Annotated in this window: 53 protein-coding genes (2 of these 53 running past the window's edge); 18 read left to right on the top strand and 35 right to left on the bottom strand. The window is 70.8% G+C overall.

Translation table 11 applies throughout. The features are described from left to right. A protein-coding gene (locus tag ACGFNV_RS31730; RefSeq protein ID WP_393627134.1) for a Cys-Gln thioester bond-forming surface protein crosses the window boundary here: on the top strand, positions 1-721 show its 3' portion. It extends 701 nt beyond the left edge of the window; 721 of the gene's 1,422 nt are visible here — the last part of the coding sequence; the start codon falls outside the window, past its left edge; the stop codon is at positions 719-721. 74 nt (positions 722-795) lie between these two features. Here ACGFNV_RS31730 and ACGFNV_RS31735 read toward each other — a convergent pair whose 3' ends face one another. From ACGFNV_RS31735 to ACGFNV_RS31745, 3 genes are all read right to left on the bottom strand, one after another. Beyond that, entirely contained in the window at positions 796-1,185 is a 390-nt protein-coding gene (locus tag ACGFNV_RS31735) for a hypothetical protein (protein WP_393627135.1), read from the bottom strand. A 27-nt stretch (positions 1,186-1,212) separates the two neighbouring features. After that, positions 1,213-1,860, bottom strand: a complete 648-nt coding sequence (locus ACGFNV_RS31740) for a class I SAM-dependent methyltransferase (protein WP_393627136.1) — start codon at positions 1,858-1,860, stop codon at positions 1,213-1,215. Between the two features lie 119 nt (positions 1,861-1,979). Continuing rightward, on the bottom strand, positions 1,980-2,657 hold the full coding sequence (locus ACGFNV_RS31745; protein WP_393627137.1) for an HNH endonuclease family protein: 678 nt from the start codon (positions 2,655-2,657) through the stop codon (positions 1,980-1,982). A gap of 563 nt (positions 2,658-3,220) precedes the next feature. On the opposite strand from ACGFNV_RS31745, the gene ACGFNV_RS31750 reads away from it, so the two are divergent. Further along, complete coding sequence (locus ACGFNV_RS31750) at positions 3,221-5,827, top strand: tetratricopeptide repeat protein (protein ID WP_393627139.1); 2,607 nt, start codon at positions 3,221-3,223, stop codon at positions 5,825-5,827. Between the two features lie 87 nt (positions 5,828-5,914). On the opposite strand, the gene ACGFNV_RS31755 is transcribed toward ACGFNV_RS31750, so the two are convergent. Further along, a complete protein-coding gene (locus ACGFNV_RS31755) occupies positions 5,915-6,313 on the bottom strand; it encodes a PIN domain-containing protein (protein ID WP_393627140.1) in 399 nt (132 codons plus the stop codon). After that, on the bottom strand, positions 6,310-6,591 hold the full coding sequence (locus ACGFNV_RS31760; protein WP_360346029.1) for a hypothetical protein: 282 nt from the start codon (positions 6,589-6,591) through the stop codon (positions 6,310-6,312). The genes ACGFNV_RS31755 and ACGFNV_RS31760 overlap by 4 nt, the downstream gene beginning before the upstream one ends. 421 nt (positions 6,592-7,012) lie before the next feature. Between ACGFNV_RS31760 and ACGFNV_RS31765 the strand changes: the two genes are divergently transcribed. After that, a complete protein-coding gene (locus ACGFNV_RS31765) occupies positions 7,013-7,429 on the top strand; it encodes a hypothetical protein (protein ID WP_393627142.1) in 417 nt (138 codons plus the stop codon). A gap of 64 nt (positions 7,430-7,493) precedes the next feature. Here ACGFNV_RS31765 and ACGFNV_RS31770 read toward each other — a convergent pair whose 3' ends face one another. The 4 genes from ACGFNV_RS31770 to ACGFNV_RS31785 form a co-directional block, all read right to left on the bottom strand. Further along, entirely contained in the window at positions 7,494-8,099 is a 606-nt protein-coding gene (locus tag ACGFNV_RS31770) for a hypothetical protein (protein WP_393627144.1), read from the bottom strand. A 141-nt stretch (positions 8,100-8,240) separates the two neighbouring features. Then, on the bottom strand, positions 8,241-8,354 hold the full coding sequence (locus ACGFNV_RS31775; protein ID WP_393627145.1) for an LPXTG cell wall anchor domain-containing protein: 114 nt from the start codon (positions 8,352-8,354) through the stop codon (positions 8,241-8,243). Positions 8,355-8,530: 176 nt separating this feature from the next. Next, entirely contained in the window at positions 8,531-8,965 is a 435-nt protein-coding gene (locus ACGFNV_RS31780) for a hypothetical protein (RefSeq protein ID WP_393627147.1), read from the bottom strand. Positions 8,966-9,171: 206 nt separating this feature from the next. After that, on the bottom strand, positions 9,172-9,456 hold the full coding sequence (locus tag ACGFNV_RS31785; RefSeq protein WP_393627149.1) for a hypothetical protein: 285 nt from the start codon (positions 9,454-9,456) through the stop codon (positions 9,172-9,174). Between the two features lie 187 nt (positions 9,457-9,643). On the opposite strand from ACGFNV_RS31785, the gene ettA reads away from it, so the two are divergent. The 3 genes from ettA to ACGFNV_RS31800 are packed head-to-tail and all read left to right on the top strand — an operon-like array spanning position 9,644 to position 12,405. After that, entirely contained in the window at positions 9,644-11,308 is a 1,665-nt protein-coding gene (gene ettA, locus ACGFNV_RS31790) for an energy-dependent translational throttle protein EttA (RefSeq protein WP_393627151.1), read from the top strand. Between the two features lie 6 nt (positions 11,309-11,314). Further along, positions 11,315-11,725 (top strand): acyl-CoA thioesterase, encoded by a 411-nt coding sequence (locus ACGFNV_RS31795; RefSeq protein WP_393627153.1) that lies wholly within the window; start codon positions 11,315-11,317, stop codon positions 11,723-11,725. Beyond that, positions 11,722-12,405, top strand: coding sequence for a hypothetical protein (locus tag ACGFNV_RS31800; RefSeq protein WP_393627155.1), 684 nt, complete (start codon positions 11,722-11,724; stop codon positions 12,403-12,405). The genes ACGFNV_RS31795 and ACGFNV_RS31800 overlap by 4 nt, the downstream gene beginning before the upstream one ends. Before the next feature lie 38 nt (positions 12,406-12,443). Here the strand turns inward: ACGFNV_RS31800 and ACGFNV_RS31805 are convergent, their stop codons facing one another. Then, positions 12,444-12,857 (bottom strand): globin, encoded by a 414-nt coding sequence (locus ACGFNV_RS31805; protein WP_393627157.1) that lies wholly within the window; start codon positions 12,855-12,857, stop codon positions 12,444-12,446. 86 nt (positions 12,858-12,943) lie between these two features. Here ACGFNV_RS31805 and ACGFNV_RS31810 point away from each other — a divergent pair, with 86 nt between their 5' ends. Then, positions 12,944-13,957 (top strand): methyltransferase domain-containing protein, encoded by a 1,014-nt coding sequence (locus tag ACGFNV_RS31810; protein WP_393627159.1) that lies wholly within the window; start codon positions 12,944-12,946, stop codon positions 13,955-13,957. Positions 13,958-13,980: 23 nt separating this feature from the next. On the opposite strand, the gene ACGFNV_RS31815 is transcribed toward ACGFNV_RS31810, so the two are convergent. From ACGFNV_RS31815 to ACGFNV_RS31855, 9 genes are all read right to left on the bottom strand, one after another. Beyond that, complete coding sequence (locus ACGFNV_RS31815; protein ID WP_393627161.1) at positions 13,981-15,807, bottom strand: FHA domain-containing protein; 1,827 nt, start codon at positions 15,805-15,807, stop codon at positions 13,981-13,983. A gap of 82 nt (positions 15,808-15,889) precedes the next feature. Continuing rightward, a complete protein-coding gene (locus ACGFNV_RS31820) occupies positions 15,890-17,236 on the bottom strand; it encodes a VWA domain-containing protein (protein ID WP_393627163.1) in 1,347 nt (448 codons plus the stop codon). A 111-nt stretch (positions 17,237-17,347) separates the two neighbouring features. Beyond that, positions 17,348-18,625, bottom strand: a complete 1,278-nt coding sequence (locus tag ACGFNV_RS31825) for a PP2C family serine/threonine-protein phosphatase (RefSeq protein WP_393627165.1) — start codon at positions 18,623-18,625, stop codon at positions 17,348-17,350. After that, the gene (locus tag ACGFNV_RS31830; protein ID WP_393627167.1) at positions 18,626-21,109 is read right to left on the bottom strand and encodes a tetratricopeptide repeat protein; all 2,484 of its coding nucleotides are present in this window, start codon (positions 21,107-21,109) and stop codon (positions 18,626-18,628) included. It lies immediately after the preceding gene. Then, entirely contained in the window at positions 21,106-22,437 is a 1,332-nt protein-coding gene (locus tag ACGFNV_RS31835; RefSeq protein ID WP_393627169.1) for a hypothetical protein, read from the bottom strand. The genes ACGFNV_RS31830 and ACGFNV_RS31835 overlap by 4 nt, the downstream gene beginning before the upstream one ends. Before the next feature lie 58 nt (positions 22,438-22,495). Then, positions 22,496-23,524, bottom strand: a complete 1,029-nt coding sequence (locus tag ACGFNV_RS31840; protein WP_393627336.1) for a glutamate ABC transporter substrate-binding protein — start codon at positions 23,522-23,524, stop codon at positions 22,496-22,498. 14 nt (positions 23,525-23,538) lie between these two features. After that, positions 23,539-24,996: a hypothetical protein gene (locus ACGFNV_RS31845; protein ID WP_393627171.1), complete on the bottom strand. Its 1,458-nt coding sequence runs from the start codon at positions 24,994-24,996 to the stop codon at positions 23,539-23,541. 178 nt (positions 24,997-25,174) lie between these two features. Then, positions 25,175-25,924 (bottom strand): response regulator, encoded by a 750-nt coding sequence (locus ACGFNV_RS31850; protein ID WP_393627173.1) that lies wholly within the window; start codon positions 25,922-25,924, stop codon positions 25,175-25,177. Continuing rightward, positions 25,921-26,748, bottom strand: a complete 828-nt coding sequence (locus ACGFNV_RS31855) for a sensor histidine kinase (protein ID WP_393627175.1) — start codon at positions 26,746-26,748, stop codon at positions 25,921-25,923. The genes ACGFNV_RS31850 and ACGFNV_RS31855 overlap by 4 nt, the downstream gene beginning before the upstream one ends. A gap of 153 nt (positions 26,749-26,901) precedes the next feature. Between ACGFNV_RS31855 and ACGFNV_RS31860 the strand changes: the two genes are divergently transcribed. Together ACGFNV_RS31860 and ACGFNV_RS31865 are read left to right on the top strand one after the other, a co-directional pair. Next, the gene (locus tag ACGFNV_RS31860) at positions 26,902-27,612 is read left to right on the top strand and encodes an ABC transporter ATP-binding protein (RefSeq protein ID WP_393627177.1); all 711 of its coding nucleotides are present in this window, start codon (positions 26,902-26,904) and stop codon (positions 27,610-27,612) included. Next, positions 27,609-29,918, top strand: coding sequence for an FtsX-like permease family protein (locus ACGFNV_RS31865; protein ID WP_393627179.1), 2,310 nt, complete (start codon positions 27,609-27,611; stop codon positions 29,916-29,918). The genes ACGFNV_RS31860 and ACGFNV_RS31865 overlap by 4 nt, the downstream gene beginning before the upstream one ends. A 186-nt stretch (positions 29,919-30,104) precedes the next feature. Here ACGFNV_RS31865 and ACGFNV_RS31870 read toward each other — a convergent pair whose 3' ends face one another. From ACGFNV_RS31870 to ACGFNV_RS31900, 7 genes are all read right to left on the bottom strand, one after another. Beyond that, positions 30,105-31,070 (bottom strand): N-acetylglucosamine kinase, encoded by a 966-nt coding sequence (locus tag ACGFNV_RS31870; RefSeq protein ID WP_393627181.1) that lies wholly within the window; start codon positions 31,068-31,070, stop codon positions 30,105-30,107. Continuing rightward, positions 31,061-32,326, bottom strand: coding sequence for a 6-phospho-beta-glucosidase (locus ACGFNV_RS31875; RefSeq protein ID WP_393627183.1), 1,266 nt, complete (start codon positions 32,324-32,326; stop codon positions 31,061-31,063). Before ACGFNV_RS31875 ends, ACGFNV_RS31870 begins: the two co-directional genes overlap by 10 nt. A gap of 7 nt (positions 32,327-32,333) precedes the next feature. Beyond that, complete coding sequence (locus ACGFNV_RS31880; protein ID WP_393627185.1) at positions 32,334-33,230, bottom strand: carbohydrate ABC transporter permease; 897 nt, start codon at positions 33,228-33,230, stop codon at positions 32,334-32,336. A gap of 1 nt (position 33,231) precedes the next feature. Continuing rightward, positions 33,232-34,173, bottom strand: a complete 942-nt coding sequence (locus ACGFNV_RS31885; RefSeq protein WP_393627187.1) for a carbohydrate ABC transporter permease — start codon at positions 34,171-34,173, stop codon at positions 33,232-33,234. A gap of 2 nt (positions 34,174-34,175) precedes the next feature. Further along, complete coding sequence (locus ACGFNV_RS31890; RefSeq protein WP_393627189.1) at positions 34,176-35,513, bottom strand: ABC transporter substrate-binding protein; 1,338 nt, start codon at positions 35,511-35,513, stop codon at positions 34,176-34,178. Between the two features lie 114 nt (positions 35,514-35,627). Then, a complete protein-coding gene (locus ACGFNV_RS31895) occupies positions 35,628-36,839 on the bottom strand; it encodes an ROK family protein (protein WP_393627191.1) in 1,212 nt (403 codons plus the stop codon). Positions 36,840-37,088: 249 nt separating this feature from the next. Further along, positions 37,089-38,198 (bottom strand): mechanosensitive ion channel family protein, encoded by a 1,110-nt coding sequence (locus ACGFNV_RS31900; protein WP_393627338.1) that lies wholly within the window; start codon positions 38,196-38,198, stop codon positions 37,089-37,091. 322 nt (positions 38,199-38,520) lie between these two features. On the opposite strand from ACGFNV_RS31900, the gene ACGFNV_RS31905 reads away from it, so the two are divergent. Next, the gene (locus ACGFNV_RS31905; RefSeq protein WP_393627193.1) at positions 38,521-39,057 is read left to right on the top strand and encodes an HNH endonuclease; all 537 of its coding nucleotides are present in this window, start codon (positions 38,521-38,523) and stop codon (positions 39,055-39,057) included. 80 nt (positions 39,058-39,137) lie between these two features. On the opposite strand, the gene ACGFNV_RS31910 is transcribed toward ACGFNV_RS31905, so the two are convergent. The 3 genes from ACGFNV_RS31910 to ACGFNV_RS31920 form a co-directional block, all read right to left on the bottom strand. Next, on the bottom strand, positions 39,138-40,499 hold the full coding sequence (locus tag ACGFNV_RS31910; RefSeq protein WP_393627340.1) for an FtsX-like permease family protein: 1,362 nt from the start codon (positions 40,497-40,499) through the stop codon (positions 39,138-39,140). Between the two features lie 62 nt (positions 40,500-40,561). Next, positions 40,562-41,260, bottom strand: a complete 699-nt coding sequence (locus ACGFNV_RS31915; protein WP_393627195.1) for an ABC transporter ATP-binding protein — start codon at positions 41,258-41,260, stop codon at positions 40,562-40,564. Further along, positions 41,257-41,790, bottom strand: a complete 534-nt coding sequence (locus ACGFNV_RS31920; RefSeq protein WP_393627197.1) for a PadR family transcriptional regulator — start codon at positions 41,788-41,790, stop codon at positions 41,257-41,259. Before ACGFNV_RS31920 ends, ACGFNV_RS31915 begins: the two co-directional genes overlap by 4 nt. Positions 41,791-42,023: 233 nt before the next feature. Between ACGFNV_RS31920 and ACGFNV_RS31925 the strand changes: the two genes are divergently transcribed. The 3 genes from ACGFNV_RS31925 to ACGFNV_RS31935 all read left to right on the top strand — a co-directional run bounded on the left by ACGFNV_RS31925 (position 42,024) and on the right by ACGFNV_RS31935 (position 44,954). Further along, the gene (locus ACGFNV_RS31925; protein WP_393627342.1) at positions 42,024-42,245 is read left to right on the top strand and encodes a hypothetical protein; all 222 of its coding nucleotides are present in this window, start codon (positions 42,024-42,026) and stop codon (positions 42,243-42,245) included. Then, entirely contained in the window at positions 42,246-44,393 is a 2,148-nt protein-coding gene (gene malQ, locus ACGFNV_RS31930; RefSeq protein ID WP_393627199.1) for a 4-alpha-glucanotransferase, read from the top strand. 279 nt (positions 44,394-44,672) lie between these two features. Further along, positions 44,673-44,954, top strand: coding sequence for a hypothetical protein (locus tag ACGFNV_RS31935; RefSeq protein ID WP_393627201.1), 282 nt, complete (start codon positions 44,673-44,675; stop codon positions 44,952-44,954). Positions 44,955-45,003: 49 nt separating this feature from the next. Here ACGFNV_RS31935 and ACGFNV_RS31940 read toward each other — a convergent pair whose 3' ends face one another. After that, positions 45,004-45,537 (bottom strand): MarR family winged helix-turn-helix transcriptional regulator, encoded by a 534-nt coding sequence (locus ACGFNV_RS31940; RefSeq protein ID WP_393627202.1) that lies wholly within the window; start codon positions 45,535-45,537, stop codon positions 45,004-45,006. 108 nt (positions 45,538-45,645) lie between these two features. Between ACGFNV_RS31940 and ACGFNV_RS31945 the strand changes: the two genes are divergently transcribed. Both ACGFNV_RS31945 and ACGFNV_RS31950 read left to right on the top strand, forming a co-directional pair. Next, positions 45,646-46,923 (top strand): MFS transporter, encoded by a 1,278-nt coding sequence (locus ACGFNV_RS31945; protein ID WP_393627204.1) that lies wholly within the window; start codon positions 45,646-45,648, stop codon positions 46,921-46,923. Between the two features lie 31 nt (positions 46,924-46,954). Then, entirely contained in the window at positions 46,955-47,875 is a 921-nt protein-coding gene (locus tag ACGFNV_RS31950) for an EamA family transporter (protein WP_393627205.1), read from the top strand. 55 nt (positions 47,876-47,930) lie between these two features. On the opposite strand, the gene pepN is transcribed toward ACGFNV_RS31950, so the two are convergent. Next, positions 47,931-50,516, bottom strand: a complete 2,586-nt coding sequence (pepN, locus tag ACGFNV_RS31955) for an aminopeptidase N (protein ID WP_393627206.1) — start codon at positions 50,514-50,516, stop codon at positions 47,931-47,933. Positions 50,517-50,700: 184 nt separating this feature from the next. On the opposite strand from pepN, the gene ACGFNV_RS31960 reads away from it, so the two are divergent. Then, the gene (locus ACGFNV_RS31960) at positions 50,701-51,189 is read left to right on the top strand and encodes a DUF1203 domain-containing protein (protein WP_393627208.1); all 489 of its coding nucleotides are present in this window, start codon (positions 50,701-50,703) and stop codon (positions 51,187-51,189) included. A 15-nt stretch (positions 51,190-51,204) separates the two neighbouring features. Here the strand turns inward: ACGFNV_RS31960 and ACGFNV_RS31965 are convergent, their stop codons facing one another. Both ACGFNV_RS31965 and ACGFNV_RS31970 read right to left on the bottom strand, forming a co-directional pair. Beyond that, complete coding sequence (locus ACGFNV_RS31965) at positions 51,205-52,419, bottom strand: TerD family protein (protein ID WP_393627210.1); 1,215 nt, start codon at positions 52,417-52,419, stop codon at positions 51,205-51,207. Positions 52,420-52,551: 132 nt separating this feature from the next. After that, a complete protein-coding gene (locus ACGFNV_RS31970) occupies positions 52,552-53,568 on the bottom strand; it encodes an aspartate-semialdehyde dehydrogenase (protein ID WP_393627211.1) in 1,017 nt (338 codons plus the stop codon). Between the two features lie 351 nt (positions 53,569-53,919). Between ACGFNV_RS31970 and ACGFNV_RS31975 the strand changes: the two genes are divergently transcribed. Continuing rightward, positions 53,920-54,456 carry a sigma-70 family RNA polymerase sigma factor gene (locus tag ACGFNV_RS31975; RefSeq protein WP_208298931.1) on the top strand — a complete coding sequence of 179 codons (537 nt, stop codon included), beginning with the start codon at positions 53,920-53,922 and terminating at the stop codon, positions 54,454-54,456. Position 54,457: 1 nt separating this feature from the next. After that, the gene (locus tag ACGFNV_RS31980; protein ID WP_393627212.1) at positions 54,458-55,333 is read left to right on the top strand and encodes a hypothetical protein; all 876 of its coding nucleotides are present in this window, start codon (positions 54,458-54,460) and stop codon (positions 55,331-55,333) included. A 314-nt stretch (positions 55,334-55,647) separates the two neighbouring features. On the opposite strand, the gene ACGFNV_RS31985 is transcribed toward ACGFNV_RS31980, so the two are convergent. After that, positions 55,648-55,902 carry a hypothetical protein gene (locus tag ACGFNV_RS31985; RefSeq protein ID WP_393627213.1) on the bottom strand — a complete coding sequence of 85 codons (255 nt, stop codon included), beginning with the start codon at positions 55,900-55,902 and terminating at the stop codon, positions 55,648-55,650. A 156-nt stretch (positions 55,903-56,058) separates the two neighbouring features. Next, positions 56,059-56,392 carry the 3' portion of a hypothetical protein gene (locus ACGFNV_RS31990; protein ID WP_393627215.1) on the bottom strand. It continues 35 nt past the right edge of the window, so the window shows 334 of its 369 coding nt (coding positions 36-369); its start codon lies off the right edge, out of view; the stop codon is at positions 56,059-56,061.

Genomic DNA, 56,392 nt, shown 5'->3' on the forward strand with positions numbered 1-56,392 from the left:
CGTCACACCCCAGGCGGACGCGGCCCTCAGCGGTGTACGGATCGTCGGCAAGGACGGCAAGACCGTCACCTCCGCGACCAACGGCAGCCAGCTCTTCTTCGACGTACCCGCAGAAGCGGCGGCCACCGGCTCGTCCGCCCTGACCGTCCAGGCCTCGACCACCGTCCCGGTCGGTCGTGCCCTCACCTCCGACAGCCGCAGCCAGACCCAGATCCTGGCCGGCTCCAGCGAGTCCACGGTCTCGGCCACGGCCAACGCCACCTGGGCGACTCAGGGCGCCGTCCCGGCCCTCTCCGCGACGAAGAACTGTGCCGAGGGCGCCCTCGACATCACCGCGACCAACCGGGGCGACGAGCCGTTCACCTTCGACCTGATGGGCCTCGAACACACCATCCCCGCAGGCGAGTCCAAGACGGTGACGATCCCCCTCCAGGAAGACCAGGCCTACGACTTCACCATCAACGGCCCCGGCGGCTTCGCCCAACGCTTCACCGGCGTCCTCGACTGCAGGACCCAGACCGCCACGACAGGCACCACCGTCCAGACCCTCAGCGAGCCCAGCCCCGCAACCGTGGGCGGCACGGCCCCCGACACCAACCTCGCCGCGACGGGCGGCTCCACCGCGACCCCGCTGATCGCGGGCACGGCCATCGCCCTGGTCGTGATCGGCGGCGCGGCGCTGGTACTGCTCCGCGGCAGGCAGGAACCGCCGCAGAGCTGACGCCACGACGAGGCCCGGCCTCCGGCCTCCGGTCTTCGGTCTCCGGTGGACGGACCCGAGGGCCGGGCGGGGCTTCACATCTCTGGGGTGTACGGGCGGCCCTCAGCGAAATAGAGCCAGCCGTCCAGTACGACGTCCTGCGCCGACGGCCGGAGCGCCAAGGCAGGCGCCGCGGCGTCCAGTAGGCGGCGGGCCGTTCCCGGCTCGTACAGGTTGAGATGGCTGCGGTCCGGAAGACGTACGACGGTGCCCGACTCGAAGTGGCAGTTCGAAACGACGCCGGTCGGGTTCGGGGCGAAGACCAAGGACAGCCGCCGCCGTCCAGTGCTCCTCCCGGCTCCGTCCGTGAAGAAGGAGAGCGTCACACGGCAGTCGGCGTACGAGGGCCGCACCCGCTGCCGGACGGTCCAGTACCAGACGTCCTGCTCCACGACGAGACGGCGGACGCGCCGATCGTTCTTCACGTGCCCCCTGTAACGCTGCTCCTGACCTCACCCTGCTGAGCGAAGTTTGTCGTACCCCACGAAGTCGAAGATGCGGACACCCGGCTGCAGCGGCACGGGCCGACCGCCGAAGCGGTGCACTCCCACCGCCTGGAGCTGCTCCTGACCACTGACCCACTCGCGCTCGAAGCCCCGCCCTTCGAACCACTCACAGATCAACGGCACACGGTCAGGATCCTTGCGATTCCTGGTCCAGATCACCCGCCCGCCACTCCTGCACAACTGCGTGCACGCGTCGATCGTGCGCTCGATGTCCGGGTCCGCGATATTGCCGAACACCCCGCAGACCAGGACGATGTCGGCCGGCGTCATCCCCTCGTAGTGGTCGAGCAGAGCGGCGTCGCCCGCAACGACGTCGACCTCGTCCAGCCCGGCCGCCCTGGCGGCCTCAGCCGCAAGAGCAACATTCTCCGGATCCAGTTCCACAAGCCGCGCCCGAACGTCCCGCCGACGCGGATGCCCAGGCAGCACACCCAACAGATCGCGCCCCTGCCCGGCACACACACTCACCACCCGCACAGGCCCAGCCGAACAGTCGTCCAACGCCAACCGAACCCGCTCCTGCACCATCAACAACCGACGGGCAAGCGGCGATTCGGGACTGTCATACCGGTCGTGCCATTTGTGCCAGTCCATGCGGGGACCTTACGAGAACCCAGGTTGCCCCTCCAGCCGATATTCGTGGGGGCGAGGAGCCGGCTTGAAGAGCCAGTTGAGGCCCCCCGCCTCGCTGATGGGGGCGGGGGGTTCCAGTTCTATGGGGCGGGTTCGTAGGTCACGGTGGTGCCGGAGCACCCGTCCGAGAGCTGGGTGAGCGCTTCGAGTTCGACAGCGTCGACGGTGAGGCCCCAGCGGAGCTTGGTGGCGATCCACTCCGAGGCGTACCGGCAGGTGACGTCGACGGCCGGCGGCAGCCACTGGGCCGGGTCCTGGTCGGCCTTGCTGCGGTTGGAGGCAGCGGAGACGGCGACGAGGGAGGCCTGAGCGCCGAGGTCGTTGGCGTACGCCTCACGGCGCTTCGCGGTCCACTGCGAGGCCCCGGAGTCCCAGGCTTCGGCGAGTGGCACCATGTGGTCGATGTCCAGGGCGGACGCCGCGGTCAGCCATTTGGCGTCGTAGTAGGACCACCAGAGCCCTCCCGACAGCTTGCAGCCAGGGAGGATCTCGGGCGGGACGATCGCCTCGGAGATGAGCACCTCCGCTCGGGTGTTGCAGCCGTCGGTGGGGTTCTGGCCCGCGTTCCAGTGCTTGAAGCTCGTGCGCTGGTAGCCGGCCCGCACCTCCGCCGCGAGCGGGAGGGCGTCGACCGCAGCCGCCATCGGGAGTGTGTTCGACTCGGCCGAACGATTCTGCGCGTGCGCCGACGTGGGTGCCGCGAGGGGCACGACAAGGAGTGCGGCCGCAATTGCGGCACGTCTGAGGTTTTTGATCACACATCGCAGACTCGACTGCGTGTATCTAATATGACCGGTTCAACTCGAACGAATGGGCCATGTGGACGTCTGGGTTCACCGGGCAGATGTGCCATGAGAGACCTGCGTGAGGAGACGTCCGTGCTTCGCTGCTCAGCCACCAGAGCAGGTCAGCGCCCAACCCACCGGTATGCCCGCAGCTTCCCAAGTTGAGAGCGCGAGTTCGATTCTCGTCACCCGCTCCAATATGAACCCCCAGGTCATGGACCCGGGGGTTGATTGTTGTCTGGACCAGTGGGCGTGGCGCGCACCATATCCGCACCATGAGGACCAAGCTAAGGGCTGTCCGCTCGTCCTTGTGGTGCGCGGGGACGCCCTTGTCGTGCTTCGCCCGCTCGGCTGGCTCGGCGTACGACTGTCGCCCTCGGCGCTCTCCGCGACGCTCGCGCCGAATGGCGCCGTGCGGGCGCTGCCGCCAAGGCGCGCGTCGTGTCTGGTGCGGCCGGCTGCCTTCCCTCGACCTTGAGATCGCCGCTAGTCTCCCGAAGATCGAGCTGTCGACTGGCCCGGGGATTGGGGGGACGGTGCCGGCGAGGGTCGCACAGAGCAGACGGATCGAGCGCGCGGGGGTCAACGCCCTGCGCGCACTCCTGGAAGACCACGATCAGATAGTTCAGGAGATCGACGGGGGAAACGACTACGGGGAAGATCTGTTCGTCATGCTCACCAAGGACGGCGAGCGTACCGGCGTGGCGATCGCCATCCAAGTGAAGAGCGGTGACAAGTACAAGCGAGCGCACGGTTACGCGATTCCTGTCGGCGGACATGCGAGCGACTGGAGGAACGGTCTACTGCCCGTCTTAGGCGTCGTGTTCGACGTAGATACAAAGCAGTTGTTCTGGACGAACCTCACCGAGGTTCTCGAGTCTTCTGAGGATGCGCCCACCTGGATCGCCGTGCCGGAAGAGCAGGAACTGCACGAGGACACCATCCAGTCGTTCTTGGAACAGGCCCATGCCTTCGTAGAGACCCGCGCACAACGACGCATCGAGGAAGCGACACTCCAAGTCACCCGCCTGTCGGGGTCCTCCGAGGTCTCTCCATGGTTCGTGGGCCGGCGTCAGGAGCAAGAAACGATCAGGGGCAAGCTGACTGCGACCACAGGACGACGAGTTCTCATCTCCGGTATGGCTGGCGTCGGCAAGACGTCCTTGGTGGACCAGGTGGTCAGGCACCGCGATGTGTCCGCGGTGTTCTCCGGTGGCGTGATCGTCACCGATATGTACGGCTTCTCGGCCAACCGCACGCTCATCGCACGCCCCGGCACTGCGTATGCGCCCCTTCTCTCTGCCCTCGGCGTATCGGTAAACGAGATTCCACGAACCCCAGAAGGCCAGGCTGCGCTCTACCACAAAACCCTCGACGCCCTCAGCGCGGCTGGCAGCCCAATACTAATGGTGTTCGACAACGTGGCAGAACTGTCTCAAGTCGCAGAGCTGCTTCCCGGAGCCGACGCCCATGGCGTGGTGATCACATCCCGCAGCAGGCTGGGACTTCTGGAGGGAGTCGAGACGATCACTCTGGACTGCCTCGACGCTCAGGAATCGGAAGCGCTGTTCGCCCGGATCTTGGGCCCGAGGGACCAGCGCTTGCGGGCTCCCGGCCCGATCCGTGGCCTCTGCGAGCTGTGTGGTCATCTGCCACTAGCGCTCAACATCTCGGCAGCGATCCTGAGAGAAGACGCCGAGCTCACGACGTGCGACCTACTGGAGGAGCTGAGCGAGGAAAAGAGCCGGCTCGATGTCCTGCGCTTCGGGGACACGGCGGTCAGGGCAGCACTTCAGGTCTCCCTCGCTCGCCTCGACGACACCCTGAGGGACCCCTTCTGTCGACTGTCCATTCACCCTGGCAGCGAGATGTCCGAGCAGGCCGCCTCGGCAGTTCTCGAGGTGGCAACACCACATGCACGCTCACTCTTGCGCAGGCTCAGCCAGGCCAGCCTCATTTCTCGCGGCTCTGAGACCTCCCGGTGGCGGATGCACGACCTCGTCCACCTGTTCGCTGCCGAGCAATGTGAAGCGACCGTCGCCGCAAGCGAGTGCCAAAAGGCTTTCGGTCGTCTCACTGAGCTGTACTACCAGCTCTCACTGAATGCCGACCTCACTCTGCGAGGAACCCCTGAAGGGAAGCCACCGCAGTTCAACTCAGCGGCTGACGCACTGAGTTGGTTTGACGTGGAGTGCGCAAACTTGCAGGCTACGGCGCGGCAAGCTCGGGACGTCGGCATGACCGAACAGACATATGCGTTGTCGATGCACCTCGTCGTGTACCTCGACCTGAGAGGTCGCTTCACTGAAGCTCTTCAAGCCGCACAGACAGCCTACGAGGCAGCCCGCCGAGAGCGGGACGTCGAACGACAGGTTAGGGCCCTCAACAACGTTGGAATCGGACTCACCAGCCAAGGCAAGTTGGCAGACGCCATCCGAACTCTCAAAAGGGCCGCCGCCATAGCGGAGCGGATCGGCTTTCTGGATGGCCAATGCGATGCAACAATTAGCCTGGGCGCCGCTGTTCGCCAGCACATCAGCCCCGCCGCAGCCATTCCAATCCTGATCGAGGCAGTTGAACTCGCGCGAAAGAATCAAGACCCTAACGACATCGGCGCATCGCTCACCAATCTTGGCTCCGCATATCGGGAATCCGGACGTTTGCGTCAAGCAGCAGCAGCCCTCAGCGCCTCCATTCCGTACCACCGCGCCTCGGGAAACCGGCGACAAGAAGCGTCTGCACACGCCGGTCTTGGCGTAGCCCTGAGCCAGCTGGGCCAGATCGAGAAATCCGAAGAATGCTTCCAGAAGGCCTTCATCGCGTACAGCGAGGTACAAGACGAAGCCGGGATCCATCTCAACTATATGAACCTAGGGCATACTCTGCTCCAAGCTGGCAAGATCACAGAGGCCCGACACGCCTTACATCGAGCCCACCACTATTTTAAAAGTATCTCGAACCAGCATTTCGAGGCAAACTCACTAGGCTTGCTAGGCGCCGCGGAGTGGATGTCAGGCGATATCAGCCAAGCTCAGATCTACTACGAGGAAGCTCTTCGCATCTTTCGCGGTCTGGGACTGCAAGAAAGCGCACGAGAAATGGAGGGCGCACTACGCGAAATGCTGAGCGGTCGCCTTATCTAGCTCAACCCAGCAACCGCCCCTGTCCGCTACGGTCCCGCCAGGGCCAGAGCTACGAATCAGGGCCCTGCGCCCCAACGACGCCTCGGCTCAGACCTTCTCCGCACTCACGCGTGGATGCTCGGTGGTGAGCAGCCCGATGTCTTCCACATCGGAAGTCAGGATCGTCACCTGGCCGGGATGCTGCAGGGCGGTCGCGCACAGCATGGCGTCGATGGCGTACTTGTGGCCGTGCAGCCCCGCTGCGCGCAGCAATGCGGCAGCGGATTGCGCGACGGCCTGGGTCGCCGGCTCGACAGTCAGGCGGGACAGGGTCCACTTCAGTGCGGCTTCGTTGATCTTCGGGTGGATCACCTCGACCAGCACCGCCGCCGAGGTGACTACGGGCAGGTCCGCGTCGCGAGCCGCCGTCAGCCACTCGTGGATTTCCCGATCACGCTGTACGGCCTTCGCAAGGCCCTCGCTGTCCAGGACCACAGCACCGCTCACGCGGCCGCCCCAGCATGTGAGGCACCACCGGTCAGCCGGGCACGCTTGGCCGCCACGGCCTCGGGGTCGGCCGGGCCGTGCACCTTGTCGAAGTCCGCGATCAGCTCGTCCAGGTTGTCCCGCTCGATCTGCCGCTGGGCCGCCTTCTCCAGGTAGGCCGAGACGCCCCGCTTGCCGACCCGCTCACGGATCGCCTGCAGAGTTCCGGCGGTCAGGGTGACGGAGATACCGCTGGTGGGGCCGTCGCCGGGCAGGAAGTCCACATCGTCATCAGTCACACCCCGAGTATGCCATTAAAAATGGCATAGCGCGTGGCAAGTGCGCGGGATTCCGACCGGTGTCACGGAGGAATCCAGCGCCGGAGGCTGGTGGGCGTATGCAGCCGCAACGCCGTCTCAACAGCTGATCTCCGCACGGGACAGCCCGCGCGGAGTTGTCCCCCGGTAGCGCCAGCCTCCCCCTTCCGTGCCCTCCGCGTGCCCGTAAGGACGGAAAAGCACGGTCAACAACGGTGCATTCCGGCCCACACGACCACCCCAAGGTCCAGGCATCTGTGCTGGTCAAATCCATGGAGCCCGCCCAAGCGCCGTCGCTTCCCGGGCTGAGGGCCTGAATGTCAGAGCCAGGTGCTAGCTTCCGCCGTCCACGGAAACAGGAAGGGGATGAGGACGGGTGGGGGCTTCAGGGTGGGACTACTACGTGCCGTACCAGGAGGACCTGAACGCTGCGCTTCAGCAGTTGCGGCGCGAGGTGTTCGAGGCTGGGGACTACTACTGGGTCAACGGCGGCGACTGGCGACCAGAGGAAGACCGGGAGCCACGGCCGCAGTCGCTGGAGGAACTGTGGGAGGACGAGTTGGTCCAGGAGGCCGGCACACACTCGATCCTGGACATCTTCAGCGTCGTGGGGCCTGACGACACCCCGGACTACAACACAGTGGAACCCGTGACGGCTGAGGAAGCGCGCGAGTTGCTGGGTACCGACAAGCTGACCCGTGCGCATGTCGTGGACTTCGACGTCTTCCCCCGGTCGCGATGGATCGGAAGGTGTGCAGTGCTGCACGACGACGAGGGGAACCCCCGAGAGATCCACTTTTGGGGCCACTCGGGTGACTGAACTGCAGACCCAGCACGCAGCGGCTGACATCCGCGAGCTTCACTCTCAGGCCAATTGTCCTGTTCTACGCGTCGGCGTCTATGGACGACAGGGGAATGCGCAGGACGCGGTGCAGTCGGGCGGAGGTCTCGATGTCGAGGCCCAAGCTCGCGTGGCGCAACGATTCGCTGTGTCGGCCGATGAGGGCCAGGTCATGAAGCTGACGGTGCAACTCCGCGGCGAGAACCCCGCCAGGGTCGTCGGCGTAACTGTCATCCGTGTTCGAGCGCTCGTCCACAGCCTCGACAGCGCGGCTGCTCACCACCGAGGCCAGATCACTTGCCCCGAACAGATATGCGGCCGCGGTGTAGAGCACTGCGGCCGCCGCCGGCTCGTCGGCGTCACCGGGGCCATCCTGTCCGTCGTTGTGGCAGTAGTCGCTCAGGAGGTACTCGCCCATCCCGTGCTTGATCTCTCCGAACGCCGCTGAATTACCCAGCGCGGCTTCCCAGAGCGCGTTGAGCAAGGGTCGGAGGCCGAGGGTGTACTCCGCCTGCTCATTGGCCGGAAGAGCCTGCTGGTCCCGCATCAGACGCTCCGCCACACCCACGGCGAACACAACACGCTCATCCGGGGACGCCTTGGCCAACCGATTTGCCAGCTCGGCTTCCAACTCCTGCCAGGTCGCCATCCGTGCCCACCCCAGTCATGACTCTGATCACCTGGCCATGACCCTAGTCGCACCGTCGGGCGTACGGATGATGTACGCGTTCCCGGCCGACGGCCGGCCGACGACATCCCGATCAACCGGCAGTGGTCGCGGGTGCCGCGCCTACCTGCGACGTCTGATGTACCAGCCCGCCACCAGCGTGATGAGGATGGCGACCACGAAGGCCCAGACGGTCGTCGCGCCGTGGTACGAGCGGTAGGTCACCAAGGCAAGCATGTTCAGGCGGATACCCGGGACGGGTGGCTTCGCACTCGGCTGCCGGCCGTGCCTGGTCGGCTGGCTTGTCGGGGTGATCGATGACGTCGACGGTGTTGATGTTGAGCGCGGCGTCCCAGGACCGTCAATGGAGCCGAACAGGCCGACCCAACTGTGACTGAGCGCCTTGGTTGGCCTTACGGCGCATTCGACGGAGGTACGGAAGGCTGTTTCGATCCCTCCATGCAGCCCTGCATCATCGCCGTAGTGACCTTGCCCTTGAAGCCTGCTGCTGGCGTCAGCCGGTCCTGGCACCAGAGAAAGACGTCGTCCGACATGCCGGATCCCGGGTTCTCCCCTTGCCTGGCGAGACCGGCGGCGAAGTCGTAGCCGCGCTTGTATTGGGCGTCCGCAATCGAACCGGGCTCGTACGGGTTCCCGTAGATGATGGGACCTGACGGGTCGAAGGCGCCACCTCGAGGCATGAACATGGCGACCAGCAGCACAGCGGGCAGGCCGACCAAGACCGAGGCGAACAGCCAGCCCATCTTCTGGGACGTCCTCTTGCCGACCGCATAGGACAGCATCGCCAGCGGAATGGCCAGAACGAACGCCAGGAACGGGATGATCACTACACCACCTGCCACAGGTCAGGCCCCCCCCTTTTCGCGGCTCGGCGGCGCCATGTTACGTCTCGTGATCGGGACACGGAGGCGCGGGGTGTGCGGTCCTCAGCGACGCCTGGTGGCCGATCACCACCGGCCGGGTGTCGCGCTCACTGGCCAACGAAAGCGCTCAGTCACAGCAACAGCATCGCGCAGAGCGGGTCGCCCGCCGCCTACATTTCGCGGGAAACCCGCACGAACCCCTCACTCCACTCGTCCTCATCAAGCGAGTGCGCGTCTATGACGAAGCAGTCCGGTTCGTCGGAGAAGCCAGGAAGGAGCCGCGCTCGGCGTATGCGCTCCTCAGCCTTGTCCTGAGTGGAGTAGACGCCGAGCATCTTGACGTCGTCGCCGTCCTGCTCATCGACGTACACCGTCTCCCCGTCGACGTGCAGAGTGGCACCCTCGGCACCGGCTTCGTTCTGGTGCCCGATGTGCCACAGCAGATAGACCGTCATGCGCCGGAGACTACGGCAGCACCCAGTGCAGGGCGGTGGCATCATCGTGGGCCTTGCCCCGCGGCCAGCAGGACGAAACCCCAGCTCACAGCGCGCCGACCATATGGGTTACCACCCGGGGGTGGACCTCAGGCAAGATGGGGTGTATCTGCCCACTGCCTGATTTCAAGCTGCCGGACGGTTTCTCTTGGCTGAGTTCATTTACACCATGCGCAAGGCGCGCAAGGCGCACGGCGACAAGGTGATCCTCGACGATGTCACCCTGAGCTTCCTTCCCGGCGCCAAGATCGGCGTCGTCGGTCCGAACGGTGCCGGTAAGTCGACCGTTCTGAAGATCATGGCGGGGCTGGAGCAGCCGTCGAACGGTGACGCCTTCCTCACCCCTGGTTACACGGTGGGCATCCTGATGCAGGAGCCCAAGCTCAACGAGGAGAAGACCGTCCTGGAGAACGTCCAGGAGGGTGTCGCGGGGATCAAGGGCAAGCTCGACCGGTTCAATGAGATCGCCGAGCTGATGGCCACTGACTACTCCGACGCCTTGCTCGACGAAATGGGCAAGCTGCAGGAAGACCTCGACCACGCCAACGCCTGGGACCTCGACGCCCAGCTGGAGCAGGCCATGGACGCCCTGGGCTGCCCGCCCGGCGACTGGCCCGTGGCGAACCTCTCCGGTGGCGAGAAGCGCCGCGTGGCGCTCTGCAAGCTCCTTCTGGAGGCCCCGGACCTGCTGCTGCTCGACGAGCCCACCAACCACCTCGACGCCGAGTCGGTGAACTGGCTGGAGCAGCACCTCGCCAAGTACGAGGGCACCGTCGTGGCCGTGACCCACGACCGGTACTTCCTCGACAACGTGGCCGGCTGGATCTGCGAGGTCGACCGCGGCCGCCTCCACGGCTACGAGGGCAACTACTCCAAGTACCTGGAGACCAAGGCGACCCGTCTCAAGGTCGAGGGCCAGAAGGACGCCAAGCGGCAGAAGCGGCTCAAGGAAGAGCTCGAGTGGGTGCGGTCCAACGCCAAGGGGCGTCAGGCCAAGTCCAAGGCGCGTCTGGCCCGGTACGAGGAGATGGCCGCCGAGGCCGAGAAGATGCGGAAGCTGGACTTCGAGGAGATCCAGATCCCGCCGGGCCCGCGCCTGGGCAACGTCGTCGTCGAGGTCAGCCAGCTCAACAAGGCCTTCGGCGAGAAGGTCCTCATCGACGATCTGAGCTTCACGCTGCCCCGCAACGGGATCGTCGGCGTCATCGGTCCGAACGGTGCCGGCAAGACGACCCTGTTCAAGATGATCCAGGGCTTCGAGACGCCCGACTCCGGTTCCATCAAGGTCGGCGACACCGTCAAGATCTCGTACGTCGACCAGAGCCGCGAGAACATCGACCCGAAGAAGACGCTGTGGGCCGTCGTCTCCGACGAGCTCGACTACATCAACGTCGGACAGGTCGAGATGCCCTCCCGCGCCTACGTCTCCGCGTTCGGATTCAAGGGCCCCGACCAGCAGAAGCCCGCCGGCGTCCTCTCCGGTGGTGAGCGCAACCGGCTCAACCTCGCGCTCACCCTCAAGCAGGGCGGCAACCTGCTGCTCCTCGACGAGCCCACCAACGACCTTGACGTCGAGACGCTGTCGAGTCTCGAGAACGCGCTCCTCGAGTTCCCCGGCTGCGCCGTCGTCGTCTCCCACGACCGGTGGTTCCTGGACCGCGTCGCCACGCACATCCTCGCCTACGAGGGTGAGTCGAAGTGGTTCTGGTTCGAGGGCAACTTCGAGTCGTACGAGAAGAACAAGGTCGAGCGGCTCGGGCCGGACGCCGCCCGTCCGCACCGTGCCACCTACAAGAAGCTGACCCGGGGCTGATCGATCTTGCGGCACCTCTACCGCTGCCCGCTGCGCTGGTCGGACATGGACGCGTACGGCCACGTCAACAACGCGGTCTTCATCCGCTACCTGGAGGAAGCCCGTATCGACTTCCTCAACCGCCCGGAGAAGAACTTCAAGCAGGGGTCCGTGGTGGCGCGCCACGAGATCGACTACAAGCGGCAGCTCGTCCACCGGCACCGGCCCGTGGACATCGAGCTGTGGGTCACACAGATACGGGCCGCCTCCTTCACCATCACCTACGAGGTGAAGGACGGCGACCACGTCTACGTCACCGCGTCGACGGTCATCGTGCCGTTCGATTTCGAGGCGCAGCGGCCGCGCCGGATCACCGCCGAGGAGCGTGAGTTCCTGGAGGAGTACCGGGACGACGACAAGGAGGCCGTCGCCGCATGACGGTGCTCCACCTCGCCGACGAGGGGGAGGCGGCGGACCTCGCGGCCTTCCTCTCCCGGCTGCTCCACTACGACCGCGGCGCCGCCGTCCGGCTCCAGGCGGCCGGCACCGCCCTCGCCGTGTTCGGACGGCCGCCCTCCTTCGAGGTGCTGGCCATCCGCGCCGTACGGCTCGCCAAGCCGTACGAGCACGGTCTCGACATCACGCTCGACGTGACCGTCTCCGCCGGGGAGCTCCTGGAGACCGTGGACGAGGCGGGGGCGACAGCCGCCGTCCCGGGCGCGGTCACCGGGCCGCCGTGGGCCGGGGTGCTGCCGCCGCGCGGTGGGTGGCAGCCCGTGCCGGGGCTGCCGTCGCCGGACGCCCTGCGCACGACGGTCGGCGCGGCCGTCGCCGAATTCCGCTCCCGTACGGGCGAGTTGGCCGCCGAGGGGCGTACGCGCGCCGAGCTCGACCGGATCGGGCGGGACATCTGGTCCCGGCCGGTCGGGGACACCCACCTGCCGGTACGGGCCGTGCACGCCGCCCAGTCACTCGGCTTCCTGCGACCCGGCGGGAAGCCGGCGAAGGCGGACGTGGGGTTGTTCTCGTCCGGGGCCTGGCTCAGGCTGCGGACGCCGTACGGGTCCGTCGCCGTACGGCGGACCGGGCTCGGGGCGCTGGGTCTCAGCGTGCGCTGAGACCGACCCGAGAGCCCGGCGCCATCAGCTCGGTGCCGTCAGCCCGGCGTGTTCACCATCGACGCCGCCGCGTACGTCAGGTACTTCCACAGCGTCTCCTCGTGCTCCTCGGAGAGGCCGAGCTCGTCCACGGCGTCCCGCATGTGCTTCAGCCAGGCGTCGTGGGCGGCCTGGTCGACGGTGAACGGGGCGTGGCGCATGCGCAGCCGGGGGTGGCCGCGGTTGTCGCTGTACGTCGTGGGGCCGCCCCAGTACTGCATGAGGAACAGCACCAGGCGCTCCTCCGCCGGGCCCAGGTCCTCCTCGGGATACATGGGCCGCAGGATCGGATCCTCGGCGACTCCCTCGTAGAAACGGTGGACGAGCCGGCGGAAGGTCTCCTCCCCGCCGACCTGCTCGTAGAAGGTCTGCTCCTGAAGCGTGCCGCGCCGAATCTCTTTCACGTCCCCCATGGTCTCAGACCGGGCGACCGAGGACTCGAGGCTTAGGACCACGCCCGGTGCTCGCCTCGCGCCGGGTCACGCAGGACAGTGGACATATGGGTACGCACGCTCTCGACAAGGACAGCAAGGGCGACGGGAACGACAGGGCCGAGGGGATCGAGGACCGCGCCGCCTCGGCCCGGGCCGCGCTGGTGGGCGAGATCGAGCTCAGCGGGGCCTTCCGCGCCGACCCGGCTTGGAAGGACGCCTTCCTCGCGGTTCCACGCCACCTCTTCGTGCCGTACTACTACGTCGGCGTCGTCGGCGGCTACGAACGCCGCTGGGGCGAGAGTCCCGACCTAAGCGCGCGTGAGCGCTGGGTGGTCGGAGCGTACGCGGACCACCCCCTGGCCACGCGGATGCGCGACGGAGAGCTGGTCTCCTCCAGCAGCCAGCCCTCGCTGATGGCGCTGATGCTGGCCGAGCTGCGGGTCGAGGAGGGCGACCGGGTCCTGGAGATCGGCGCCGGCACCGGCTACAACGCGGCGCTGCTGGCGTACCGCCTCGGCGACGACCATGTCACCACGGTCGACCTGGACCCGGAGATCACCGAGTCCGCGCGCCGGCACCTCGCCGACGCCGGGTACCACCCCACCGTCGTCACCGGCGACGGCGCCCGCGGAGTGCCCGAACGCGCCCCCTTCGACCGGATCATCGCGACCTGCGCCCTGCCGGCGATCCCGCCCGCCTGGATCGCCCAGTGCCGTCCCGGCGCCCGGATCCTGAGCCCGCTGGCCACCGGCCTGATCGCGCTGACGGTACGGGACGCCGGGCACGCGGAGGGGCGCTTCCTGCACACGCCCGCCTATTTCGTACCGCTGCGCGGCGGCGGCCGTCCCGAGCGGGATCCGGCCTCACTGGCCGGGGTGCCGCGCCGGGCCCGGGAGCACGAGCTGTTCCGGTTCCTGCTGGCGCTCACCCGCGGCAGCCTCGATCCGCAGGAGGCGTACGCGCTGTGGGAGCGCGAGTGCATGCCCCAGCGCGAGCGGTACGGCATCACGGTCGGTGGCGACCGCGAGTGGGCGTGGCTGGACGACCCTGAGGGGCCCTACGTGTGGCCCCTCAGGTGACGCCGGTCGACCGGACTACTGGCTTACTGGCCGCGGTGGATCGTAATCGTCGTCCAGGCACCCACATGGACGCGGTCGCCGTCCTGGAGCGGAACCGGGACGAACGGCTGGATCGGTTCTTCCCCGCCGTTGACCGTCGTGCCGTTCGTCGAGTTCTGGTCGACGACCGCCCAGCTGCCGTCGGGCTGCTGGACCAGCACCGCGTGCTGGTGCGAGACGCCCGGGTCCTCCGGCGGCACCGACAGGTCGATGTCGGGGGTCTCGCCGGTGGAGTGGCGGCGGCGGCCGATGGTGATCTGGTTGCCGGTGAGGGCACGCTGCTGCTCCGGCGAGTACGCGGGCAGGTTCAGACCCGCGGCCTCGGGGCCGGAGCGCTGCATCATCGCCATGAAGTACGCGCGGTCCGGGCCGATGGTCGCCGTCCAGGTGCCGCCGCCCTGCTGGGGGTAACCGGGGCCGGGCGGTGCCTGGGTGGCGCCGGGCTGGGGGTAGCCGTAGCCGCCGGACGTGGGGCCGGGCTGCGGGTAGCCGTAGCCCCCGCCCTGGCCGGGGCCGCCGGACGGCGGGGAGATCACCCAGTCGTCGTCACCGCCACCGAAGGACGGGCCGGACGGACCGGACGGACCGCCCTGCGGCGGCCGGCCGGTCTCCTGCGGGTACCCGGGCGGGGCGGGCGGCGCCGACTGCTGGAACGCCTGCGGGGGCCCGCCCGCCGTGGCACCGGGGCCGGGCGGAGGCGGACCGGGACGCGAGCGGTCGTCACCGAAGCCGCCGCCGGGGCCACCGGGCTGCGGGAACCCGTAGCCGGAGGGGCCGGGCTGACCGGGCTGACCGGGCTGACCGGGACGGCCGGGCTGGTTCGGGCCGCCGGGACCACCGGGGCCGCCAGGCCCACCAGGCCCGCTACCGGGACCCGACGGACCGCCGCCGAATCCGGGCGGGCCGGGCGGGTTCGGGCCGCCGGGACCGCCGGGGCCACCACCGGGCCCGCTACCGGGACCCGACGGACCGCCACCGAAGCCGGAAGGGCCGGACTGGTTCGGCCCACCGGGACCGCCACCGAATGCGGGAGGGCCGGACGGGTTGTGGCCACCAGGGCCGCCAGGCCCACCGGGCCCGCCAGAACCCCCCGGGCCACCACCGAATCCGGGCGGGCCAGACTGGTTCGGCCCACCAGGGCCGCCACCGGGCCGCCCCGAAGGACCGCCAAATCCGGGCGGACCGGACGGATTGTGACCACCAGGGCCACCAGGGCCACCAGGGCCACCGGGACCCCCAGGCCTCGACTGCCCACCCCCGAATCCGGGCGGCCCGGACTGCCGGGAGGGCTCGCCGCCGAACGGCGGGATCGGCTCCGCAGGCCGGTTCACCTGGGACGGACGCGAGCCCTGGTAGTCGAACGAGTCACCGCCGCCGTACGACGGTCCGGCCGGGCCCCCCGGACCGGGCCCCTGACCGGGCCCCTGCGGGAAGCGCGGACCACCCGGACCACCCGGTCCACCCGGCCCGCCAGGACCACCCGCACCGCCAGGACCGCCAGGACCGCCAGGACCAGGACCGGGCCCCGGCGACCGCGGTGCCGCAGGCGTGTACGACGTCGCCGTGTTCGTCAGGAAGTTCCACCGGCACTCCTCGCAGAACGGCGCGCCGCCCTCACGGGGCGTGCGGCACTGCGGGCAGAGCTCCGGCTCGTGGCCGCCGGGCGCACCGCCGGGGCCGGGGGGCGGGAAGCCGTAGCCACCGCCGGGGGGCGGGGGCGGCGGCGGGGGTACGGCACCGGCCATGCGGTGACCGCAGACCTCGCACCAGTCGTCGGAACCCGACTGGTGTCCGTTCGGGCAGGTCGGCATGTCGGCGCTTCCCCCTCTCCTTACCGGCCGGTTCGACCGGATTTTTACCAACCCCGGGGGGTCGGGCTCGCAGCTGCTTACGTCACTTCTTTACACGAACAGTCTTGGTGGACCGGGTTTCGAGAGTCATCTCGTCGGCCTCCGCGACCTTCGCCTTCAGTCGCACAGTACCTGTCGCGGCGTCGACCACGTCCACCACCTTCGCAAGCAGTTTCGCAGTATCGGCGTTCCCCGAGGCACTCGCGAGCTGGACGGCCCGGCCCAGTTTGGCCGTCGCCGCCTCGACATCTCCCGCTTTGCGCAGATCGAGACCCTGTTGGATGACCTGTGCCAGTTCGGCCTGGCCGGTGTAGTGGGCGACCTGGGGGTTGATCGACGTGGAGGCGACCATGTCCTCGGTCCACACGGCCCGTACGAGACCCTGCGCGCCCAGGTTCTGCACGCTGCCGTCGGGCTGCGGAATCACCAGCGAGGCCCGGGCCGCCAGCATCTCCTGGCCGATGTTCGCGGCCGGTACCTCCACGCAGACGTGGTAGTCACGGGACTCGTCGCCCCAGGAACCGGTGGGGTAGTCGCCGGCTCGGGGGCCCGCCTCGGTGCGGCGGTCGGTCAGTTCCACGACCGTCGGCGCGACCTGCTTGACGAATCTGATCGTCGTGCCGACCGGCGTCCACAGCCGCAGGGCGACATCGGCGACCTCCTTGCCCATCGCCGTCTCCATCATCCCCGTGAAGTCGGCGGCGAGGCCGGCCGGGTCGGCGACGATGTCGGCGGTGCCGAGCAGCGCGGAGGCGATGGTTGTGACTTCTTTCACTTCCCAGTCGGTGCCGACACCCCGTGCGTCGCAGGTGAAACGCCCGGCACACGCGTCCAGGGCGGCCTTGAGGTCCTGCGGCGACTCGTGCTCGTTGCGGCCGTCGGTGAGCAGGATGCCGTGGCGGATGGCGACGTCCGCCGACGAGAGCAGGCGGTCGGCGAGACGCAGCCAGGTGCCGATGGCCGTACCGCCGCCGGCGCTGAGCCTGCGCAGGGCCTCCTTGGCCTGGGCGCGGGTGGTGGCGTCGGCGACGGCGAGACGGCCGCCGCCGGGGTAGACCTCCTTGGCGACGTGCGTGCCGCCGATCACCGCGAAGTGCACGCCGTCGCGCAGGGTGTCGATCGCGGCGGCGGTGGCGTCGCGGGCGTTGCGCATCTTCGTCGGCGGGTAGTCCATCGAGCCCGAACAGTCGACCATGATCGCCACGGCCGCGTCCGGACCCTGGCCGGGCGCGTACAGATGGGGTGCCGCGACGGAGCTGCCGACGGTGCCGCCGCCGGTGGCGGTCACCGTGACGATCGCGTTGACCTCGCGGCCGCCCTCCGGCAGGTACTCGTTCTGGTACACGTCCACCGAGAACCGCGGCACGTTCGACTTCGAAAAATTGGCCATGTCTGCTCAAATCCCCCTCGGAAACTCCACGTGGGTGGAGTTGATGACTGAGGACGGACCGGTCCCCTCCGATCCGTCCCCCCTCCGTCGAGTTGCCCCGTTTCTGTCGCCTCAGGCGGATCCTGCCCCCTGCGGCGGGGGCGGGAACGGCAGGACGGCCACTGTTACGTTGTCGTGGCCCCCGCCGTCCAGGGCGCGGCCGACGAGGACCCGGGCGCTGTGCAGGGGGTGGGTGGCGGCGTCCGCGGGGACGGCGTCCGCCATCTCCTCGGCCCCCTCCGCGTAGTTCCACAGGCCGTCGGTGCACACGATCACCACACCCGGCCGGTCGGGCTTGAAGGAGGCGGTGTGCGGCTCCAGTTCGTAGGCGTCCGCACCGAGCCAGCCGGTGATCGCGTGGGCGCGCTCGTCGGCGTAGGCCTCCGCCTCGCTCATCAGGCCCGCCGCGACCATCTGCGCGGCCCAGGAATCGTCCTCGGTGAGCCGGGCGGGGGGTGCGGTGCGGTCCAGCGGGACCCAGTAGGCGCGGCTGTCGCCGACCCAGCCGACGACGAGGAGTCCCGCGGTGACGACCGCGCCGACGAGGGTGCAGGCGGGGGCGTTCTGGTGCGGGGCGTGCTCACGGGCCGTGGCGGGTTCGTCGGCCAGCGCGTTGACGGCGTGCGAGGCGGCGACGATCGCCTCGTGCATGGCCTGCTGGGGGTGGGTGCCCTGCGGCAGGGCGGCCAGCAGCGACTCGCTCGCCGCCCGTGACGCCGCGAGCGAGGCGTCGTCCGGGCGGGTCGCCGAGGACACGCCGTCGCAGACGATCGCCAGGACCGCGGGGGAGCCGTCGGGGAGGGTGGTGTTGCCGAGGGCGAAGGCGTCCTCGTTGCGGTGGTGGCGCAGACCGCGGTCGCTGACCGCGGCCACCGGGCCGAACTCCTGCTCCATGTGGTCCCGTTCCCGTGGCTGGGCGTGTCCGCAGTTCTCGCAGTAGCCGTCGTCGTCGACCCGTCCCGCCCGGCACGCCACGCACACCGCGGTCTCCCCGCCGGGCACCGCGACCTCGGCGGCGACACGCGGATCGGGCGCCTGCAACGGGTACTCCTCGGGCTCCGGCGCCCGGTCGAACCGCACACCGGTGGGCGGCGCGGCGGGGGAGCCCGCGACCGGCGGTACCGGGGAACCCACGGCCACGGCCGGGGGCACCGGTGCGGCGAGGGGAGGCGGTGGTGGGACGGGCGCGTGCGCCGGTACCTGCGGCGGCGCCGGCATCTCGTCCGGAAGCGGCGGCACGGCGGACAGGTCGTATCCGCACGCGCCGCAGAAGCGGTCGCCCGACTCGAGCGGCTCCTCGCAGCTCGGGCACTTCGACAGGGCGGCCTGTTGGGGCATCTGGGACATCAACTACACCCACGTCCGGGGGCGGTAACGATTGGCACGTTCCACCAGGTCGATCCTCTCCTCACCGCCGGTCGCCAGCCGCGCCAGCGTGCGGTACGAACGTTCCAGGCCGAACCGCAGGCCGCGCTCGTCCAGTCCGCTGCCGAGCAGCGTCCGCCCCCCGGCGGCGGTGGGGGCGGAACCCTGGCCCCCGGACAGTATCCAGTCCAGGGCGGAGCCGAGAACTTCGGTGGACAGCTGTTCACGCCGTCTCGGGTCGAGACCGTACGCGTCCAGCGCCTCCACCTGGGCCGCCGCGGCGGTCAGGTCCTCCAGGAACGGTACGTCGGAGGCGAGCGCCGTGCGCTGCCGCAGCCGGGCGCGCACCGCTGCCACGCGGGCGGCGGTGTAGTGGATGGACGACTCCGGAACCGACTCCAGTGTCCGTACGGCACCCCGCCGGTCCCCGGCCGCGAGCTGCACGCGGGCCAGCCCGAACGCGGCGCTCACATAGCTCGGGTCGGTCGACCACACCAGGCGGTAGTACTCGGCGGCGTTGTCGAGTTGACCGAGCACCTCCGCGCACAGGCCGAGGGCCAGCTTCGGCGCGGGCTCGCCCGGGAAGGCGTCGTAGATCGCGTCGAAGGCGAGCGCCGAGCCCTCGTGGTCGCCGGTGACCAGCGCGGTCACGCCCCGGTACCAGACCACCCGCCAGTCGTCGGGCCGCTCCTCCTCCAGTTCGGCCAGCGAGCGCAGCCCGGTTCCGAAGTCGCCGTTCTCCAGCAGGGCCCGGACCTGCCGCAGCCGGGTCTCGACCGACACGGCCGGCGCCGCGGCGAGCGCACCGAGCAGCTCGGCGGGCGCGGAGGTCATCAGGCCCGCGAGGAAACCGGCGTTGGGGTCGGCCGGGTCCACCAGCGGCACGGGCAGCGCGAGGGACGCGGCGGCGGAGTCGACGGGCCTGACGAGGCCCGCCGCACTGGAAGGGGGCAGCGCCACCCGCTCCCGTCTTCCGGGCACCGCCCGCGCGCCCAGCCGCGACACCTCCCCGTCCAGCACCGGGAACAGCTCGGCGTCCGTCACCTTGGTCTCGGGCCCGAACAGCGTCGACAGCGCGGGCCGGGCCCGCCCGGTCTGGAGCGACACCACCTCGCGCAGCACACCCGTCAGCTGCTCGGCCATCTCCTGCGCGGAGGCGAACCGGCGGGCCGGGTCGGGGTCGGTGGCGCGTACCAGCAGCCGGTAGAAGGACTCGTACTGGCGGAAGACGTCGATGTTGTCGGGGTCGGGCAGGGAGTCGACGAAGACGTTCGTGTAGCCCTGGAAGTCGAAGGTGAGCACCGCGAGGGTGCGGCCGACGGTGTAGAGGTCGCTCGCGACCGACGGGCCGACCTCCGCGACCTCCGGCGCCTGGTAGCCGACCGTGCCGTAGATGGCCGACTCCTCGTCGTCCATCCTGCGCACCGCGCCCATGTCGATCAGCTTGAGCTGGTCCTCGGTCTGGATCGCGTTGTCGACCTTGAAGTCGCAGTACAGCAGGTTGCGGCTGTGCAGGTGGCCCAGGGCCTCGAGGGCCTCGATGCCGTACGCGCACGCCTGCTCCACCGGCAGCGGGTCGCGCTTGCCGTCCGGGGTGCGACGGGCGTTGGCGATCTCCTTCAGGGACTTGCCGCCGACGTACTCCATGACGATGTACCCGTCCAGCGAACCCGTCCGCTGGTCGAGGTGCTCCACGAAGTTGTAGATCCGCACGATGTTGGCGTGCTCGATCTCGGCCAGGAAGCGCCGCTCGGAGATGGCCGCCGCCATCGCGTCCTGGTCACCGGTGTCGAGGAGGCCCTTGAGGACCACCCAGCGGTCCGAGACGGCCCGGTCCACGGCGAGGTAGACCCAGCCGAGGCCGCCGTGCGCCAGACAGCCCACGACCTCGTACTGCCCGTGCACCACGTCGCCGGCCGCCAGCTTCGGGACGAAGGAGTACGGGTGACCGCACTTCGTGCAGAAGCCCTCCGTACGTCCCGGCCGCTCCCCGCGCGCCCGGCCCACCGGCGCGCCGCAGTCGGAGCGCGAACAGAACCGCTTGCGCTCGGGCACCTCCGCCTTGTCCAGGACCATCGCGCGCGGGTCGGGCCGCGGCACCTGCGGGACCGCGACCAGACCGGCGCCCAGCCGCGCCCGCCCCGAGGAGCCCGCCGACGAGCCGGAGCTGCGCACCGACACCGAACGGCCCGTGGAGCGCCCCGACGAGGTGCGCGAGAGGCGGCCCGACACCGAGCGGCGCGACTTCGACGACTGCGACGACGTACGGGAACTGCGGGAGCTGGAGCGGGAGCTGCTGCCGGAGCCCTTGCCGCCGCCGGTGATCCCGGTCGGGGGCGACGAGAGCGCCCCGGTCGCACTGACGACCGGCGCGAGACCGCAGGTGTCGCAGTACAGCTCGCCGCCGCCCACGTCCTCGTACGACCCGTCGCAGTCCGGCCGCTGACACTTCTGGCCTGCCTGACTCATGTCCCCTGCTCCCCCCTGCGGTCCTCGGGACCGCCCTGCTCCGGCACGCGCGGGGCGCCGAGCAGTTCGGCGGCCGCGTGCTGGTAGCGCAGCACGGCCTGCTCGGCGACGCGCAGGTCGCAGGGCGCGCTCCACAGCATGCGGCGCGCCGCGTCGTACCGCTCCACCAGGAACGGGTCCTCGGCGAGCCCGTGCCGGGCCACCTTCGCCTTGTACGCGTCGAGACGGCCGCGCAGCTCGGCGCGGACCGCGAGCGGCGCGGTGACCGCGGTCAACGACTCGCGGGCCCGCAGCAGTTCGTCCTCCGCCTTCTGCTCCAGCGACTCGAGCAGCGGGGACAGGCGGTGCCACTGGGCGTGCCGGCGGTACTCGGCGGCCGTCGACAGCTGTTCCTGGAGCACGGTGGGCGGCCCGCTGACGACCGGCACCTCCGTCGCGGCGATCTTCGCCAGGACCTCACCCCGCGCGGTCCGCGCCTCGGCGAGCGTGCGGTCCGCGCGGGACAGCACGTCCCGCAGCTTCACCAGCCGCTGCTCGGCGTCCTGGCGAACCGTCAGCACCGCGTCGATCTCCCGGCGTACGTCCTCCAGGGCGCGCGCCTCCCGGTCGTACACCGTGGTGTCGGGCCGGCCGCCGCCCGGGGCCGAACTGCCCTGCGCGGGGACCCAGTAGGCGAGCGGGTCGGACACCACCTGCTCGCGCAGGGCCGTCAGGGTGCGCGTGATGCGCTCCAGGTCGTCGCCCGCCGGATGCTCACCGGGGCGTACGCCGACGGAGTGGGCGAGCCGGCGGGTGCGCTGGAGTTCAGCGGCGAGTAAATCGATCCGGGCGGGCAGCGCCGACCACACCGCGTCGGCGGCGACCACCATGTCCAGCGAGGACGCGTACAGCTCGTTCATCCGCTCCACCAGCGTGACGAGCGAGAAGGTGTGGCTGAGGCGGGCGGTGCCGTGCGGTGTCGGGGCGTTCGCCGTGGCCGCCGCGGAGTCCGCGACCGTGACGGACTCGCCGCGCAGCAGCTCCGTCAGCTCCACCAGGTCCTCCCGGCTGGACCAGCGGCGCCGCGCCCGGATGTCACGGGCGGAGCGCAACGCGCCCGTGTACGCGTCGAAGTACGCCCACAGCAGGGTGATCGACGCCTCCGCGGCCGTCCAGCGCTCCTGGGTGACACCCGTGAGCTCGGCCCCCTCGAGCAGTCTGCGGCCCGCGTGGTCCTGCAGGGCGAGCAGCGAGGTCTCGATCGCCTCGTGCTCCGCGCCGAGCCGCGCGAGCGCACGGTCCACCTCGTCCCGGTCCATCACCGGCCCGGCGGGGTCCGTGACGCCCATCGATCACCTCTCGCTGCTGTGTGGGTTGCTGGGGGCTCCGCTGTTGGTCGACGTTCCGTCAGCTCGTGCGCAGGTACTGCGGGACGGGTGGCTTCGACGCCGTCGCGTCCCGGCCCAGTGTCGCCGACAGCCACGTGTCGTACGACGCCTGCCAGCCGTTCGCGCGGTACTCCACCAGGATCTGATTGACCCGGCGTACCAGATCGTCGGCGTCCTTCTTCATCGCCACGCCGTAGTACTCGGTGGTGAAGGCCTTGCCCTTCAGTGCGACCGTCGGGTCCTGCGCGGCCTGGCTCGCCGCGAGCGCGCCGTCGTTGACCACCGCGTCGGCCTCACCGAGTTGCAGCCTGACCAGGCAGTCGAGCTGGTTGGGGACGGGCGGGAGGATGTCGACGGAGGAGGGGATCGTGCCCGTCTCCTTGTCCTTCTTCAGCTTCGCGTACGCGATCGAACCGGCCGCCGAGCAGACCTTCTTGTTCGCCAGGGTGTCGTCGTAGCCCTTGATCGTCGAGGACTTGGGCGCCAGGACCGTCTGCCCGGTCCTGAAGTACGGCGCGGAGAAGGCGACCTTGCTCGCGCGGTCGCAGGTGATGGTCGTCGTGCGGACGACCATGTCGACCCGGCCGTCCTGGATCGCGGGGATGCGCTGGTTGGTGGGGATGGCCTTGAACTGGACCGCGTTCGGGTCGCCGAGGATGTCCTGGGCGATCCGGTGGACGAGGTCGATGTCGAAGCCCTCCAGCTCGGCGTCCGCCCGGTTGGGGTCCCGGTAGCCCCAGCGGTAGCTGTTCTGGTCGACGCCGACGATCAGCTTGCGCTTCTCGCCCGTGCGGTTCTTGATGGCGGTGATCGTGGGCCCGTCCGCGCTCGACGGCGCCAGCGTCTGCTTCTCCGGCGCCTTGCAGGTGCTGTCCGCGGCATGGGTGCCCGTGGCGGCGCCCGGACCTGCGGTGCCCGTGCTGCCGTCGCCGGAGGACCGGGCCTGCGGCAGCAGCAGGACGAACGCCAGCGCGAGGGCGCAGACGACCGCCATCGCGCCCACTCCGCCCCAGCCCTTCAGGCCGGCCCGCACCCGTCGCACATGCATCGTCACGCCCCCTTTCACCGGTACTCCGAAAGCCTGCGCCCGATGCCGAGGACGGCGCCCGCCGCGCCCAGGACGGCGAGGACGGCGGCGCCCAGCGGCAGCCCGCCCATCGCGTCCAGGCCGTCACCGGCCGCCTTCCTGAACTCGCCCTGCTCGTGGGTCAGCGCCTTCGCCAGGTTGTCGTCGACGCTGTCGAAGCACTCACCGGTCGCGCCCTGGGCGCCGATCACCTTGGCGAGCGCCTGCTGGTAGTTGCCGTTCTCGTCCTCTTCGCGGGCCGTTGCGTGGCGCTTCTTCCACTCCGTCATGTTGCCGACGGCGGCCGTCACCGGCTTCTCGCCCGCCTGGTCGTCGGCGAGCTTCTCCGCCTGCGCGAGGCCCTTGCCGAGGGCCGCCATGTCCAGGGTGAAGTCGTGGTCGTAGGCGTCGACGGTGTCGTCGCCGACCTTCACCGTCTCGGCGCCGCGGGCGACCAGCGTGAGGTTCTCGTTGCCGCGCGCCTTGAGGGAGGCGATGCGGGCGTCGTGCAGGACGTTGAGGGAGCGCACCCCGTGGTCGTAGGAGTCGTTCAGGCCGGCGCGGGCGACGCTGTGGCCGACGACCAGCCAGAGCAGGACGACGGTGGCGGTGGCCGTGGCCGCGACCAGACCGTGGTTCAGGACGCGGTGGGTACGGCGGTAGTTGCGGTGCTGGGCCCAGGCGAGCGCGGCGAGGGTGAGGACGCCGAGGGCGATGGCGGCCCAGGGGTAGGGCGTGGCGTCCGCGTAGTCGGACTCCAGGCGCTGGTTCTCCTTGGTGTAGAGATCCTGCGCGGCCGGGAGCATCTCCTTCTGCATCTTCTCGTTCGCGTACCGCAGATACGCGCCGCCGACCGGGAAGCCCTGCCGGTTGTAGGTGCGGGCGCGTTCCACCAGGCCCTTGTACTCCGGCAGCAGCTTGTTGAGCTTGGTGATGGTGGCCGCGGAGGGGGAGCCCGCGTCGGAGTTGTTGGCCGCCGTGACGAGCTTCGCGGCGGCCTTGTCGATGTCCTCCTCGTACCGCTCGCGCGATGCGGGGTTCTCCTGGCCGCCGGCGAGGAAGCCGCTGGAGGCGGCGGTGTTGGCGTCGGCGAGCGAGCGGTAGATGTCGGCGGCGGCGGCGCTGAGCGGCTGGCTCTTGTGCAGGACGTCGTCGGCGGCCGCCGTTCTGTCCGTCATCTGCCAGGCGGTGACCGAGCCGAAGGCGACGACGAGGAGGGCCAGCAGAGCGCCGATGATGCGCAGCCGGCCCGGTTCGGTCGTCGCGGCGCCGCGCAGCTGGTCGACGCCCTCTGCGAACGCGGTACGGCGGGGTGGCGGGGGCGGGCCGCCGAGGGCCGGCGGCGTGCCGGGGGCGCCGGGAAGGACGGGCGGGCCGGGCTGCGACGGGACGGCCGGGATCGTGGGCACGCCGGTTCCCGGTGGTGCCGCGCTGCTCTTCGGCGGGTGTGTCACCTTGACCTCCCCCATGGTCATCTGTCGCCGCAAGTATCGCTGGCGGGACCCATATCCGCACCGGCATTGACTCGATCTTGATCGGATCGCAGTGGAGCGCTCGCGGCACGGGGGCCGGTTCTGTACCACCCCTTGCCCATGAACACGCCGCGAGAATCTGTTCGGTTCCCCGCGGGGGTCAGTGATCGCGCGTGGGGTCACCCGGTTCGACCAGGCCGGTTTCGTACGCGAGCACGACGGCCTGGGCGCGGTCGCGCAGGGCCAGCTTGGCGAAGATACGGGCCACGTGGGTCTTGACCGTGGACTCACTGAGCGTCAACGCGTGCGCGAGTTCGCTGTTGGACAGCCCCCTGCCCATGAGCGTCAGCACCTCGACCTCCCGAGGCGTGAGCAGGGCGAGGTCGCGGTGGATCGCGGGGTGCCGCGGCTGCAGGGAAGGGCCGGGGCCGCCCGGGGCGCCGGCCTCGGAAGCGCGGGAGACCACGGACGCTCCGGAGGCGAAGCGTTCCACGAGACGGCGGGTGATGGAGGGCGCGAGCAGCGCGTCCCCGGTGTCCACCAGGCGTACGGCGGCGGCCAGGTGCGCCGGTGTGACGTCCTTGAGCAGGAAGCCGCTGGCGCCCGCGGTGAGGGCCGCGTAGACATAGGCGTCGAGGTCGAACGTGGTCAGCATGATCACCCGGCAGTCCGGGACCGTCGCGAGGACACGGCGGGCGGCCTCCAGACCGTCCATCCGCGGCATGCGGATGTCCATCAGGACCACGTCGGGCCGCGTCGCGTGCACCGTGTCCACGGCCTCCAACCCGTCGGCCGCCTCCCCGACCACGTCGATGCCCCGGCTGTTCAGGATGAGACGGAAGCCGGTGCGGACCAGCTCCTGGTCGTCGGCGACCACCACGCGGGGCGCGGGTTCCGCGGGTGTCGTCATGGCCGGTCCAGGGGGATGCGGGCGCGGACGCGGTAACCGCCGCCCAGACGGCGCCGGGCGTCCAGGTCGCCGCCGTAGACGGCGACCCGCTCGCGCAGGCCGAGCAGTCCGCGTCCGGTTCCGTCGGCGTCCCGCGCGTCCGGGCGCCGCCCGGACACCGTAGGCTCGCCCGACAGCACGCTCGGCCCGCTGTTCAGGACCTCCACGCGCAGGCTGTTCTCCGCGTACCGCACCGTCACCTGCGCCTTCGTGCCGTCGCCGTGTTTGAGGGCATTGGTCAGGGCCTCCTGGACGACGCGGTAGGCGGTGACGTCGATCCCCGTGGGCAGCGGGCGCGGCTCCCCGGAGATCCGCACCTCCACCGGCAGGCCGGCGAAGGAGATCCGGTCGATCAGCGGGCTGAGCCCGCTCAGGCTCGGCTGGGGCGACAGATCGGCGTCGTAGGACTCGTCGTCGCCGTCCTGCGCGGGCGCGAGCAGACCGAGCAGGTGCCGCAGCTCGGTCATGGCGTCGCGTCCGGCGGTCTCGACGGCGCTCATCGCGGCCGCCGCCTCGTCGGGCATGGTCCGGAGCACCTCGCGGGCGGCCCCGGCCTGGACGACCATGAGGCTCACGTTGTGGCTGACGATGTCGTGGAGGTCGGCGGCGATCCGGGCGCGTTCGGCGTCGACCGCGGCCTTCGCCGCACCCTCGCGCTCCCGCTCCAGCAGCCACCCCCGCTCCTCGACGGCCGCCCGGTGCCGCCGCCGGGCCCGCACCAGCGCGACGCTCAGCACGACGATCGCCCCGCAGGACAGCGCCCACGCGCCGACGAGCCACACCATTCCCCAACTCCCCACCCGCCCAAGGCTCCCAGCCCCGGGCCCGCACCACATCATTCTCCGGGACCGGCTCCCTACATCCCCAGGACGACGACCCGCTCCGCTTACATCCACCGAGGGACGCCACCGGCCTCCCGCCCCTTCTAGGTTCGTGCCATGACTACTGATCGGGACCGGGCTGGGGACGTCGTCGTACGCCTGGACGACGTGCGCAGGGAGTACGGCGACGTGAAGGCGCTGGACGGTGTCTCCCTGGAGATCCGCACCGGGGAAGCGATCGCGATGATGGGGCCCTCCGGCTGCGGCAAGTCCACCCTGCTCAACATGATCGCGGGGCTGGACCGGCCGACCTCCGGAACGGTGCGGGTCCAGGGACAGGACCTGGGGACACTGAACGAGACCCGGCTGGCACTGTTCCGGCGACGGCACATCGGCATGATCTTCCAGTTCTTCAACCTCATCGACGACCTGTCGGCCCTGGACAACGTCGCGCTCGCCGCACAGTTGACCGGCACCTCCGCCCGGCACGCGCGCCGCCGGGCGCTCGAACTCCTCGACGAACTGGGCATCGCCGAACGCAAGGACACCTACCCGGCCGCACTGAGCGGCGGCGAACGCCAACGGGTCGCCGTGGCGAGGGCCCTGATGAACCGTCCGGCCCTGCTGCTGGCCGACGAGCCGACCGGCGCGCTGGACAGCCGCTCGGGAGAACAGGTGATGGACCTGCTGATCGACCTCAACCAGATCGGACAGACCCTGCTGATCGTCACCCATGACCCGAACCTGGCCACCCGCTGCGCCAGCCGCCTGGTCGAGCTCGCCGACGGCCGGATCACCCGGGAGAGCACGCTGGAGCCCACCGCATGAGCGCCGTGTGGACGACCGCGCGCGCGGCGGTGCGCCGGCGCCGGGTCCAGACGCTCGTCATCGGGCTCGTCGTCCTGTGCTCCACCACGACCGTCCTGCTCGGGCTGGGGTTGCTCTTCGCGGCGTCGGCGCCCTTCGACAGGGCCTTCGCCGCGGAACGCGGCGCCCACGCGACGGCGACCTTCGACCTCACCGGCACCTCGGACGCCCAACTGGCCCGCACCGCGAAGCGCCCCGGGGTCGAGGCCGCCGCCGGTCCCTTCGGGCAGGCCGTGCTCGAGATGCCCCACGACTGGCTGTGGATGCCCGCGAGTTCCGTCACCGTCGTCGGCCGGGCCGCACCGGACGCCCCCGTGGACCGCGTCCGTCTCCTGGAGGGCCGTTGGGCCACCGCTCCCGGCGAGATCGTCGTGAACTGGCCGGCCAGTGGCACCCCCGGCCCCGACCTCCTCGGCACGAAGCTGAAGCCCAGGGGAGCGCCGGAGTTCACCGTCGTCGGCTTCGCCGGCAGCATGAGCAAGTCCGCCGGAGCCTGGGTCTCACCCGAACAGATGGCCGCACTGCACCCCACCGCCGCCCAGATGCTGTACCGCTTCACCGGTTCCCCCGACACGGACCGTCAGATCCGCGACGATCTCGCCGAGGCCACCGAGGACCTGCCGACCGGATCACTGACCACCGCACAGACGTACGTGACGCTGAAACGGGCCTTCTCCGCACAGGTCGACGCCTATCTGCCGTTCATGACGCTCTTCGGCGTCCTGGGCCTGCTGGTCGCCGTCCTGATCGTCGGCAACGTCGTCAGCGCAGCGGTCGTCTCGGGTCACCGGCACATCGGTGTCCTCAAGTCCCTGGGGTTCACCCCGAACCAGGTCATGGCGGTCTACCTGACCATGGTCTGCGTGCCCGCGGTCATCGGCTGTGTCCTCGGCACCCTCCTCGGCACCGCGCTGGCCGGCCCCGTCCTGGGGATGGCCTTCACCGGCATCGAGACCGGCGGCGCCGCCGTCGGCACCGGCCCGTGGCCGTCCGTCGTCTGCCTGCTGGGCATGCCCGCCCTCGTCGTCGTCGCCGCGCTGATCCCCGCGGTGCGCGCGCACCGGCTGTCCGCCGCGCAGGCCGTCACCGCGGGCAGCGCACCACGGGCCGGCCGGGGACTGCGCGTCCAGCGCGGGCTCGCCGGCACCCGGCTGCCGCGCGCGGTGAGCCTGGGCCTGGGCCAGCCCTTCGCCCGCCCCGGCCGCACCGCGCTCACCCTGGCGGCCATCGTCCTCGGCGTCACCACCGTCACCCTGACGACGGGCCTGACCAGCACCATGGTCGCGTACGGCAAGGTCGGCAAGGGCGACGGGGCCGCGCGGGTCGACGTACGGGCGGGTTCGCCCGCGGCCCACCAGCGGGTGCGGAAACTGACCGACGAGCAGACCGAGGAACGACTGCGCTCGCTGCCCGGCGCCGACCGGGTCACCGCCCGCGCGTTCGCCAAGGCGCGGCTCGCCGACCAGACCCAGAGCGTGTACGCCGACTTCTACCGGGGGGACACCCGGGACCTGGCCTCCGAGATCGTCGAGGGACACTGGCCCGCCCGCGCGGGCGAGGTGGCGGCCGGGCCCGCGTTCCTGCGCCAGCACGGGCTGTCCGTGGGCGACACGACCACCCTGCGGCTGGGCGGCGAACAGACCCGCGTCACCGTCGTCGGCGAACTCATGGAGGGCAACGCCCAGGCCGTGGAGTCCAACTGGCCGACACTGACCCTGCTCGCCCCGAGGACCCCGGCGACCGACTACACGGTCCGGCTCGCTCCCGGCGCCGACGCACGCGCCTACGCCGCCGCGGTCAAGGCGGCCGACCCCGGCCTGTACGCGACGCCCCGAGGCTCGGGCGACGCCGCCACCGTCACCGTCGTCGGCTTCGCGTCGGTGTTCACCGTGCTGCTGACGGTCGTCGCGGCGCTCGGGGTGTTCAACACGGTCCTGCTGAACGTCCGGGAACGCCGCCGCGACCTGGGCATGCTCAGGTCGATCGGGATGACGCCACGCCAGGTCGTCGCGATGACGGTGACCTCGGTGGCCGGGGTGGGCGTGGTCGGCGGGCTGCTCGGCATCCCCTTGGGGATCGCGGCCCACCGCTGGGTCGTGGACAACGTCGGAGTGATCAACTTCCCCGAGTCCATGAAGGACGTCTGGCACGCCCCTCAGCTGGCCGCGCCGGCTCTCGCCGGCGTCGCGATCGCCGCCCTGGGCGCGCTGGTCCCGGGCCGGTCGGCGGCCCGGCTCACCATCGCGACGGTCCTGCACAACGAGTAGGGCTCCCGCCCCGGTTCACGACGACTCCAGGTCCAGGCCGGTGGCGCGGAAGAAGCCGTGCGGGCCGTGGGTGCCGGTGCCCAGGCCGGGGCGGCGGGCCGTCGCGCCGTGGTGAAGGGAGGTGACGCCCGGGCGGCGAGTTCCGTGGTGCCCTTGACGGTGCCGTACGTCGATGGCCCGCCCCCCTCAGAAGTGCTCCCGCACCCGCTCCTGCGCCTCCACCCCCGCCCCCACCCGGTCAAGGCCCAGCAGCGCGGCGCCCAGGACCGGGCGGGCCGTCACCACGCGCGGTACGGCCTTGGGCGCGCGGGCGGCGAGCAGGTCGGTGATGCCGTCCTCCAGCTGGGGGTGGCGTGCCATGAGGACACCACCGCCCAGCAGGACCGGCGTCTCCTCGTCCAGGAGGTCCAGGCGTGACAGCGCCACGACCGCCATGGTGACGACCTCGTCGGCCAGGCGGTCGACGATCGCGCGGGCCACCGGGTCGCCCTCGGCCGCCGTCCCGAACAGGACCGGCGTCAACTCGTGCCGGCGCACGGGGGCGATGTGCTCCAGGTGCAGCGCCTCGATGAGCGCGTACATGGAGTCCAGGCCGAAGTGGGCCGGCAGCGTGCGCGTGAGCTCGGTCGGGTCGCCGCGGCCGTCCTCCGCGCGGGCCGCGTGCCACACGGCCTCCTCGGCGAGCCCCCAGCCGCCGCCCCAGTCGCCGGAGAGGCGCCCGAGGGCCGGGAAGCGGGCCGTGCGGCCGTCGGGGCGCATGCCGACGCAGTTGATGCCGGCGCCGCAGACCACGGCGACGCCCTTGGGTTCGGCCACGCCCGCCCGCAGGATCGCGAACGTGTCGTTGCGGACCTCGACGGTCGTGCCCCACGCGCGCGCGTGGAGCGCGGCCGCCAACTGCTCCTCCTCCACGGGCAGGTCCGCGTTGGCCAGGCAGGCCGAGACATGGGTGACTGAGGTGACCCCGGCCAGGGCGTACGCCCGCGCGACGGTGTCCGCGAGGTCGTCGACCGCCGCCCCCACGCCCACCGCGGGCGGCCGGAAGCCGCCGCCGCGGGCCGTGGCCAGGACGTCTCCGTCGGGCGCCACGACCGCGACGTCGGTCTTGCTGTTGCCGGCGTCGATGGCGAGGACGCCGTCGGTCAGGCCCACGCGAGGTGCTCCCGGTTGTGTGCGATCAGCTGGTCGGTGAGGGCGTCGGCGTACGCGTACTGTCCGACGAGGGGGTGCGCGAGCAGGGCCCGGAACACCTGGTCCCGGCCGCCCTCCAGGGCCGCGCGGAGGGCCAGGTCCTCGTACGCGGTCACGTTCGCCATGAGCCCCGCCTGGAGCGGGTCCACGGCAGCCACCGGCAGCGGGGTCGGACCGGACGGGCCCACCGCGGCCTGCACCTCGACGACCGCGTCCGCGGGCAGGAACGGCAGTGTGCCGTTGTTGACCGTGTTCACCACCTGGTAGGGGCTCCCTCCGCCGCCGAGCAGCGCGGCCGCGAGGTCCACCGCCGCCTCCGAGTAGTAGGCACCGCCCCGCTTCGCGAGGAGTTCCGGCTTCTCGTCGAGGGCCGGGTCACCGTACATCTTCAGCAACTGCCGCTCCATCTCCGCGACTTCCGCGGCCCGGGACGGCTTGGTGCGCAGTTCTCGTACGACCTCGTCGTGCGCGTAGTAGTAGCGCAGGTAGTACGAGGGGACCACGCCCAGCCGGTCCAGCAGCGGGCGGGGCAGGTGCAGGTCGGCGGCGATCGTGTCGGCGTGGCCGGCCAGCAGCTTGGGCAGCACGTCCTCGCCCTCGGGGCCGCCGAGGCGGACGCCGGTCTCCCAGGTGAGGTGGTTGAGGCCCACGTGGTCCAGGTGGACGTCGGCGGGCGTGACGCCGAGCAGCGCGGCGAACTTCCGTTGGAAACCGATCGCCACGTTGCACAGTCCGACCGCCTTGTGCCCGGCCTGGAGCAGGGCGCGGGTGACGATGCCGACCGGGTTGGTGAAGTCGATGATCCAGGCGTCCGGGTTGGTACGGCGGACCCGTTCGGCGATGTCGAGGACGACCGGGACCGTACGCAGCGCCTTGGCGAGGCCGCCCGCGCCGGTCGTCTCCTGGCCGACGCAGCCGCACTCCAGAGGCCAGGTCTCGTCCTGCTCGCGGGCCGCCTGGCCGCCGACGCGCAGCTGGAGCAGGACCGCGTCGGCGCCGTCGACGCCCTCGTCCAGGTCGCCGGTCGTCACGACCCGGCCCGGGTGCCCCTGCTTGGCGAAGATGCGCCGGGCCAGCCCGCCCACCAGCTCCAGACGCTCCACCGCCGGGTCGACGAGCACCAGCTCCTCGACCGGCAGGGTGTCCCGCAGGCGCGCGAACCCGTCGACGAGTTCGGGGGTGTAGGTCGAGCCTCCGCCGACCACGGTGAGTTTCATATTCGGGTTAACCCTTTACTCCGGTGAGGGTGACACCTTCGACGAACGCCTTCTGGGCGAAGAAGAACACGAGGATCACGGGGGCCATGACCAGTACGGTCGCGGCCATGGTGAGGTTCCAGTCGGTGTGGTGGGCGCCCTTGAACGACTCCAGGCCATAACTCAGGGTCCACGCACCGGGGTTCTCCGAGGCGTAGATCTGCGGTCCGAAGTAGTCGTTCCAGGCGTAGAAGAACTGGAAGAGGGCGACGGCGGCGATGCCGGGCTTCGCCATCGGGATGACGACGCGCAGCAGGGTGCGCAGGTCACCGCAGCCGTCCACCTTCGCCGCGTCCACGTACTCGTTGGGGATGGTCGTCAGGAACTGGCGCAGCAGGAAGATGGAGAACGCGTCACCGAACGCCATGGGGATGATCATCGGCCACAGCGTGCCCGAGAGGTCCAGTTGCTTCGCCCAGAAGAGGTACATCGGGATGACGACCACCTGCGGCGGCAGCATCATCATCGAGATCACCAGCATGAGCGCCAGATTGCGGCCCCGGAAGCGGAACTTGGCGAGCGCGTACGCCACCGGGATGGACGAGACCACACTGAGGACCGTGCCGAGGCCGGCGTAGATCAGGGTGTTCTTCCACCAGGTGAGGAAGCCGGGGGTGTCGAAGACCTTGCGGTAGTTGGCCCACTCCCAGGTGTGCGGGATCAGGTCCCGGCTGAGCGACTGCGAGTCGCTCATCAGCGAGGTCAGGAACACGAACACGAAGGGGAGGGTGAAGAACAGGGCGGCGGCGACTCCGAGGGAGTGCACCGCGATCCACTCCAGGAGCGCCCGCCGGCGGGCGGTGCGCTCGGCCGGCGAGGACGACGGGGCCGGCAACTCCAGCGGCCGGTCCAGTACTTGGGTCATGTCAGTCACCTGCCTGGATGAGTCCGCCCCGGCGCCGCATCAACAGCGCGGTGAACGCCATCGACAGGGCGAACAGGACCAGGGCCACGACACACGCGGAGCCGTAGTCGAAGCGCTGGAAGCCGAGGTTGTAGACGAGCTGGGGAAGGGTGAGCGTGGAGTGCTCCGGGTAGCCGGGCTCGAACAGGGTGCCCGCGCCCTGGATCACGCCGGAGGCGACCTTCCCGGCGACCAGCGGCTGGGTGTAGTACTGCATCGCCTGGATGACGCCGGTGACGACGGCGAACATGATGATCGGCGAGATGTTCGGCAGCGTGATGTGCCGGAACCGCTGCCACGGCGTCGCGCCGTCCAGCTCTGCCGCCTCGTACTGCTCCTTCGGTACGTCGAGCAGCGCGGCCATGAAGATCACCATCAGGTCGCCGACGCCCCACAGGGCCAGCAGGGTGAGGGCCGGCTTGGACCAGGTCGGGTCGTTGAACCAGCCCGGCGCCGGGATGCCGATCTTCTCCAGCATCGAGTTGACCGGGCCCGTACCTGGGTTGAGGAGGAAGGCGAAGGCCATCGTCGCGGCCACCGGCGGGGCCAGGTAGGGCAGGTAGAAGAGGGTGCGGAAGACGCCCGTACCCGTCTTGATCTTCGTGATGAGCAGGCCGATCCCGAGTCCGAAGAGGACCCGCAGGCTCACCATGATCACGACCAGCCAGAGGGTGTTGCGCAGGGCGGGCCAGAAGAAGGGGTAGTGCTCGAAGACGTACGTCCAGTTCTTCGTCCCGCTCCACGTCGGCGGCTTGAAGCCGTCGTAGTGCATGAACGAGAAGTAGACCGTCGAGATCATCGGGTACGCGAAGAAGACCGCGAAGCCGATCAGCCAGGGCGAGAGGAAGGCGGTGGTTCGAAGCGCCGCTCGGCGGCGCTTCGACGCCAGGGTGACGGTGCTCATCGCTACTTCGCCTGCGCGATGTCCGTGTCGATCTGCTGGGCCGTCTTCTCCAGGCCGGCCTTCAGGTCCTTGACCTTGCCGCTCTCGTAGTCGTAGCCGAGCTGCTGGATCGTCGTGAGGTACACACCGCCGTTGATCGAGGCGGGAGCGGACGTCGAGTTCGGGTTCGCGGCGATGTCCAGGAACGTCTTGAAGCGCGGGTCGTACTTCAGCTTCGGGGACTTCAGGGCGTCCAGCGTGGACGGCACGTTGTGGATCGCGTTGGAGAAGCCGACGACCGCGTCCGTGTCCGTGGTCATGTACTTCACCAGTTCCCAGGCCGCGTTCTGCTTCTTGCTGGTCGCGGCGATGCCGGCGATGGTGCCGGTGATGTAGCCCTTGCCGTACTGGGCCGCCTGGTCGTCGGGGACGGGCAGCGGGGCGACGCCGATGTCGAACTTCGGCTTGGCGTCCAGGGCCATGCCCAGGCGCCACTCGCCGTCGAGCTGCATGGCGACCTGTCCGGTGTGGAAGGGGTGCTTGGGGCCCCACTCGTCGCCCAGGGTGGCGCGGTAGGTCTCCAGCTTCTTGTAGCCGCCGAGTTCGTCGACGAGCTTCTTCTGGAGCGTGAACGCCTTCGCGAACGCGGGGTCCTTCGCGACGTTCGACTTGCCGCTGGAGTCGAAGTAGGTCGGGGAGAACTGGCCGAGGTAGTGCTCGGTCGTGGTCTCCCAGCCGTGGTAGTCCGGCATGAAGCCGAGCTGCTTGTAGGAGTTCCCCTGGGGGATCGTCAGCTTCTTCGCGTCGGCCTCGAACTCCGACCAGGTCTTCGGCGGGCTCTTGATGCCGGCCTTCTCGAACGCCGTCTTGTTGTAGTAGAGCCCGTAGGCGTCGCCAAGCAGCGGCACCGCGCACCGGTCGCCGTCGAACTGGGTGTACCCGTTCATCGCCTTCGGGAAGGTCGCGTCCGGGTCGATCCCGGCCTTCTTGAAGAACGGGTTGAGGTCGACCAGCGCACCCGACGAGCAGAACCTGCCCACATTGGTCGTGGTGAAGGAGGAGATCACGTCGGGCGCCTTGTCGCCGCCCGCGCGCAGCGCCTGATTGATCTTGTCGTCGGTCATGTTGCCGACGATGTTCACGTGGATGTTGGGGTGCGCCTTCTCGAAGCCGGCGACGAGCGACTTGACGGCCTTCACCTCGCCCGGCGCACTCCAGGCGTGCCAGAAGTTGAGGGTCGTCTCCTTGGCGGCGTCGTCGCTCGCGGCCGATTGGGACTGGCCGGTACAGGCGGTGGCGAGCAGGGTCAGTGAGGCGGTGGCGGCGAGCGCGAGGGCCGCCTTTCGTGACATTCCGGGCATGGCAGGGTCTCCCAGGGCAGGGCAGGGCAGGGCAGGGCAGGGCAGGGCGGTGTGGTGAGGGACTACGGGAGGGGGGTGGGGCTGTGGGGTCTCGGGTGGTCCAGCGCGGGTGGTTCAGCGCGAGGTGTCGAAGACCTCGTCGCGGGTGGCGGCCAGCGCGCTCTCCAGTGCGCCGCGCAGCACGGGATGGGTGTGCACGTCGCCGACGACGAGCCGGGGCCGGGAGGCCGCCAGCTCCTCCAGCTCGGCCTGGACCAGGGCGCGCAGCACTTCGCCGCCCGAGGTCAGCGAGGCTCCGCTGAGGACGACGAGTTCGGGGTCGAGGACGGAGACGAGTGAGGCGAGACCGGTGGCGAGCCGGGTGGCGTAGGTCTGGAGCAGCAGCCGGTTCAGGACCGTGTCCTCCGCGGCGGCCCGCTCGACGAGAGCGGCGGCCACCTCGGCGTACGGACCCGCTGGGATGCCGGTGATGCCGAGCTCCCGGGCCAGCTGGGGGATGGCCTGTGAGCCGGCCAGCTCCTGGTATCCGCCACTGTTGGCTTTGGTCACCTGACGGACCAGGGGTGCCCCCGGAACCGGCAGGAAACCCACCTCTCCCGCGCCGCCGGTCCAGCCGCGGTGCAGTCGGCCGCCGAGGACGAGGGCGGCACCGAGGCCCCCCTCGTTCCACAGCAGCACGAAGTCGTCGTGGTCCCGGGCCGCGCCGAGCCGTTGCTCGGCCACGGCCACGAGGTTGACGTCGTTCTCGTACTCGACCGGCATCGGCAGCGCGGCGGCGAGGTCGTCGAGCAGCGCGGGGGAGTGCCAGCCGGGGAGGTGTGAGGCGTAGCGCAGGCGGCCGGTGTTGGGGTCGAAGGCGCCGGGCGTGCCGATGACGAGCCGGCGGACGTCGTCCCGGGTGAGGCCCGCCGCCTTCACCGCGCCGTCGAGAGCGTCGGTGACCTGCTGGACGACGGACCGCGCGGGGCGCCTGCCGGGGGTGAGCAGTTCGTACTCGCCGACCGTGCGGCCGGTGATGTCGGCGACGGCGGCGAGGAGGCGTTCGGGGGTGACGTCGAGGCCCGCGGCGTATCCGGCGGCCGGATTCACCTCGTAGAGCTGGGCGTTGGGGCCGGGGCGGCCCTCACTGGTGCCCGTGGCGAGGACGAGTCCCGCCGCCTCCAGGCGGGCCAGGAGCTGTGAGGCGGTCGGCTTGGACAGGCCGGTGAGCTTGCCGATCCGCGTGCGGGACAGCTGGCCGTGGGTCAGCAGCAGGTCGAGCGCGGCGCGGTCGTTCATGGCGCGCAGGACGCGCGGGGTGCCCGGCGTACCGGCGGTTCCTGCCATGGGGTCGACACCTGCCTTTCAACTGCCCAGCTTCTCAGTGACTTGGAAGGGAAGTCCATCCGGTGGCTTCGAGGAGGCTCCCGCGATCACTGTTAGGAAAGTTTCCTATCCGGTGGGGAGGAAGGTAAGCCCGCCGCGGAAGGGCCGTCAAGAGACATTGGCCGGATCCATGGCAAGGAGCGGGTGTGAAACGACAAAAGGCGGCGCCCGGAACACTCCGGGCGCCGCCTCGAAAGCTGCGGGCGCTGCCTACTTCACCGCCGGCCTCGGCTGGGCGATCGGGGAGGCCGCCGCCGACTGGGGTGACTCCGCGTTGGCGTACACCGACGGGGCGGCGACCGCCGCTGTCGGGTCGGGGGCCGTCGCCTCGTCCTCGGGGACTGCCGTCGCGCCGCCGACGATGCGGATGTCGGCCGCGTCGAAGGCCCGCTTGACGCGCCAGCGCAGCTCACGGGCGACGGTGAGGGACTTGCCCGGCATGGTCCTGGCCGAGATGTGGACGACCATGGAGTCCAGGAGCACGCTGTCCAGGCCGAGGACCTCGACGGGGCTCCACAGCAGCTCGTTCCAGGGCTCTTCCTTGCTCATCTTCTCGGCGACCTCGTCGAGGATGGCCTTGACCCGGTCCAGGTCCTCGGACGCCTTCACGGTCACGTCGACACCGGCCGTCGCCCAGCCCTGGGACAGGTTCCCGATGCGCTTGACCTCGCCGTTGCGGACGTACCAGATCTCACCGTTGTCGCCGCGCAACTTGGTCACGCGCAGCCCGACCTCGATGACCTCGCCGGAGGCCACGCCCGCGTCGATGGTGTCACCGACGCCGTACTGGTCCTCGAGGATCATGAACACGCCGGAGAGGAAGTCCGTCACCAGGTTGCGGGCGCCGAAACCGATGGCCACACCGGCGACACCGGCGGACGCCAGCAGCGGCGCGAGGTTGATCTGGAACGTCGACAGCACCATCAGCGCGGCCGTGCCCATGATCAGGAAGGACGCCACCGAGCGCAGTACCGAGCCGATCGCCTGCGAGCGCTGCCGGCGCCGCTCGGCGTTCACGAGGAGCCCGCCCAGCGCCGTGCCGTCCACCGACTGCGCCGTGCGGCTCATGCGGTCGATCAGCTTGGTGATGGCCCGCCGCACGACCACTCTGAGCACCGTGGCTATGACCAGGATCAGCAGGACCCTGAGCCCGATCGCGAGCCACGTCGACCAGTTCTGCTCGACCCAGCCGGCGGCGTTCGTCGCGCTCTCCTGAGCGTCCTGAAGCGTGGGCACCGTCGGTGCCGTCGTCTCCGACGGGGACGGGGTCGGCGACGGCGACGAACCGGCGGCCAGTAGGACGGCGTCCGCGGGGGACATGGACACGGCAGGTACCTCCAGGTGCAACGGTCCACCCGTTCCGGTACGGCGGTCAGGTCGTCCAGATCACGGATCGGTCACCGGACGGGCAGAACCACCACACTAACGGGGCATTGTGTGGGGGTCGGGCCGATGTGTGAAGGAGAGACTGTGCTCACCTGGGCTTGAACCGGTCATGATCCGGGGGATGTATCAGGGTGTGGTCGAAAACACTCCCAGCCCGTTACCGGGACATGGTGGCGCTTCCACCAGGCATGAGGAGAGACTGACTGCACATCGTCCCGGCGCAAGCCACGCGCCGCCGACGCCCAAGGAGGCATCCGTGCCGCATGTCCTGGTCCTCAACGCGTCGTACGAGCCGCTCGGCGTCGTACCGCTCCGCCGCGCGCTCATCCTCGTCCTGGAGAACAAGGCTGTCTCCCTGGAGGAATCCGGCGCCTTCATGCACAGCGCGACCGTCACAGTCCCCGCACCCAGCGTGGTCCGGCTCAAGCGATTCGTCCGGGTTCCCTATCGGGGGCCCGTTCCTCTGACCCGTCGAGCGCTCTTCGCCCGCGACGGGGGCCGGTGCATGTACTGCGGTGGCGTCGCAACCAGCGTCGACCACGTCATCCCGCGCAGCCGCGGGGGCAAGCACGTCTGGGACAACGTGGTGGCGTCCTGCCGCCGCTGCAACCACGTGAAGGCCGACCGACACCTCGTCGAGATCGGCTGGCGGCTGCGCCACAAACCCGCCCCGCCGTCCGGCCTGGCCTGGCGCATCATCGGCACCGGCCATCGTGACCCGCGCTGGATGCCGTACCTGCAACCGTACGGCGCCGACGACGCCCTGGCCCGGATCGACGGCATCTCCGCCTGACGATCCGGGCCTTCGTATTGCCCGCCCCGAGGGTCCCCTGTTCTCCCGGGGCGGGCTGTCATGGGGCGGTCCCGCGTGCCCTACGAGTACCGCAGCTCCGCCGGGTGCACCGAGCGGCGCAGCAGGGGCAGCGAGGTGGCCGCCGCCAGCAGACACGCCGCGTACACGGCGACCGGGACCAGCAGTGCGACATACGGCACGTCCGTGGTGGCCTCCATGGGCAGCGAGGCGTACCAGACACCGATCCCCATGCCCCCGACGCCCGCCACGGCCACCGCGGGCGCCAGCGGCAGCGCGGTCTCCAGGAGCAGAGCCCGGCCCAGCACCGTCCGCGGCACCCCGGCGGCGGCCTGCGCGGCGAGGCCCCGGCGACGGTTGGCCAGGGACTCGGCGGTGCCGACGGCGAGCCCGGAGAGCGTGATCGCGAGGGCCACCGCGATCGCCGTGGCCGTGAGGTTCAGGCCCGTCGTGTAGAAGGACATGTCCGTGCCGAGCTCGTTGTGGTCCCGCATGAAGTTCAGCTCGGTCAGCAGCGTCCGCCGGACCCCCACGAAGCCCGTACCGACGACCGTCACCAGCAGCACCGCCGCGTGCGTGCGGGCCGCCGCCCACGGGTCCTCGCGCAGCCGCTCCGCCGCGATCAGCGTGGCCGCCGACCGGGCCCGGGCCGCCAACAGCCGCCCGGTGACCTTCGCCGCGGCACCCGCCAGCCACACCGTGCCCGCGCCGACCGCCAGGACCAGGCCGAACATCAGCAGCTGCACCTGACCGTAACCGCGGCCCGGCTGGTTGCCCGAGGTGCCCACGACTGCGAGGAGCGCCAGCAGCACCACCAGCACCACCGCCCCCACGAACAGCAGCCCCGGTCCCCGCCCCGAGTTCGGCCGCACCCGGCGTACCCAGCCGAGCGGCGACGTCACCACCCGGCGCAGCGCCAGCGCGCCCGCCGCCGCGCCCAGCACCGGCACACCCAGCGCGACCAGCACGAACCCGACCCAGGCCAGGGCGACGGGGTGGTCCCACCGGCTCAGCAGCACCGTGAGCGCGGTGACCGTGGCGAGTGCCGAGCCCAGCAGGCAGGACAGCCCCGTCTCCAGCGCGGCGATCCGGCGCACCTGCGCCGGCGTGGCACCCGCCAGCCGCAGCCCCGCCAGCCGCCGGTCGCGGTGCACGGCGCCGATCCGGGCGCACTGCCCGAGGAAGCCGAGCACCGGCACGAGGAGGAGCAGCAGGCTCACTATCACACCGGACCGCTCGCCCGGATGGTTCAGCAGACCGTTGCCGACGGGCACGTGGTAGTACCCACGGAGGGAGGCCAGCGCGGCAGCGGTCAGCGCGAAGCCCGTCGCCAGCGCGGCGCCGGCCGCCGTGAGGCCGACCCGCCACCATTCGCGGCGGTCGGAGCCGCGCGTGAGCTGCCAGGCGAGCCGGACGTCGGTCATGATTCCCGGGCTGCCGGGGCTGCCGGGGCTGCCGGGGCTGCCCGCTGTGCGTGTCTTGGTGCTCACGCGGTCACCCCCACCGGTGCCACCGTGCCGTCGATCAGCCGGACCTCGCGGTCGGCGTACGCCGCCACCTGGGCGTCGTGCGTGATCAGCAGCACCGACGTCCCGGACTCGCGCGCGGTGTGTGTCAGCGCCGTCATCACCTGCTCCGTCGCGAGCGAGTCCAGCGCGCCCGTCGGCTCGTCCGCGAAGACCACCTGCGGGCCGGTGACCAGGGCCCGGGCCAGCGCGACCCGCTGGGCCTGGCCGCCGCTCATCTCACCCGGCCGCAGCCCCTCCTGTCCGCGCACCCCGAACCGCTCCAGCCACTCGCCCGCCTGGGCGTGCGCCTCGGCGCGGGCGGTCCCGGCCAGCATCAACGGCAGCGCCACGTTGTCCACGGCCGTCAGCTCCGGGATCAGCTGCCCGAACTGGAAGACCACGCCGAAGTCCGTACGGCGCAGCACGCTCAGCCGCTTCTCGGGCAGCTGGTCCAGCCGCTCCCCGGCGTACACCACCGAGCCCTCGTCGGGGCGGACGATGCCCGCCAGGCAGTGCAGCAGCGTGGACTTGCCGCTGCCACTGGTCCCCGTGACGGCGAGGATCTCGCCGGTGTGCAGTTCCAGCGAGGCGCCGCGCAGCGCCTGCGACCTGCCGTGTGCCTTGGCGAGGTCACGGCCCGCGAGGAGCGGTACCGACCTACCCCCGTTGTTGCTCATGCTGCGTCGACCTCCGCGGTCAGAGTGATCAGCCGGGCCGCCGTGGTGGTCATCCAGCGGAGGTCGGCGTCGAGGTGGTTGAGGGCGTAGTCCGCCGAGAGCACGGTCGCGAGATCCGCGCCCTTGGCGGTCTTCACCGCGGTGAGCTCACGCATCCGCTCCATGTGGGCGGTGCGCTGAGCCCGTAGATAGGCGGCCGGATCGCCGTTCGACAGGATCGAGACGACGACCTTGGCGAAGATCTCGTTGGTGACGAACGGCGCGGGCGGGGCGATCTCCCCGGCCCAGCGCGACAGCTCACGCGAGCCGTCGTGCGTCGAGCGGTACACGGTCCGCTCCGGGCCGCCGTCCGAGTCGGTGCCCTCGACCTCCGCCAGGCCGTCGCGGACCAGGCGCTGGAGGGTCGTGTACACCTGCCCGTAGGCCAGCGGGCGGGCCTGGGGGAAGCGTTCGTCGTGGCGTCGCTTCAGGTCGTAGCCATGGCTCGGCCCCGTCGCGAGCAGGCCCAGCAGGATGTGACGGGTGCTCATGGGGACCATTATGCACTCGATATATGTACTGAGTGAATAGAGGGGGGTGGGGTGGAGGGAGGTGAGATGGAACATGTGTCTTGTTCGTGGTTCACACGTCTGCCCTCGCGCCTGGTGGGTAGGGCTGCGATAACCCGTTACGACGATTACGAAGCCGTCCGAAGCCGTATTCGACGAAGGAGGCCCTCGTGGCCACGCCGGTACACCCCGTTCTCTTCTCCCGCTCCAAACGCGTGCCCGCTCCCCGTACGAAGCCCTACGTGCAGTCCTGCGCCGAGGCCGACGGCGACGGGTGCATATTCAGCTCCGAGTCGGCCCACGCCGAAGCCCCCCTCACCAGCGAACCGCCCCTCCCTGACGCCGAGCCGCTCACGAGCGAGCCGCCGCTCTCCGACGCGGCACCCCTGACCAGTGAGTCCGACGCCGCCCTGGACTCCGGCACCACGAGGCCGTAGATGACCCCACCCCGGCCGGTCCCCAGCGAGGACCTGTCCCGGCTCGCCGAACTGCACGGCGTCGCCACCTCCTACCGCCCCTCCCCGGACCGCACGGTCACCGCCTCCGCCGCGGCCGTCGTCCGCGTCCTGGCCGCCCTCGACGTCGACGCCGGTACGCCGGAGGCGACGCGTGCCGCGCTGGCGCAGCGGGAGCGGGAACTGAGTGAACGGCTGTTGCCGCCGACCGTCGTCGTGTGGGGCGGTGCCGATGCGTCTGGCGTGCCTGCGATGCCGGCGGTGCTGGCCGGGTTGCCCGAGGGGACTCGGTTGAGGGTCGAGACCGAGCAGGGTGAGGTGCGCGGCGATGCCGAGGGCCTCCCGGCCGGGGTTCATGTGCTGACCGCGAGCGCGCCGGACGGGCGTGTGGCGCGGTCCTTTCTTGTGGTGGCGCCGGCTCGGCTGCCCGCGGTCGGCGGTCGGTCGTATGGGCTGCTTGTTCAGCTTTATTCTCTTTTGTCCCGGCGGTCCTGGGGGATGGGGGACCTCGGGGACCTGGGTGAGTTGGCGGGGTGGGCCGGGCGGGCCTTGGGGGCCGGGTTCGTGCAGGTCAATCCGTTGCATGCGGCTGTTCCCGGGCGTCCTACCGATCCGTCTCCCTATCGGCCGTCCTCTCGGCGGTTTCCCGATCCTGTGCATCTGCGGGTTGAGGATGTTCCGGAGTATGCGTATGTGGTGGGGGGTGGCGGTTCCGGCGATTCGGGTGGTGCCGGTTCCGGTGGTCCCGGTGGTCCCGGTGAGCGGGTGCGGGCTTTGTTGGGGCGGGCCCGGCGGTTGCGGGAAGCGGTGCTGGAGAAGGACGCGCTGATCGACCGGGACGCCGTGTGGGAGCTCAAGCGGGAGGCGCTCGAGCTGGTGTGCGAGGTGCCGCTCGGGCCCGGTCGTCTTGCCGACTACTGCGACTTCCTCGCCGCGCAGGGGCAGGCGCTCGAGGACCATGCGACCTGGTGTGCGCTCGCGGAGGCACATGGCGCGGACTGGAGACGCTGGCCCGTGGGGCTGCGGGATCCTCGGTCGGCGGAGACGGCCCGTGCGCGTGCGGAGTTGATGGACCGGGTCGACTTCCACTGTCGGCTTGCCTGGCTCACCGACGCTCAGCTCACCGAGGCCCAGCGGGTCGCCCGGGAGGCGGGGATGCCGGTCGGGATCGTGCATGACCTGGCGGTCGGTGTGCATCCCGAGGGGGCGGACGCGTGGGCCCAGCAGGCGTACTTCGCCGCGGGGATGTCCGTGGGAGCGCCGCCGGACGCGTTCAACGCGCGCGGGCAGGACTGGGGGCTGCCGCCGTGGCGCCCTGATCGGCTCGCCGAGTCGGGGTACGAGCCGTATCGCGATCTTTTGCGTGGTCTGTTCCGGTACGCGGGTGCTCTGCGTATCGATCATGTGATGGGGCTGTTCCGGTTGTGGTGGGTGCCGCAGGGGGATCCGCCCACGGAGGGGACGTACGTTCGCTACGACGCCGAGGCGATGCTGGCGATCCTGGTGCTGGAGGCTTCGCGGGCCGGGGCGGTGGTGATCGGGGAGGACCTGGGGACCGTGGAGCCGGGGGTGCGGGAGGCCTTGCGGGAGCGGGGGGTGCTGGGGACGTCGGTGTTGTGGTTCGAGCGGGACTGGGAGGGGGACGGGCGGCCGCTGCGCCCTGAGCGGTGGCGGGCCGACTGTCTCGCCACCGCCACGACGCACGATCTGCCGCCCACCGCGGCGCGGCTGGCCGGTGAGCATGTCGAACTGCGGGACGGGCTGGGGTTGTTGACCCGGGACGTCGAGACGGAGCGGGCGGAGGCGGCGGCGGATACGGGGGAGTGGTTGGCGCTGCTCGCTGAGCTCGGACTGTTGGACGGGGTGGGTGGGGGGCTCGGTGAGGCGTCGGAGGAGGCCGAGATTCAGGCCGTCCACCGCTTCCTGCGGCGTACGCCCGCGCGCATGCTCGGCGTCTGGCTCCCCGATGCTGTGGGCGACCGCCGGCCGCAGAATCTGCCGGGTACGTGGGACCAGTATCCGAACTGGCGCCTTCCGATCGCCGACGCGGAGGGGCGGCCGGTGACGCTGGAGGAGCTGGCGGCTTCTCCGCGGGTGCGGGCGTTGATGGAGGTGCTGCGGGAGGGGTAGGGCGGGCGTGCGGGGCGCTGTCGCGCGCCTGCTGTTCGTGGGTGGGCCGGGGGTGTGGCGGTGCGGCGAGCCCGTCGCGGGTCGCGCCCCTCTGCGCGCTGCCACGGTTCAGCGGCGTTGGGACCAGCTGAGCGACGGGCTGCGCCGCACCGCCACACCCCGCTCCCCGCCGTGGGCGACCTCCCCGTCGCGGGGCTCCAGGCCGCCTTCACTGGCCCGTCGGCTCTTATACGGGACCCCGGGCGCGCGGCCGCTGACTGCGTTCGCTACTTTTGCACTGTGGACAAGAAGAACGCCCTGCGCGCCGGCGCCCTGGCTGCCGGTACGACGCTGATGATGCTGCTCATGTCGTCCCCCGCGCTCGCGCTGACCCGCGACGACGGCGACGACCCCGGCCAGGGACTGAGCGTCATCGAGACGCTGGGCCTGTATGTCCTGGCCCCGCTTGTGATCTTCGCGGTGATCGCCGGGCTCGTGATGGTCCTGGACGGGTCGACGGACCGCGAGCCGAAGCCGAAGGCGGAGGCGAAGGGCAAGTCCGAGGCGGGCGCGAGCGCCTGACGTCGCTTGACGCAGGGCGCCGTGGCAGCGGGCAGCGGTGCCCTCGTCGCTAGCTCGTCGGGTCTTGTGTTCCCGCGAGCAATTCACGGAGAAGGTCGGCCAGTTGGCCGGCCTTTTCGTCGTTCAGGGCGGTGGTCAGGGCCTCCGTCTGTACGGCCAGGCCCGCGCCGACGGCCTCGTCGATCAGGGTCAGACCCTTGTCGGTGAGGGTGACGTGCAGGGCGCGGCGGTCGTGCGGGTCGGGGGAGCGGCGCAGTAGGCCGGCGCGTTCCAGCTTGTCGAGGCGGCCGGTCATGCCGCCGGTGGTGAGCATGAGGGTCGCCGAGAGCTGGCGGGGCGAGAGGGTGTAGGGCTCGCCGGAGCGGCGCAGGGTGGCGAGGACGTCGAACTCGCCCCGGGAGATCCCGAAGCGGGCGTACGCCTGCTCCACGCGGTCGCCCATGGCGCGCGAGAGGCGGTAGACGCGGCCGAAGACCTCCATCGCCCGGGTGTCGAGGTCGGGGCGGACGGCCGCCCACTGTTCGATGATCGCGTCCACCGGGTCTCGGGGAGTGGGGGGCTGCGGGGGGCGGCTCTGAGTCATGGGGGCAGTATCCGACTCTTCTTTGCTCGGTCGCAAGAAAGTGACTTGACGGAAAGTTGCTTAGCGCTAAGCTACTTTCTACTAAGTTACTTTGAAGGGGGCCTCGTCATGACGGTCAGCACAGCGTCCTTGCCGGGGCGGTGGGCCCTGCCGGTCACCGCCGCCGTCAACGGTGTCGCCACCGGCATGTACGTCCCGTTCACGCTGGTGTTCTTCCACCACGTCACCGGGCTGTCCTTCACCGTCGTCGGCGCCGTGCTCACCGCCACCGGTCTCGTGGGCCTGGCGCTCCTCCCGCTGGTCGGGGCGGCCGTCGACCGGTACGGCGCCAAGCGCGTGCAGTACGCGCTGTACGGCGTGCGGGTGGTGGGGTTCGCGCTGTATCCGTTCGCCCACTCCCTCGCCGCCTTCGCGGCCGTCGCCCTGGTCACCGCGGCCGCCGACCGTGCCTTTCCCGCCGTACAGCAGACCCTGCTCGGTGAGGTGGCGCGCGGGGGCGAGCTGGACCGGCTCCAGGCCGCCACCCGGGCGCTGCAGAACGCCGGGTACGGGGCCGGGGCGCTGACCGCCACGCTGGTCATCGCCTTCGCCGGCGGGACCGGCTACACCTGGACCGCCTGGGGCAACGCCCTGTGCTTCGCCCTCGCCGCGCTGCTGCTGCGCCCGCTCCGGCCGGTGCGGGCAGGTGGGGGCGCACCGGGCCGTGGGGCGGCCGGGTACCGGCTCGTCCTCGGCGACCGGCCCTTCCTCGTCGTCACCGGTGCCAACTTCCTCAACGCGCTGAACTACTCGGCCCTGTCGGTGCTCGTCCCGCTGTTCGTCGTGGAGTGGCTGCGCGGGCCCGCCGCGCTCTCCGGGGCCGCGTTCACCCTCAACACGGTGGTGTGCGCGGCGGGCGGGGTGTACGTCGGCGCCCGGGTGCGGCGGACCGGCGCCCGGCGCACCCGGGCCGCCGCTCTCGGGGGTGGGCTGTTCGCGGTCGCGTTCGCCGCGCAGATCGTGCTCGGCACCCTGCGGCCCGGCTCCACCGCGGTCCTCGGCACGGCCCTGGCCGCCGTGGTCCTCGTCCACACGCTCGGCGAACTGGTCCACAGTCCCGCCGCCGAGGTGCTCGCCGTGGCGGCGGCGCCCGAGGAGATGCGCGGACGGTACATGGCGGCCTACCAGATGTCCTGGTCGCTGGCGAAGACGGTGGCGCCGTCGTTGTTCACGGCCCTGCTCGCCGTCGACGGCCGGGTGCCGTGGGCCGTCCTGATCGTCACCTCGGCCGTCGCCGCGGGGCTGCTGCTCCGTGTGGAGCGTCATCTGCCGGCGGCGGCGGTACGGCCGGTGCCGGTGACCGTCGCCCAGGGCGCGGCGGCCTCTCCCGCTGCCGCCACCGCGTAAACCACCCGTACTCTCCGAAAGGCAACCGGCCATGCGACGGTTCGCGACCCCCCTGCTGACCGCTCTGGCTCCCGTCTCCTGGGGCACCACCTACGCCGTCACCACCGAGTTCCTCCCGCCCGACCGGCCCCTGTTCACGGGCCTGATGCGCGCCCTGCCCGCCGGCCTGGTGCTGCTCGCCCTCGCCCGGGTGCTGCCGCGCGGTGCCTGGTGGTGGAAGGCGGCGGTGCTCGGCGCGCTGAACATCGGCGCGTTCTTCCCGCTGCTGTTCCTCTCCGCGTACCGGCTGCCCGGCGGTATGGCGGCCGTCGTCGGCTCGGTCGGGCCGCTGTTCGTCGTCGGTCTCTCGGCGCTGGTGCTGGGGCAGCGGCCCACGGTACGGACCCTGATGACCGGCGTCGTGGCCGCGTTCGGCGTCAGCCTGGTGGTGCTGAAGGCGGCCGGGGCGCTGGACGCGCTCGGTGTGGCGGCGGCCCTCGCCTCCACCGCCTCCATGTCGGCCGGCACCGTGCTGACCAAGAAGTGGGGCCGCCCGGAGGGAGTGGGCCCGCTCGCCCTCACCGGCTGGCAGCTCACCGCGGGCGGCCTGCTCATCGCGCCCGTCGCCCTCGTCGTCGAGGGGGCGCCGCCCGCCCTGGACGGCCCCGCGATCGGCGGCTACCTCTACCTCGCGCTGGCCAACACGGCCGTCGCCTACTGGCTCTGGTTCCGCGGTATCGGCCGCCTCACCGCCACCCAGGTCACCTTCCTCGGCCCGCTCTCCCCGCTGACCGCCGCCGTGGTCGGCTGGGCCGCCCTCGGGCAGGAGCTGACGCCCGTCCAACTGGTGGGCATGGGCCTGGCGTTCGGGGCGACCGTCGTGGGGCAGCTGCGGGCGGGCGGCCGGCGGCCGGCGACCGCACCGGTCGTCTCCTCGGCGAGCGGCCCGCTGACAACGGCGTCGCGCCGGTAAAAGAGCGAGGGGCGCCCGGCATGGCACCGGGCGCCCCTCACACACGTACCGACGCCTACTGCTGCGCGTCCGCCGCCTGGGCCTTCAACGCGCGCTCCACACCCGACCGGTTCTCCGAGATCAGGCGGCGCAGGGCCGCGCTGGGCTCGGCGGAGGCCAGCCAGGTGTCCGTCTTGAGCAGGGTCTCCTCGGAGACCTGGACGGACGGGTAGAGGCCGACGGCGATCTGCTGGGCCATCTCGTGGGAGCGGGAGTCCCAGATGCCCTTGACCACCTCGAAGTACCGGTCGGCGTACGGGGCGAGCAGCTCGCGCTGGTCGGTCTGGACGAAGCCGCCGATGACCGCCTCCTGGACGGCGTTCGGGAGCTTGTCGGACTCGACGACCGACGCCCACGCCTCGGCCTTGGCCTCCGGCGTCGGGCGCGCGGCGCGGGCGGTCGCCGCGTGGCGCTCGCCGGCCGCGGTCTTGTCCCGCTCGTACTCGCCCGCGATCTCCGCCTCGTCGAACCGGCCCACGGCCGCCAGACGCTCCACGAACGCCCAGCGCAGCTCGGTGTCGACGACCAGGCCCTCGATGGTCTGGGTGCCTTCGAGCAGCGCGTCCAGCAGGTCCAGCTGCTCCGGCGTACGAGCCGTGGCCGCGAAGGCGCGCGCCCACGCCAGCTGGTGGTCGCTGCCCGGCGCCGCCGCCCGCAGGTGGGCCAGCGTGGCGTCCGTCCAGCGGGTCAGCAGGGCCTCACGGGCGGTCGGGTCGGCGTACAGGTCGATCGCCAGCTTCACCTGGCGGTGCAGCGACTGCACCACGCCGATGTCGGACTCCTTGCCGATGCCGGACAGCACCAGGGAGAGGTAGTCGCGGGTCGGCAGTTCCGCGTCCCGCGTCATGTCCCACGCCGACGCCCAGCACAGGGCACGCGGCAGGGACGACTCGAAGTCGCCCAGGTGCTCCGTGACGAACGCGAGGGACTTCTCGTCCAGGCGGACCTTGGCGTACGACAGGTCGTCGTCGTTGAGCAGGACCACATCCGCGCGGCGCTTGCCGGCCAGCTGCGGCACGGCCGTCAGCTCGCCGTCCACATCCAGCTCGACGCGCTCGTCGCGCACCAGCTTGCCGCTGTCGTCGTCCAGGTTGTACAGACCGACCGCGATGCGGTGCGGGCGCAGCGTCGGCGCACCCTTGGCACCGGCAGGCAGGGCGGGGGCCTCCTGGCGGATGGCGAAGGAGGTGACGACGCCGTTCTCGTCGGTCTCGATCTCCGGGCGCAGGACGTTGATGCCGGCCGTCTGCAGCCACTGCTTCGACCAGGTCTTCAGGTCGCGGCCCGAGGTCTCCTCCAGGGCGCCCAGCAGGTCGGACAGACGCGTGTTGCCGAACGCGTGCGCCTTGAAGTACGCCTGCACGCCCCGGAAGAACTCGTCCTCACCGACGTACGCGACCAGCTGCTTCAGCACGCTCGCGCCCTTGGCGTACGTGATCCCGTCGAAGTTGACGAGCACGTCCTCGAGGTCGTTGATCTCCGCCATGATCGGGTGCGTCGACGGCAGCTGGTCCTGGCGGTACGCCCACGTCTTCATGGAGTTGGCGAACGTCGTCCAGGAGTGCGGCCAGCGCGACTCGGGGTGGGCCGCCTGGCAGGCGATCGACGTGTACGTGGCGAACGACTCGTTCAGCCACAGGTCGTTCCACCACTCCATCGTGACCAGGTCGCCGAACCACATGTGGGCCAGCTCGTGCAGGATCGTCTCCGCCCGCAGCTCGTACGCCGCGTCCGTCACCTTCGACCGGAAGACGTACTGGTCGCGAATGGTGACCGCGCCCGCGTTCTCCATCGCGCCCGCATTGAACTCCGGCACGAACAGCTGGTCGTACTTCTCGAACGGGTACGCGTAGTCGAACCGCTCCTGGAACCACTCGAAGCCCTGCCGGGTCACCTCGAAGATGGCGTCCGAGTCCAGGAACTCGGCCAGCGACGGACGGCAGTAGATGCCCAGCGGCACCGACTGGCCGTCCTTCTCGTACACACTGTGCACGGAGTGGTACGGGCCGACGATCAGCGCGGTGATGTACGACGAGATGCGCGGCGTCGGCGCGAACTCCCAGACGTTGTCCTTGGGCTCGGGCGTCGGCGAGTTGGAGACGACCGTCCAGCCGTCGGGCGCCTTCACCGTGAACTGGAAGGTGGCCTTCAGGTCCGGCTGCTCGAAGCTCGCGAAAACCCGGCGGGCGTCCGGCACCTCGAACTGCGTGTACAGATAAGCCTGCTGGTCCACCGGGTCGACGAACCGGTGCAGACCCTCACCGGTGTTGGTGTACGCGCAGTCGGCCACCACGCGGAGCACGTTGCGCCCCGAGAGCAGCCCCGGCAGGGCGATCCGGGAGTCCTGGAAAAGCTCGGCGGGGTCGAGCGCGTCCCCGTTCAGCGTCACCTCGTGGACCGTCGGAGCCACCAGGTCGATGAAGGACTCCGCCGTCCCGTTCTCCACGCCGTCCGCCGCGACCTCGAAGCGCACCGTGGTCACGGACCGGTACGTACCGCCCTCCTGTGCTCCGGAGAGGTCGAGATCGATCTCGTACGAGTCAACGGTGAGCAGCTTCGCCCGCTGCTGCGCCTCTTCGCGAGTCAGGTTTGTGCCAGGCACGCGGTCATCTCCTCGTTATGTGTGGGTTGCGCCATCCTTCCACGCGAACAACGCGGGGGGCGACGATCACGTGCCCGCCTCTCCGCTTCCCTCACTCATGGCCACAGGAATGTGATGTCGCCGCAGGAATGTGACGTCGCGAATCCGCCGGTGCCGTGGGAGGGGTGCGCGGGAAGCTCGACGCATGACCACCCAGACCCCCGTTCACACCCTTCGGCCCATCCCGGCGGACACCCTCGCCGAGCTGCGCTCCACCGACGACGCGGGCCGTCCCGCCGTCCCCGTGACCGACGAGGAGGGCGGCTCCCCGCTGCGCTGCTGCCTGCGCCACAGCGAGCCCGGTGAGCTGCTCGCCCTCGTCTCCTACGCCCCTCTGCGCCGCTGGGCGGCCGGGACCGGAGCGGATCCCGGTCCGTACGACGAGCAGGGCCCCGTCTTCATCCACGCGCGCGCGTGCGAGGGCCCCGCGGGGGACGGACCGCCGTTCACCGGCTCTCACCGCACCGTCCGCCGCTACTCCTCCGACGGGCACATCCTGGGCGGACGGCTCGTCGAGGACCCCGAAGGGTTCGAGCCGGCCTTCGCCGAGGCGTTCGCCGACCCCGAGGTCGCGCTGGTCCATGTCAGGGCCGTCGAGTACGGCTGCTTCCTGTACGAGGTGCGTCGCGGCTGAGGGGCGGACGCCCGTTCAGCCGCCGACCCCGACCCGCCACGCCCCGTCGGCCTCGATGCGCAGCAGGCCGGGGCGCTCCACCGGGGCCAGCACGTCGAGGTGGCCGACCTCGTTGACGAGGAGGTGTTCCTCGTCCTCGCGTACGTCGGAGTAGGGGGAGCGGATGTGCTGCCAGACGGCGAAGTTGCTCTCGCCCTGGTGGACGAAGGAGAGCACGCCCGCCCCGCCCTCGTACAGCAGCAGGTCCGGGCCGCGGCCGTTGAGGCTGTGGTGCAGGCGCCGGGTGTGGCTGAGGGGCAGCACCCGCAGCGTCCAGGGCGTGTCGGCCCGCACGAGCAGGGAGAGAGGACGGTCCTCCGGCACCATCGCGACCGTACGGCCGTGGACCTCGTCCTCGTAGGCGGCCAGGAGGTTCTGGTCGCTGCGGCCGTACGCGTCACAGGTGTCCACGCTCACGGAGATGCTGTCCCGGCACTCGATCTCGACGACCACGCGGACGCCGGGTGGCAGGTTCGGCGGGCAGGTGACGCGCTGCTTGCCGGAGCCCTGGTGGACGAAGGCCGGGAAGGCCGCCTTGAGCTCGGCCGCGAGCTGCTGGTCGGGGTCCAGGACCGTGAAGGGGGCCGGGTCGGGGTCGGCCCGGGGCGCCGGTGGGTGCCAAGGCGGTGGCGGTGGCGGCGCCGGTGCCCGGTCGGCCGGTTCGTCCTCCACGGTGATGCCGAAGTCCGTGGCGAGGCCCGCCAGGCCGGAGTCGTAGCCCTGGCCGACCGCGCGGAACTTCCAGGTGCCGTTCCTGCGGTAGAACTCGCCGAACACGAACGCCGTCTCCGAGCCGGCGTCGTCGATCGAGAAGGACGCGACCGGCTGCCCGGCCGGCAGCGCGACCCGTACGTCCAGCACGGGGATCTGCCCGAACGTTCCGGCGTCGGCGGAGGCGGCCACCACGACACGGTCCACCGCGGGCTCCACGGCCGCCAGGTCCAGCCACAGCCAGTCCGCGCTGGCGCCGCCGGTTCCCTGCCCCTTGCCCAGGTGCCGCACGCTGCCGGAGGGATGCGCCGGCTGGTTGTAGAAGACCAGGTCGGCGTCGGAGCGGACCCGCCCCGACGCGTCCAGCAACAGCGCCGAGACGTCCACATCGGGAACGCCGGGCCCCTGCTGCCAGGTCACCGCCACCTGCAGCGCTTCCACGGGAACGAGCAGATTGCCGCCCTTGGCCATCTGGGTCATGACGTGATCGTCACACGAACGCCGGACACGCAGGGCCGGATTCCCCCAGTCCGGAAGCGAAAACCGGAGAGGGGGGAGGTACGGAAAGGGGGCGGTGCCCTTTCGGTGCCCGCCCCCTGGGAAACGCGTGTGTCAGCGCTTGAGCTCGGCCGCCACGAGTTCCGCGATCTGTACGGCGTTCAGCGCGGCGCCCTTGCGGAGGTTGTCGTTGGAGACGAACAGGGCGAGGCCGTGGTCGACCGTCTCGTCGCGGCGGATGCGGCCGACGTAGGACGGGTCCTGACCGGCCGCCTGGAGCGGGGTCGGGATGTCGGAGAGGGCGACGCCGGGGGCGCCGGCGAGCAGCTCCTGGGCGCGCTCCGGGCTGATCGGGCGGGAGAAGCGGGCGTTGATCTGGAGGGAGTGGCCGGAGAAGACCGGGACACGCACACAGGTGCCGGAGACCTTCAGGCCGGGGATCTCCAGGATCTTGCGGGACTCGTTGCGGAGCTTCTGCTCCTCGTCGGTCTCGTTCAGGCCGTCGTCGACGATGTTGCCGGCGAGGGGCAGCACGTTGAAGGCGATCGGACGCTTGTAGACGGACGGCTCGGGGAAGTCGACCGCGCCGCCGTCGTGGGTGAGCTTGTCGGCGTCGCCGACCACCTTCTGCGCCTGGCCGTGCAGCTCCGCCACGCCCGCGAGACCCGAGCCGGACACCGCCTGGTAGGTGGCGACGACCAGCGCCTCCAGGCCCGCCTCCTCGTGCAGCGGCTTCAGCACCGGCATCGCGGCCATCGTGGTGCAGTTCGGGTTGGCGATGATGCCCTTGGGGCGGTCGGTGGCCGCGTGCGGGTTCACCTCGGAGACGACCAGGGGTACGTCCGGGTCCTTGCGCCACGCCGAGGAGTTGTCGATCACCACGGCGCCCTGGGCGGCGACCTTCTCGGCCAGCGCCTTCGAGGTCGCGCCGCCCGCCGAGAACAGCACGATGTCCAGGCCCGTGTAGTCCGCGGTCGCCGCGTCCTCCACCGTCACGCCGTCCAGGACGCTCCCCGCGGAGCGGGCCGAGGCGAACAGGCGCAGCTCGGTGACCGGGAAGTCGCGCTCCTTGAGGATCCCGCGCATGACCGTGCCGACCTGCCCGGTGGCTCCGACGATTCCGACCCTCACGGTGACTCCCTCTGTCTGTCTCTTCACGTGCCTGCTGCCCGGCCGAGGCTTTTCCATCATGCGGCCGACCCCGACCCGCCTGCCAATTCTTTGCGCCGCCTGCCCGAGGAATGGGACGCGACGATCCGACGGCCGGTTGCGGACCTGCGGTGCGCACCCCGGCTGAGCTGGAGATATTCGTTCGCAGGCGGCCCCTGACCGCAAGCTAGCCTGCCCGGCCGGGCACCGGCCACACGGCGGTGTGACGTACACCTCTGTCCGGCGCGGAAAATTCCGGACGCTGGGATCGAACGTTTCTCCCCACCGCGGCGTCATAGGGGAAACGCGGCCGGGACGGGTCCTGGGGGAGGGGTGGCTGTGCTGCGCAGAAAGGCCCGCCGCGGCCAGGGGGACGAGGTGCGGGACGACCCCCTGGACGCGGCGCAGGAACGCCGGGTGCGGGCGGTGCTCGCGCTGGGCGGGGTGCCTCAGGCGGACCTGCTGGACGGGGTGCAGCAGGTCCGCCTGCGGCTGCTGGAGCGTGCCGCCGACGGGCGGGAGGCGCCGCGGGACGTGTCGGCGTGGGCGGCGGTCGTGGCCTCCAACCTGGCCATGGACTGGCACCGCGCGAAGCGCCGCCAGGAGCGGATCGGGGAGCGCCTGGCCTCCCTGCGCCAGCTCGAGCACCCCTCCGGCGAGGACACCAGCCTCCTCTCCCTCGCGGTCGCCCAGGGCCTCGACGAGTTGCCCGACGCCCAGCGCCAGGTCCTCGTCCTGCGCTTCTACGCCGACCTCCCGGTCCGCTCCATCGCCGAGGAACTCGGCGTCCCCGAGGGCACGGTCAAAAGCCGCCTCCACACGGCAGTCCGCGCCCTGCGCGCCCGCCTGCACGAACACGAGGTGGTCTGACATGCCCGCCCAACACAACAACACACCGGCCCACGAGGGCCCCCTGGACCACGAGGACTCGCGGGGCCCGGAGGACTCGCGGGGCCCGGAGGACTCCCCGAACCACGACAGCCCCCCGGGCCATGACGGCTGCGAGGTCTACGACGGCATGGACGCGTTGATGGTGGCGATCACGGGGGACCCGCTGCCGGAGGGGGCGGGTGAGGATGCCGGGTTCGTGGCGGGGTATCGGTCGGCCGTGGGGGATGTGGCGTTGCTGCGGGAGCAGCTGGGGGTCATCGCCGAGGTGCTGACGGAGTCGGCGGCGGAGCCCTCCCCGCGGCCCGCTGCTGCCTCCCGGGAGACGCGGCTGGTGCGGCGGCCCTCCCGGCCCCGGCGCCGTCTGCTTCCGCTCGCACTCGGGGCCGTCGGCGTGGCGGTGGCCGGTGTGATGGTGGGCGGGCTGGGATGGCTGCTCGTTCAGGCCGGGGGCGGGGCGGAGGACTCCAGTACCTCGGCGGCTTCCGGCTCGAAGTCGGACGCGAAGGCCGAGGCCGCCGACGGCAGTGCCCTCGGCAGTCCCGGCTATCTCGCCTGCGCCCGGCTCGTCGTGGAGGGCGACGTGACGAAGGTGGTCCGTGACTCCCGCAGCGGCGAGGACCGCGTCACCCTGCACGTGACCCGCTCCTACAAGCCCGAGCGGGGCAAGGACGAGGTCGGCTTCGTGCTGGACTCCGACACGGACCCCCTGCTGAGCAAGGGCGACCACGTCCTGGTCGGCATCTCCCGCGGCTCCGCCTCCCCGGACGTGTGGATCGTCGGTGCCCAGGAGATCGCCCGCGAACGGGACGCCGTACAAAGGGCGTTGCCGCAGTCGCACGGCATGCCCTGCCCGTAGGGAACAACCGCACGGGAGACAGACAGAGGGCGGGCGCCCCCCACGGACGCCCGCCCCCTCGACCGATGCCGGCCCTGAGGGGTCCTTGCACTATGCCCGCCCGGGTCGCGCGGCCTGGCACCGCTCCCCCACGCTCGGCTTCTCCCCCACTCTCGACTTCGCTCGAGCGGGAGGGGCCCCCATGCGCGGGAGGGACCCCCACCGCCGCGTTGCCGAAAAGCCCCAGTAGCTCCGCTACTGCGGCTCTCCGGCGCCTTGCGATGCACGGCACCAGACCACGCGACCTCATCGGGCGCTCATAGTGCAAGGACCCCTTAGACCCCTTCCCTGTCCCACACCCAGCTGCCCGTGGGGTCGCCCGGCTTCGGCTTGGGCGGCTTGGGCAGCGTGGGCAGGTCATCGTCGTCCAGGCCGACGGCCGTGGGCGGTGCCTGCGCGGCCCGTACGGACGGAGCGCTGTCCGCCGAGGCGCTGTGGAGCGTGCCGAGGGCCAGCGGAAGCGCCAGCGTCGCGATGGCTGCCGCGGTGCCGAGGGCGTTCCGGACGGCTCGGCCGGTGACCTGTCTCATTCTCTGCCTCTGCGTTTCTCGGTGCCGGTCGTCGTACGTTCTGAGTCATACGGTTCTGCGTCGTACATGCGTCGTGCGTCGTTCTAGGATCGATCATCCGGGGATGCTCATGTCCCTGTCAGCTGATCCCCGTGGCCTCAGGCGGCCATGGCATCGTCATGCCAGCCATCGGCCCGTCGCCCGGGTGTGCCCGTGGGCGCTCAGATAGCGGTCGGGCCGGCAGTCGTTCAGCACCCAGTCCGGCAGCAGCCCGGGGACGTCCAGCCACTTCTCCCACCCGTACCGGGCCCTGACCACCGCCTCGTCCAGGCTCGCGGCCTCGACGAAGGTCATGCCCACCAGCCGGCCACCCCAAGGAGTCAGCGTGACGTGCGCGATGCCGGGCTGCGGGACGGCCCTGAGGTACCGGGCGATCGCTTCGAGCCGCTGGTCACCGGGTATCGCGGCGGGCGGTCCCGGTCCGTCGGGGAACTCGGGGTAGCCCGGGTCG

The organism is Streptomyces sp. NPDC048751 (genome assembly GCF_043198595.1).
In the GTDB taxonomy this organism is placed as follows: Bacteria; Actinomycetota; Actinomycetes; order Streptomycetales; family Streptomycetaceae; genus Streptomyces.

What these genes read in the sequence shown, in the direction of transcription:
- ACGFNV_RS31740 (WP_393627136.1), bottom strand. Translation starts at nt 1,860, where the DNA reads ATGGACTGGCACAAATGGCACGACCGGTATGACAGTCCCGAATCGCCG.
- ACGFNV_RS31770 (WP_393627144.1), bottom strand. Translation starts at nt 8,099, where the DNA reads ATGGCGACCTGGCAGGAGTTGGAAGCCGAGCTGGCAAATCGGTTGGCC.
- ACGFNV_RS31775 (WP_393627145.1), bottom strand. Translation starts at nt 8,354, where the DNA reads ATGCTTGCCTTGGTGACCTACCGCTCGTACCACGGCGCGACGACCGTC.
- ACGFNV_RS31785 (WP_393627149.1), bottom strand. Translation starts at nt 9,456, where the DNA reads ATGACGGTCTATCTGCTGTGGCACATCGGGCACCAGAACGAAGCCGGT.
- ACGFNV_RS31800 (WP_393627155.1), top strand. Translation starts at nt 11,722, where the DNA reads ATGACGGTGCTCCACCTCGCCGACGAGGGGGAGGCGGCGGACCTCGCG.
- ACGFNV_RS31805 (WP_393627157.1), bottom strand. Translation starts at nt 12,857, where the DNA reads ATGGGGGACGTGAAAGAGATTCGGCGCGGCACGCTTCAGGAGCAGACC.
- ACGFNV_RS31810 (WP_393627159.1), top strand. Translation starts at nt 12,944, where the DNA reads ATGGGTACGCACGCTCTCGACAAGGACAGCAAGGGCGACGGGAACGAC.
- ACGFNV_RS31815 (WP_393627161.1), bottom strand. Translation starts at nt 15,807, where the DNA reads ATGCCGACCTGCCCGAACGGACACCAGTCGGGTTCCGACGACTGGTGC.
- ACGFNV_RS31820 (WP_393627163.1), bottom strand. Translation starts at nt 17,236, where the DNA reads ATGGCCAATTTTTCGAAGTCGAACGTGCCGCGGTTCTCGGTGGACGTG.
- ACGFNV_RS31830 (WP_393627167.1), bottom strand. Translation starts at nt 21,109, where the DNA reads ATGAGTCAGGCAGGCCAGAAGTGTCAGCGGCCGGACTGCGACGGGTCG.
- ACGFNV_RS31835 (WP_393627169.1), bottom strand. Translation starts at nt 22,437, where the DNA reads ATGGGCGTCACGGACCCCGCCGGGCCGGTGATGGACCGGGACGAGGTG.
- ACGFNV_RS31840 (WP_393627336.1), bottom strand. Translation starts at nt 23,524, where the DNA reads ATGCATGTGCGACGGGTGCGGGCCGGCCTGAAGGGCTGGGGCGGAGTG.
- ACGFNV_RS31850 (WP_393627173.1), bottom strand. Translation starts at nt 25,924, where the DNA reads ATGACGACACCCGCGGAACCCGCGCCCCGCGTGGTGGTCGCCGACGAC.
- ACGFNV_RS31855 (WP_393627175.1), bottom strand. Translation starts at nt 26,748, where the DNA reads ATGGTGTGGCTCGTCGGCGCGTGGGCGCTGTCCTGCGGGGCGATCGTC.
- ACGFNV_RS31860 (WP_393627177.1), top strand. Translation starts at nt 26,902, where the DNA reads ATGACTACTGATCGGGACCGGGCTGGGGACGTCGTCGTACGCCTGGAC.
- ACGFNV_RS31865 (WP_393627179.1), top strand. Translation starts at nt 27,609, where the DNA reads ATGAGCGCCGTGTGGACGACCGCGCGCGCGGCGGTGCGCCGGCGCCGG.
- ACGFNV_RS31875 (WP_393627183.1), bottom strand. Translation starts at nt 32,326, where the DNA reads ATGAAACTCACCGTGGTCGGCGGAGGCTCGACCTACACCCCCGAACTC.
- ACGFNV_RS31880 (WP_393627185.1), bottom strand. Translation starts at nt 33,230, where the DNA reads ATGACCCAAGTACTGGACCGGCCGCTGGAGTTGCCGGCCCCGTCGTCC.
- ACGFNV_RS31885 (WP_393627187.1), bottom strand. Translation starts at nt 34,173, where the DNA reads ATGAGCACCGTCACCCTGGCGTCGAAGCGCCGCCGAGCGGCGCTTCGA.
- ACGFNV_RS31890 (WP_393627189.1), bottom strand. Translation starts at nt 35,513, where the DNA reads ATGCCCGGAATGTCACGAAAGGCGGCCCTCGCGCTCGCCGCCACCGCC.
- ACGFNV_RS31895 (WP_393627191.1), bottom strand. Translation starts at nt 36,839, where the DNA reads ATGGCAGGAACCGCCGGTACGCCGGGCACCCCGCGCGTCCTGCGCGCC.
- ACGFNV_RS31900 (WP_393627338.1), bottom strand. Translation starts at nt 38,198, where the DNA reads ATGTCCCCCGCGGACGCCGTCCTACTGGCCGCCGGTTCGTCGCCGTCG.
- ACGFNV_RS31910 (WP_393627340.1), bottom strand. Translation starts at nt 40,499, where the DNA reads ATGACCGACGTCCGGCTCGCCTGGCAGCTCACGCGCGGCTCCGACCGC.
- ACGFNV_RS31915 (WP_393627195.1), bottom strand. Translation starts at nt 41,260, where the DNA reads ATGAGCAACAACGGGGGTAGGTCGGTACCGCTCCTCGCGGGCCGTGAC.
- ACGFNV_RS31920 (WP_393627197.1), bottom strand. Translation starts at nt 41,790, where the DNA reads ATGAGCACCCGTCACATCCTGCTGGGCCTGCTCGCGACGGGGCCGAGC.
- malQ (WP_393627199.1), top strand. Translation starts at nt 42,246, where the DNA reads ATGACCCCACCCCGGCCGGTCCCCAGCGAGGACCTGTCCCGGCTCGCC.
- ACGFNV_RS31940 (WP_393627202.1), bottom strand. Translation starts at nt 45,537, where the DNA reads ATGACTCAGAGCCGCCCCCCGCAGCCCCCCACTCCCCGAGACCCGGTG.
- ACGFNV_RS31945 (WP_393627204.1), top strand. Translation starts at nt 45,646, where the DNA reads ATGACGGTCAGCACAGCGTCCTTGCCGGGGCGGTGGGCCCTGCCGGTC.
- ACGFNV_RS31950 (WP_393627205.1), top strand. Translation starts at nt 46,955, where the DNA reads ATGCGACGGTTCGCGACCCCCCTGCTGACCGCTCTGGCTCCCGTCTCC.
- ACGFNV_RS31960 (WP_393627208.1), top strand. Translation starts at nt 50,701, where the DNA reads ATGACCACCCAGACCCCCGTTCACACCCTTCGGCCCATCCCGGCGGAC.
- ACGFNV_RS31965 (WP_393627210.1), bottom strand. Translation starts at nt 52,419, where the DNA reads ATGACCCAGATGGCCAAGGGCGGCAATCTGCTCGTTCCCGTGGAAGCG.
- ACGFNV_RS31980 (WP_393627212.1), top strand. Translation starts at nt 54,458, where the DNA reads ATGCCCGCCCAACACAACAACACACCGGCCCACGAGGGCCCCCTGGAC.
- ACGFNV_RS31985 (WP_393627213.1), bottom strand. Translation starts at nt 55,902, where the DNA reads ATGAGACAGGTCACCGGCCGAGCCGTCCGGAACGCCCTCGGCACCGCG.